This is a genomic window from candidate division WOR-3 bacterium (assembly GCA_013177935.1).
GTDB lineage: Bacteria > Hydrothermota > Tepidihabitantia > Tepidihabitantales > Tepidihabitantaceae > Tepidihabitans.
Genome location: JABLXZ010000002.1, coordinates 115,343 through 173,013, shown reverse-complemented (window position 1 = coordinate 173,013; position 57,671 = coordinate 115,343). Strand labels below are relative to the sequence as shown.

Genomic DNA, 57,671 nt, shown 5'->3' with positions numbered 1-57,671 from the left:
GTCATAAAAATCCATACCCAACCCCGGGGTTGTTAGGGGAATGGCATGGGAAATCCGGGCTCGGATGGTGTATGGTATTAATCCGGATCGAGGGTTAGAGTACAAATCAATGGTACAACTGTTTTGCGAACCCGGGTCCGGGTTTATCTCAATCTGACAATTTTCTTCAGGGTGGTGCCGGAGCGCTGGAAAAAGATGCCTTGCCGATTTGGAAAATGGGGCGACCTTACTTTTCTGCCGGTAACATCGAACAGGTCGGTACCGGGTTCAATTACCTGATGCAGCACTGCGGGAGCGGGCAGCGGGCCGGGTTCGTTTTTGCCAAGCACGGGTGAGAAGTAGAGCCCGCGCGCGCCCACGGAATCGTAAAGGCTGAAGAAAACACCAGGAAGGCACGGTTTATTCCAGGACAGGGGTATCAGGCGGGGTCGGGCGCCTTCGACCCGGCAATTTAGCCGGGGGGCATTAACCCGAACTGGTGCGGACCACAACTGCGGTGCATAAGAGCGGCTGGTTTGCCAGTACAGGACAGTGGCCGCATTTTCCGTTCGGGCACCGGCGTTGTAGCACAGTTCGGCGCTGCCCGTGGCGGTGGTGAGGTCGGGAAACCATTCGTCCACAAACATTGCACCGAGATTGCCCGTAGTTCCCCAGGAGCGGCCGCCATCGGTTGAGAGCGTGTATTCAATATCCAGCATCGCGGTGTCGCGGCGCGCCACAGTCCAGAAAGCCCAGACCGGTGCCCGCCAGTACGGTATGACCGGCGCCTGAGCGATAACCGGGTCAAAGCACCTTTCGCTGCCCGATTTCAGGGTGTACAGACCGGACCAGCGGCTTGCAGCGCCGTAGTAGCGGTTCGCGGCATAATGGATTTCCCGTCCGGTGATGGCATAGCGCCAGATGCAGTGGAGAAGTGAGCCGGTGCCAAATGAAAGCGCCGGGTCAAAACAGTTCCAGAAGGGCTGTCGCCCTTCCCAGTTTCTGCCACCATCAAGGGAACGGGTAAAGTAGCCGTTCAAGCCGGTCCGATGCTCGTTCACATAAAGGAGGTAGAGGTAGTAGTTAGAGTCCGGGTCCACGGTTACCGAAAAGTCGTCAACTGTGTCCGGACCAACGGCTAATGGAATCTTCTGGGTGTCGAGCGTCACCGGGTCAAAACGGAGAAGGTAAAGGTCGCCGTGGTTTTCTGCAGTCAGGTAAAATATGAACAGGGGTGCGGGTACGGCTGGTGCGATTAGTTCAATTAACCGGGCGGGCTGGCCGAGGTTGATGGTTAAAACATCTTCCCAGAGGTTTCCCGGGGTTTGGGAACGGTAAAGCGTCAGTTTGCCATCCGGGGTGCTGACCGCAGCCCAGAGCCGCTTGTGGGCGTCAAGCGCCGCACCAAACGCGGCCAAAACCGAACTGTCAATCAGGACGGGTGAAGACAGTTGAGCGCCGGTCCGGACAAGGGGTGATTCCACGAACAAAGGCACGGTTACTTGCCCGGAAACGGGCAGCAACCCGGGACCGGAGAAAGCGAAGAACAGGCAGACGGTGCTAAGTAAAATCAACATAAAAGTAAACAACGGGTTAACCCCACTGTCAATACCGGTGCCGGTGCATTGAACCATCTTGAAGACCGGCTGGACAAGGCGCCCGAGGCGTTGTTCAAGGCGATGGAGTTTGCCCACAATGCGGAACATTTTGCCGATGAGGCGGATGCGCTGGTCATGGCGGCGCTTATCCGAATGGGAAAAGGAAGTTATCGGCTTGCCCGGGCGCATTTGGAAAAGGTACGGGAGTTGTATCAGAAGATCGGCGATTATGACGGTTTTGCCCGATGCCGATTCTATCAGGAACTACTTGATGATATTGAGTATGAGCAACGCCGATTTCAGGTGCTTGACTCCTGCCTTCAAGAGTTGCGCCGAAGGACAGAAATAATGTAGCCGAAACCTACGCTTTCCCGTAATCGGCATTTAACAGTTGGTTGTTTTTCCAGCCCCTGACGGAAAAATCGGCGATAACGCACACCTTGCCATAAATTTGGTGGTGGGTATAATTAAAAATATATGAGTTCTGCCCGAAGAAAGCCGGTCATTTTAGTTTGTTATGACCAGGAGGAGAAGTATCAGGCGCTAATTACTGCGGCGCAAAGGTACGAAAACGGCAGGCTTTTGAGAGAGTTTGATTTTGGTTACTGTGACAGTTTTTCAGGGTTGAAATCCTGGTACAGCCGCAATCGGGGCGCGTATGTTGCTTTGATTGTTATTGGTGTCGACTTTTCCGGCATTAAACCAGAAAACAGCGAAAAACTGGTGTCATTTTCAATCAGCGCCCGTCCACCTGGTGTGCTGGCGGACATCCGGAAGATTCAGGGGCTGATAATCTTTCAACACATCCGGCAGGAACATATTGATGCGGTTGCACCGGTACTTTTTAACCTCGATGCTGAACAGTTCGAAACGGTGCGGGATTTTGCCGGATTTCTCTGCGCCACCCGGACCGCAACCTTTGCCTTTGCCACCGGTGACCCGCGCATTACAGGCCAGGCAGATGAGGTTCTTTACGGGATTAACACCTATGCGCTCCGGCCCCTGAATGAAAATGAGCGGCGGGTCTGGCGCGAAACGCACAAGATGGTTGTGGGCCAGTCCCGGCGGATGGCTTGGCTGGCACACGAGATTGAGCGTCTTGCTGCCACCGATGGCAATGTCTTGATTCTGGGTGAACCGGGAACAGGCAAGGAGCTGGTGGCGCGGGCATTGCATCGCAAGAGTTTTCGCTTTGCTGAAGATGTAGAAATTCGAAAGGAGCCGGTGGCGCTCAATATGACCGCCTTAGACCGCAATCTAGTTGTCAGCGAACTTTTCGGTCACGAGAAGGGCGCTTTTACCGATGCGAAAACAGCCCGAGCCGGGGTTTTTGAAACGGCACGCGGTTCCACCGTTTTCCTTGATGAAATTGGGGACATCGACCAGGAGTTGCAGTTAAAACTTTTGCGTGTTATTGAGTACCGGAAGATTAAGCGTGTCGGTAGTTCAGTTGAGCGAGCCGTTGATGTCCGGATTATTGCCGCAACCAACCGGCAACTTGAGGAGTTACAGGAACGGTTCCGGCCCGACTTCTATAGCCGTATGGTCCAGGAGTGTATCTGGATGCCTTCACTAAAAGAGCGGTGGGAGGCAGAGGCACCAGGAACGGTTGAAGATGATATTGCCGAGTTTTTTGAGTTCGTTGTTGAGGAGCGCAACCGTGACCCCTGGTATCGGCGAAAGTTAAGGGTCGAACCGATGGCAATAAGGTTTCTCAGCCGTTTAGTGATTCAGTATATTCACGGCGAAAACAATCTGTTTAACGGCAACATTCGAGCCTTACGCACCCTGATGGAACGGGCGTATGAGCGGGCACAGCACGAAAATGTGGATGCGGTGAGCATTGGACAGACCGCTGCTGCGGTGGCAACAGTTTCACCGCCAAAAATTAAAACCAGCGCCGAAGCCCATAGTGCCAGCGGGTCGATTGAAAAACTTGTCGGAAGTTTAAAACTTGCCGAGATTGAAAAGGCGGCGATAAAAGAGGCGCTCCAGACAACAAACGGCAACCAGACAAGGGCGGCAAGACTCCTGGGCATACACCGCGACACACTCCGCAAAAAGATGGCGCAGTACCACATAGATTAGCACCACAGACGATTTTAGCGACACAACAGCAGAAAAAAACGGCAGAAAAAATATAGGCAGGCTGGTATTAAATTTGTAAGTTATTGTTTTTCATACTGTTAACAGCGATAAAAGTTGAGGTTTGCTGGCACAAGTTTTGCTTATATAATGTGATAGAAGAGGGGGTGGGTAGATTGGACCGAGCCAGAGGAGGCATGGTAGAGGGTGTCGCGCTCAAGGTCCTCGCCTCACCAGTCCAGCACTCTCAATGGGGACCGAATTCTACGGCGTGCCAGTGCCCACGGCGCGCCGTAGTGTTTTTAGGGTTGATGTGATGCGGTAGTTTTTTGGTTGACAACCCGTTTTATCTGTTTATGCTAAGAGGTAGCGGGTTGATGTATGAAACAGTTTCTTAATGATATACTGTTTGGTTTGACCGTTGACTACGCTGACATTCGGATTGAAGAAAGCGAGTCAACACAGGTGGTCTATCTGGGCAAGGAGCTGGACCGGATTGGAACCAGTTTTGAGCGGGGTGGCTGCCTCCGGGTTTTTCATCAGGGAAACTGGGTTACCGCCACATTTAACACCGTTGATGAAAGTTTAAAAGAGCTGGCAGACGAACTGGCGTTGCAGGCGCTGGCGTTGCCCCGGCGCGAAGGTGGTCTGGTACTGCTGCCCGCGCTGGAACAGCGCATCCGCCTGCCCAAGCAGTACGACCCGCGCAAGGTATCGCTTGCCGAAAAGCACGACCTGATAAAAAATTACAATGCGATTCTTTTGCAAACACCCGGGATTGTAACCACCGTCTCAGCCTATCATGACCTGCATCGGGTGACTTACTTCTACTCAACTGAGGACCGTTATATTGAGCAGGAGCAGGTCTACACCGGAGTTTCCTGTCGCGCGGTTGCCCGGGACGGTGCTAATATTCAGAGTTACGGTGAAAGTTTTGGTAAAAGTCAGGGTTTTGCCGCGCTGCGTAATCAGGAGGCGCGGCTGGAAAAGGTGGCAAAGATTGCGTTAGACCTGCTTCAAGCCGAGCCGGTCAAGGCGGGCAAATACACGGTGGTCATTGACCCGCTTTTGGGCGGCGTGTTTGTGCATGAGGCGTTTGGGCATATGAGTGAAGCCGATTTCATCGCGGAAAATGAGCGGTTGCGGGAAAAGATGAAAATTGGCGCCCGGTTCGGGGTCGAGCAGTTGACGATTGTGGATGATGCCACGCTGCCCGAGGAAAGGGGAAGTTACCATTTTGATGAAGAGGGAACCCCGGCGCAGCGCACCGAACTGGTCCGGCACGGCATTCTGGTCGGTCATCTGCATAGCCGGCAGACCGCACACCAGATGGGTGAAGAGCCGACCGGCAACTGTCGGGCGGTTTCTTACCGATTTGCGCCCATCGTGCGGATGAGTAACACTTATATTGAGCCCCGGGACAAAAGGCTGGATGAGATGCTGGGCGAAATCGATTCGGGACTTTATGTTGTTGGCAGCCGGGGCGGGATGACCGAACTTGAGGCGTTTACCTTTTCATCCCAGTACGCCTATTTAATCGAGAAAGGCAAATTGACAAAGATGGTGCGCGATGTCACCCTTTCGGGCAATGTGTTCGAAACGATGAAGAACATCGATGCGATTGGCAACGACCTGGTGATTCACGGCGGGCTGGGCGGGTGTGGAAAATCAGGGCAATCACCTTTGCCCGTGGGTACGGGCGCGCCCCACATTCGAATCAAAAATGTCGTTGTCGGTGGCAGGTAATTTTGGCCGGAGGTAAAATGAGAGAAAAGTTGCTGGAACTGGCAGACCGCCAGGCAGAACAGGCCGAGGTTTTCTCAGTTGAGACCGACCGTAGCGAAGTTGAGTTCCGGCAGGGGAAACTGTACGCACAGGGAACCAAACTGACCAAAGGCTGGGGATTGCGGGTGATAAAAGAGGGCAGGCTCGGTTTTGCCTCCAGTTCCCACCCGCAGAAGTTACAGGAGGTGGTTCAAGCCGCGTGTGCGGCTGCCGCTTATGGCAAGGAGGCACGGTTTGATTTCCCGAAACCGATTGAGCCACCCGCGGTGACCACATTTGAGAACAAGGTGATGCTGGTATCGGCGGCACGGATGATAGAGTGGGGACGGGACCTGATTGATGCGCTGGCTTCAAGGGTACCGGAGTTGAAGGTTGATGTAAGTTTCAGCCGCGTTTACCAGGAGATTGGATTGAGCAACAGTGCCGGGCTGGATGCGAGTTTTGAGCGTGCCGAGTTGCAGGTTTCGGTTTCCGGGCTTTTAGTGGACGAGGGGATTTACTGGTTTTATGACTATGTCAACCTTTCGGATGCCAAGCCGTTTCCGCTTGATGCGGTGGTGACGCGGATGGAAAAATTTGTCCGGCTTGCCAAGCGCCGGGCACGCCTGAAAACCGGTGATTATCCGGTGGTGGTGACACCGCTGGCGCTGGGTGAACTGCTCTTACCATTGCAGGTTGCGGTTGATGGCAAACAACGGGAGAAGGGAACATCACCTTTGATTGGCAAGGAGGGGAAAAGGGTTTTAAGCGAGAAAATCACCCTGATTGACAACCGGCTGAGACCCTTCGGACTCAAATCTTCGCCTTTTGACGATGAGGGTATCCCGGCAAGAGAAAATGTGCTTTTTGAACGGGGCGTTTTCAAGGGATTTCTCTTTGATATCGCCACCGCCGCAGCTTGCGGGAGCATATCCACCGGTTCAGCAATGCGGGGCTATACGGCACCGCCCAACCCCGGGACGAGCAATCTGGAATTGGCACCGGGCGGAGCCGAACTGGACGATGTTTTAAGCGGGATTAAGGAAGGGTTGCTCGTTTATGGGTTTATCGGCGGCGGGATGTCAAACATCCTTGCCGGCGAGGTGACACTCAATGTATCCTGCGGGTTCAAGATTGAAAATGGTGCGGTGGCGGGCAGGGTAAAAGATGTCAATATTGCCGGCAATGTGTACGAGATGTTTCAAAGGGTTGAGGCGGTGGGCAGGACTCAGCGTGACCTGGGTGACGCCTTTTTGCCTTTTATCAGTTTTTCGTCGCTGAAAGTGGCGACAAAGGATTAGGAATTTATGTACAGGGAAGGAAAATGCCGGAACGCCAGGATGCGGTGCCCTACTTTATCAACACTCGGCGATTAATAAAAAGGGGGATATCGTGAAAAAAGAGCGGCGAAAGAGTACAGGGGCAAACAAAAGGAAAAGTTCTGACGAAAGGTTCCGGGTGCCGATTGACAAACTGCGCTGGACTTGTGACCCGGAAGGGCTGGGGTTTAAAACAACCGACGACATTAAAATTACCCGGGAGATTGTGGGTCAGGAGCGGGCGGTCAACGCCCTGCAACTGGGACTGGAGATTGAAGCGGCTGGTTACAACATATTTGTTACCGGTCCACCAGGAACCGGTCGGGCGACCACAGTCCAGAAACTGCTGGAGAAAAGCCGACCGATAAAAAACCTTACCGACAAGTGTTTGGTAAACAACTTTCAGGACCCGGACCAACCACGCTTGCTTGTTTTACCGGCGGGTGAGGGACGCCTGTTGCAGTCCGAGATGGACGAACTGGTTTCCTATCTGGTAAAAAATGTGCCCCGTTTGTTTGAGGGCGAAGGGTATCAGAATGCCCGTCAGGAGATTGTCGACCGGTTCAAAGAACAGGGTGCGGCCCGGGTGCGCGACTTTGAGAAAAGAGTTGCGGCTGAGGGTTTTGCACTGGTTCAGACCGCGCCGGTTTCCCGGCCCGAACTAGCACCGATTGTTGACAAACAACCGGTGAGCGTTGATGTCCTGGACCGGTTGGTGGAAGAGGGTAAATTGACCGAGGAAAGGGCAAAGGAGATAAAGACCCGCTACCGGGAGTTGAGCAGTGAACTGCTGGCAATCTTTAAGGAGATTCGGGAGTTTGAACGGCAGGCACGGGAGGCGCTGGCAAATCTGGACCGGGACATCGTGACGCCGGTACTTGAGGAGCGGATTAACGAAATTCGGGAGCGGCACAAGGACCATCGGGTTGATGAGTATCTAAACGAAGTCAAGACCGCAATTATTGAGCGGCTTGACTTGTTCCGACAGCGCCCATCCGAAGAGGCAAGGAGCGGCGCAGGAGTTGACCCTTACCTTGAGTTCCGGGTTAATGTAATGGTTGACAACTCGGGTGCCAAGACCGCGCCGGTTGTGTTTGAGACCAATCCTACTTATCGCAACCTGTTTGGTTCAATTGAACGGGTCTGGGACCGCTCTGGTCAATGGCGTACCGATTTTACGCACATCAAAGCCGGCTCGCTTTTACGAGCGGACGGCGGGTTTCTGGTGGTCAATGCCCTTGACCTTCTGGTTGAGCCTGGCGTCTGGCCCAATCTCAAGCGCACCCTGCGCAATCGGAAACTGGAAATCGCCGCCTATGACCCGTTTGTTTCGCTGTTCGGGACAACGGCGCTAAAGCCCGAGCCGATACCCCTGGACCTGAAGGTGATTATGATTGGGGATGCGCTGGTCTATGGGATTCTTGCCGCCTACGATGAGGAGTTTAAAAAGGTGTTCAAGGTGCGAGCCGACTTTGACTGGGTGATGGATTTGAACCGGGGTGCGGTGCAGGAGTATGCCCAGGTGATTAAAACGCTTTGTGAGAAGGAGAACCTGAAGCCGTTTGATAAAACCGGAGTCGCCAAGGTTATTGAGTACGGGGTCCGGCTTGCCGGGCGGCAGAGTAAACTGTCCACGCGGTTCAATGTGATTGGTGATGTTTTGAAGGAGGCAAACTACTGGGCGGGTAAAGCCCGGGCAAAGGTTGTGACCGCGGAGTTTGTGCAACAGGCGATCGAGGCGCGGCGGCAGCGGGCAAAGATGATTGAAGATAAGTTGCAGGAGAGTATCCGGGAACGGGTTTTATTTATCGATGTTAAAGGCGCGGTACCGGGGCAGGTGAACGGTTTAGCGGTTTACGAGATGGTAGAACATGCCTTTGCGATACCGGTGCGCATCACCGCCAAAGTTGGGGTGGGAAGCGCCGGGGTCATCAGCGTTGAGCGTGAAGCCGAGCTCTCCGGACCAATCCATGACAAGGGGCTTTACATTATTGTGGGTTATTTGCGTAACCGATATGCGTCGGATATGCCGCTGGTGTTTTCCGCCTCGATAACATTTGAGCAGTCCTACGGCGGGATTGATGGCGACAGCGCATCGTCCACCGAACTTTACGCCCTGCTTTCTGAGCTTGCCGGACTGCCTTTGCGTCAGGATTTGGCGGTGACCGGTTCGGTTAATCAGAAAGGCGAGGTTCAACCAATCGGTGGGGTAAACGAGAAGATTGAAGGGTTTTTTGATGTGTGTCGAATCAAGGGCTTTACCGGCACCCAGGGGGTTTTAATTCCCAAGGCAAATCTCGGGGATTTGATGCTACGCGAGGATGTGGTTGAGGCGGTTAAGAAGGGTTTGTTTCACATCTATGCGGTTGAGACGATTGACGAAGGGATTGAACTGCTAACCGGGGTTCAAGCCGGGAAGATGGACCAGAAAGGTGAATATCCACCGGATTCGGTCAATGGCCGGGTGAAAAAGCGGTTGCGGGAGTTAGCCGAGATGTTCCGGCGGTTTCGCTCGGAAGAAGGTGGCGCCGGCAGCGCGCGCTAAGCCGCCCGAGACAATAAATTTTAAACCTTCCTCAATGCTGAGATTGGTTTCAGTAATGTCCGCTTCCGGTACAAGGGCAAGCCAGCCGCTGGTTGGGTTTGGTGTTGTCGGGAAAAAGACAAGGTAAACACGACCGGCGTCGGCAAGTGTCAACGGCTCTTCGCTGGTAAGAAAACCGAGTGCGAACATACCGCGGCGGGGGTATTCAACAAGGACAGTTTTCCGCAAAGAGCTGCGCTGGATGAACACCGCATCGGTGAGCTGGCGGGCTGAAGTGTAAACCGAGCGGGCAAAGGGGAGGCGCTGAAAAAAACGGTCAACGAGCAGGACGACCTGCCGGCCAACAATACCAGAAGTCAGGGCACCAATCAGGGTGATGCCGGAGAGAAGCAAAATAAAGCTGATGATGGTAATAACGCTGGCCGGGAGTTTCTCAAACCAGTGGGGGTAGAGCAGGAGCGGACGCAGTATTTTTCCCAGGCTGGAGATGATGAACCAGAGAACAAAGACGGTTAGTCCGATTGGAAGGACGGTAACCAGACCGGTGAGAAAGTAGCGACGCAACCGGGAGAACACAACTTACCTCCGATACCCGGCTCAGGTTTGTGCCGGTGAAGAACGGAGGATTTCGAGGACCTCTTTCAGGGCTTTAATAAACCGCTTGTTTTCCGGTTCCCGACCGATTGAAACCCGCAGGGCGTTGGGGAAGTTGTACTCTTTCAAGGTGCGGGTAATGACGCCCCGGCGCTGGAGCGCTTCGAACACAAGCTGGGAGTCAACCGCAAAGTTGATAAACACAAAGTTGCCATAACTTTCCAGATAGAACAGTTTCAGCTGTTTGAGTTCTTTGTAGAAGAGATTTTTTCCAGTTTCGTTGATGCGCCGGCTGCGCTGGATGTGTCGGGTGTCGTTCAAGGCGGCGAGCGCCGCTGCCTGGGCAGCGCGGCTGACATTGAAGGGTAAACGTACCTTCATCAGGCTCTGAATGATGTCCGGTTTGGCAAACCCGTAGCCAATCCGCAAGCCGGCAAGGCCGTGGATTTTAGAAAAGGTGCGGAGGATGAGGATATTTTTGTTTTTGTTGTAGTAGTCGATACCTTTTGGATAGTCCCGGGAGGTGATGTATTCAGCATAGGCTTCGTCGAGGATGACAAGGACCCGTTCCGGCACCTGGTCCATAAAGGCGTCCAGTTCCTTCTTGGTGACGATTGTGCCCAGCGGGTTTATCGGGTTGTCAAGGTAGATGATTTTTGTGCGCGGGGAGATAGAGGAGAGCATTCGGTTCAGGTCGTGACGATAGTCGCTGGTTGGTACTTCAATCAGCTGGGCGTTCATCACCCGGGTGGCAACACGCGGGGCAATGAAGCCACCGGCGCTCATAATCAGTTCGTCACCGGGGTCAAGGTAGGCGAGGCACGCCATATAGATTAAGTCAACCGAGCCGTTACCAACAATTGTTGAGTCGTAGTCAACCTTAAAACGCTCGGCAAGCTCTTTGCGCAGGTAAAAACAGGTGTCTTCGGGGTAGAAGTGCAGTTGGTTGAGGTGTTTGCGCAGTGCGGCGAGCGCTTTGGGTGAAGGTCCCAGCGGGTTTTCATTTGATGCCAGTTTTATCACCGGTCCTTTTAAGCCCAGTTCCCGGACAACCTGTTCGACCGGTTTGCCCGGTTTATAAGGTGTAACCTTTTCGATGTTCGGTCTTGGTTGGGGCAAAAACATCACTCCTCCTTTTGGGGGTTATTTTCTATCGTCGGACGGCGGGTAAAGGCAAACAACAGCCCGCCCAAGAGGGCAAATATCAAATCCAGCCCCAGGAAAATCAAGGCGGTAGCCAGCGCCTGCTCAGCGCTCATTTTGCCCGGGAGCCAGTCGGGGGTAAAGAAGGCGAGAAATGCGGCTTCCCGGACACCAAGTCCGCCAATGGTTGGGATGTTGACGACAATGTTCAAAAGCGGAATAAAGACAAAGTAATAACCGATTGGTACCACTGCCCGCACCGCAGCGGCGCAAAAGAACCAGGCAAGCGATAGCGTTGCCTGAACACCTATCCCAAGGATAAAACTCAATGCCAGCGCCCTGGGTAGATGGCGGTAGCGCTTTACCGCTTCGTAAGCCCGGTCCAGGGTTTGGGTGAGGCGCTGCAGTTGAAACGGAAGACGGGCGAACAACCGGCGGGCAATTGTGTGGCAGCGGTCGTTAAACAGGACCGCGGTGACAAGGATAAGCACCAGAAGGATTAAAAGTAGTATCAGGATGACACCGGGACCGGTTAAACCCGCCTTTCCCAAACTCAGTGCGTTGCTGCGGCGCAGGGCGATGAAAAGCGCCATCAGGACGGCAAGAAATGTAAGACTTTCAAACCCGATGAGGCGGTCAAGAAATGTTGCGGAAAACGCCTCAGGTCCTTTGCCCGGTTTCACCGTGTAGGCAATACGCATGACATCACCGCCAATTGAAGTGGGGAGGAGTTTGCAGAAGAAGAGGCCGAGGGTAAAAACCCGGGCAAGGAACCAGGCGGAGAAGCGTAGCCCCTGAGCGTTGAGGAGAATCTGCCAGCGCCACGCTGACACCCAGATGAAAAGGATGTAGGTGAGAAAGGCAAGAAGGAGAAATTTCAGGTTGGCAGAGCGAATAGTGAGCAGACAGTTGCCCAGTTGATTCCGAAAGAGAAATGCGAGCAGGGCGAGTAAACCAAACGAGATGACAATTCGGAGCGCAGTTGATACCGCTCGTTTCACTTTTCATGCCTTTTCTCTCGGTCCGGGTTGGGGCGCAGCACCTGCTCCAGATGCTCAATCCGTTCGTTGATATAGGCGAGCGCCTCACCGAGGAAGCCGGCGGCAAAGAGTAATAGACCGGCAAGAACCGAGAGGATGACAAGGTAAAGTAGCGGCCGAAAACCGTGACCGAGGATGCGAAGGATGATGGCGATTAAACCGACAAGAAAACCGATAAGGAGGCTGACCAGCCCGAGCGTACCGAAGTAAAGCAACGGTTTGCGCATAAATGAAACCTGAAACCCAACCGCAAGCAGGTCAAGAAAGCCGATGACAATTCGGCCGGGATTTGAGTATTTGGGTTTTCCTGCATAACGGGGCCGGAGTTCAACCGGGATTTCGATAATGGAAAAACCTTTTTGTGCGGCAAGGGGAACGATATAGCGGTGCCAGTCTTTGCGCAGCGAGAGCGATTCCAGAACCTCACGCCGGAATGTTTTGAGGGCGTTGATGTCGTGGACCTTCAAGCCGAACAGTTTCCGGGCAAGCCAGTTGTAGATTGAAGAGACGGTGCGCTTTTCATAATGGCCAATCTTTCGGCCCGTAACCAGGTCATAACCCTTTTTTAAAATTTCAACCTGATTTTTGATGTCTTCTGGCGTAAACTGCAGGTCGGCATCAAAGATTGAAACATAATCACCCTGGGCAAGTTCAAAGCCGGCAAGAACCGCCGCGGTCTTACCCTGATTTTTACTCAGGCGCCGGATTTTGAGAAATGGGTACTTATCCCGAAGTGAATCTGCTTTGTTGTATGTACCATCGGTTGAGCCGTCATCAACCAAGATTACCTCATAAGAGTCGTCCAGTTTTTCAGCCAGTTCGGCAAGGAGGGGCTCAATGTTCTCAACCTCGTTGTAAGCCGGTACAATTACCGAGACCAGCGGTTTTTGACGACTCGCTACATCGGCTTCCGGGCGGCTTGTAAACCCCATTACAGGTGAAAATATACCAGATTTTGGAGTGTTGTCAAGAGGTGCGGCAAGTATCCGGGCATTATGCCAGCCCGGCTTCTTTATTATAACTATATGAAAAACAATGGGTTATAACAAAACGTCTTTTTGGAAAGTTGTTTGAGTGCGGGACTTGTCTTTTGTTGGTCTGGCGGTAAAATTAATTGGAATATAAGAAAGGAGTAAAAGTGAAGAGGATGGTCTTGATTTTAAGTGTAATATTGTGTGCGCTTTTTGCAGAAGAGTTTCTGGCGATTATCCCGGGATTTCCGCCCGAGCAACTGGCAGAGAGGTTTCGTGTTGTGGGCCAGACTAATAATGGGGTTCTGGTTGTGGGTAAAGAGGAGGAGATTGCAGTGTATCGGGGCAGAGTGCTGGATTTTCGACCTGATGAGAAGATTTACTACCGGGTTCGGCTTGTTAACTGGGCGGAACAGGAAGAGCTGGCGAAAATGGCACGCATTCTTGACTTTGACGGCACAGAGTTCCTGGTTGCGGTTGAGCCTGATAGGGTTGAACAGTTGATGACCCTGCCCGCGTTTTTGGGCCGGGTGAGCCTTCAGGGCTGGGCCTTTCACCGTTCGGAGTGGAAGGCGCCCCAGGTTTTGTCCAATCCTTTAGTGGGGCAGATGGTCTCCCGGGTGTCAGCCGATTCGGTTCTTTCTTATGTCCGGCGGTTGCAGCGCTACCGTACCCGCTATTCGACATCAGACTCCTGCCGGGCAGCGGCAGAGTGGATAAGACAGAAGTTTATCGCGTACGGCTGTGACACGGTGCTGATGCAAAACCACACCTCGGGTCATGCACCGAATGTGATTGGGATTAAGTTTGGGGTGCGGGGCCAGCGCAACCCTTATGCGATAATCTGTGGCCATTTTGACTCTTATGCTCCGAGCAATGCACCGGGTGCGGACGACAATGCATCGGGTACCGCGGCGGTGATTGAGGCGGCACGGGTCACTCAGGGGTACCGGTTTCAAAACGATTTGCGGTTTATCGCCTTTTCCGGTGAGGAGTTTGGGCTTTACGGCAGTGAGTACTATGCGAATCAGGCACGGGTTCAGGGTGACTCAATCCTCGGGGTTTTGAACTTTGATATGATTGGCTATGTGGATGCGGCGCCCGAGAACCTTGATGTGATGGGGAAGATTGCCAATCCAGCGTGTGAGCCTTTTGTTGACTGGTTCACCGCAGTGGCGGACACCTATACCGGACTGCCGATTTACAAGCGGATGGTGAACGACAACCAGAACTCAGACCACGGGCCCTTCTGGAACAACGGTTATCTGGCGTTTTGCGGCATTGAGGACTTCTGGCCCGTAAATCCATATTATCACACACCGGGCGACTCAATCGGTGCCGGCTACAACAGCAATGAGTTCTGCACCCAGGTGACAAAAACCGGTGTTGCGGGGCTGGCGCTCCTGGGCGAACCTGTACCCTCAAACCGGCCACTGCTGGGCTTTCTGCGCTACCGGGTTGATGACGCCGCGGGTAACAACAACGGGTTCTGGGACCCAGGAGAGAGTGTTGGTGTGTATGTGACCCTGAAAAACTTTGGGGTGGTTGATGCCCATACGGTTAGTGCCCAGCTCAGCACCGCAGACAGTTTTGTTACACTGTTTTCAGACAGCAGTTTCTTCAGTGACATTCCAGCCGGAGAGTCGGCGGTGGGCGGTCAACCTTATACGATGCGGGCGCGCGTCAATACCCCACGCGAGCATCCGGTTGAGTTCGACCTGGTCATCACCGCACAGGAGAGTACCTATCAGAGCCACTTTACCATACCGGTCGGTCGGTATCTCATCACCGACCCGATTCCGGACAATAGCCAGCCACCAATCTACTGGGCTTATGACGACATCGATACCGCCTGGGTAGAGCATCCGGTTTACGAATGGGTGGAGATCAACACCATCGGGACGCGGTTGAATTTTCCCCACAACGACAGCGTAAAGGTGATAAAACTGCCTGATGGTTTTGGTCCTTTCCGTTTTTATGGCCGGGATTACGATTCGCTTTCCATTTCGGCGGATGGCTGGCTCTGCCCGGGATTTTACCGGCAACCGAACTACAACAATCAACCCTTACCCAGTTCCCAGACGCCGCCCGGTGTACTTGGCGTCAACTGGGACGACCTATACCCCGGCTACAACAACACCGGGTTTGTTTATTACCACTACGACTCTCTGAACCACCGGCTGGTGATTGAGTACGACAGCGTCTGTTACTACAACCCCCGCACTGTGCGCGACAAATTCCAGGTGTTAATCTACGACTCTACGGTACAGACACCAACCGGCGACAATGTAATTGTTTTTCAGTACCAAACCGCAAACAATCTTACCAGTTCAACAGTCGGGATTCAGGACCCGACCAGAACAATTGCGATTCAGGTGCTTTACAACGGTAACTACCATCACGGCGCGGCGCCCATTGTGCCGGGCAGGGCAATAAAGTTTACAACGGTCGAGGCGACCGGATTAGAGGAAAGGGCGATGGTAATTCCGGGTAACGGGCTTTCCGGGCAGAAGGTTGTTATGCCCAATCCAGCGCGGGGTGTGGTACAAATCCGGTTGAGTCCGGCTGGTAGTCAAGATGCGGAGATTCTAATTTATGACCGTTCCGGTCGAGAGGTTTCCCGGCTGAAAATTAACCAGGGGCAAGGTGTCTGGAACACGCGGACCGTGCCTAACGGGATATACTTCCTCCGGGTACCGGGTGTAAAGGAAGTCAAGAAGGCGGTTTTGATTAACTGAGAAGAGGCGAGTATAACCTGATGTTCAGCGGGCAACAGTAAACCGGCTAAACCATCTTTCCTGAGCGGTCCGGGCTTCAAGATGGTACACACCGCTGGGCAGGCGGCTGACATCAACCGTCACGGTTCGGGCGCCTGAACCGTGCCAGACCTTTCTTCCTTGCGCATCGTAAACAGCAAGACGCACCTCCGGATGGTTGGTTTGCACGAAGATGCGGCGGCTTGCGGGATTGGGTGAGATGTGCCAGTGCGATGTCTTAGAATGGGAAAGTTCATTGACGCCGGTAGAAAAAGTCCAGCGGTATCCAGCACCGCCATTGGTTCCGGCAACGAGGCTGAGTTCCGGGGCGTGGACAAACTCAAGGCTCGTTATCCGTAAACATTCCAGCCCGTCGTTCATCTCCTGCCAGTGAGCGCCGGCATCGGTTGAGAACATTACCCCGTAGTCGCCGGCGGCAACGATGGTGTCGGGTGCGCACGGGAAAATTTTTATCGTCCGCATGCCGCGCTGGGAAAGGAGGTTGGTCCAGTTTGTTCCGGCGTCGGTTGATTGGTACACACCGCCCGGAGTGGCAGCATAGACGGTATTGGGATTTCCGGGATGGACAACGAGGCTAAAAACGGTTTCAATTGGTGCCTGCGTTGTCCGGGTCCAGGTGATGCCGTTATTTGTCGAGCGGTAAACAGCACCGTAGCCCGAAACCTCGCCCCCGGCATAGACAATTTCGGTTTGCGAAGGGGCGACCGCAAGCGTATAACAGAAACCGGTACTGGAACCGGACAGGTTGCAGCGGGTCCAGTTGCTACCACCGTTGGTAGAGTAGGAGACAACAAAAGACCAGTTGGTCTGGCTCACCGGACCTCTGCCACCGGTGAGGATTAACTCGGGGTTGGCAGGATGGGCAAGGCAGCAGCCCCCGTCGTCGTAGTAGGAGTCAATCTGTTCCCAGACGGTCCCGCCGTCGGTGCTCTTAAAGAGCTCAGAAGAGCCTCAACCCTTGCCTTCCAGGGCGTAAAGGATGTCGGTATTGGTGCTGGTAGCGATGCCGATTCCGCAGATGTTACCACAGGCAAGAAAGTCGGAACAGCGGCGCCAGGTGTTGCCTCCGTCCAGGGACTTAAAAATCCCGTTCTCGTAAAACTCCAGATACAACCGGCTGGAGTCAGAAGGGCTGACACTGATGGTTGAAATGCGGGCAAAGCGCATCCCGGAATGGCGCTCAGACCAGTTGTTGCCACCATCATTGGTCCAGAACACACCCTTCGGTGAGTAGATATAGGCACGGTTCGGCACCAGCGGGTCAGCAATCAAGCCGCCGCCTTTGTCAAGGGTAATTCCGGGCTGCGCCCCACGCCAGGTGGCGCCGCTATCGTGGGAGACAAACAGCCGGTAGGATTGGGTTAAAGAGTCGTAACCGAGCGCATAACCGATTGCGCCATCGGTTAAGGGAAATTGAACAACAGTAGCACGGGTAACACCCGCACTTTGCCAGGTCATTCCCGCATTGGTCGTGCGGTAAAGTCCGAACGCAGTTGCGGCAAGGACGAGGTCGCTGTTATCCGGGTTAACGGATAACGCCTGGATTGAGGCGTTTGCCGGCAGACCAGAACAGCGCCGCTCCCAGGTGACTCCGCCATCGGTTGAACGATAAATCAGCGAGTTGGAGCAGCCGACCCAGACGACATCCCTAACCGCCGGGTCAAATTCAATGCAAAGGGCTTGCTGGTTGAAGGCGGTTGAGTCGGGAATCACCCTTAACCAGTGCGCGCCAAAATCGGTTGATATGTGGATTGCCGGTAGGTAGTTGCCATTGACAACATCATAGCCACCGACCAGGAGCCGGCCGGCGCGGTGCGGGTCTGGTTTTAAGGTGAGATTGAGCCCGGGCAAAGAGCCGAGATACCAGGATACACCGCTGTCGGTGGAAAGTAATAGGTTGCCGCCCCCGTTCAGGGCATAAACCCGATTGGATTGATAGGGGTCAATCGCCAGCGCCAGCGGATAGATGTCACCGAACCGGCTGAGTGTCTGCCAGTGGGCGCCAGAATCAACCGTAACAAACACGCGCGGTGTGTCCCGACCTTCGTAAGGTATTGCCAAAAGCCGGTTCGGGCTCTGGGGGTCAATTGTTAGAATTTGAATATAGCCGCCGTCCGGTCCAATTGAAACCCATTCTGCCTGGGACGCGACGAGGAGCAGGGCGAGGAAAAACAGCGGTCTTTTCATCAACATCCTATTATAAACGGTACAAAAATGGGGTCAATAGCAATACCTTAAAGTTTCAAAGGTAGGTTCCGTGCCGTTTTTGATTGTTACACTAATACCAACCTGCTATTGAACGGTTAAGGAGATGGTGGTTTCGTTGTTGTCAGGGAGTGGTTGGAAGGTATAATCAAACCGATGAGATTTGCGATGACAGTTCAACGGCTGGTAAAGAGCGGACTCGGGATACTCTTTTTTACCGGGGTGGTGGGTGCCCAGAGGCTTGAGAAGACAGTTTTTCTCCCGGATTCTCTGGGCGGAATGGTCAATCCGCGGTGCGCGGTCTGCAGTCCGTTAAACAACCGGATTTTTGTTGCCGGTCAAGATGGAGAATGTACTGTTGCTATCGACGGAGAAACCAATCGTCGGTGCGGCCGAATCCCGACCGGTTACTTTTCCGTAGCGATGGCATACAGCCCGCTGACGAACAAGGTTTATGTCGCCAACTACTACAGCAACTGGTTGACAATCATTGATGCAGCAGGCGGCCAGGGTGTCCGGCAACTTGATGTTGGTTGGGGCGGCTATGCTTTAGCAGTGAATCCGGTGGTCAACCGCGTGTATCTGGCGAACTACATTACTAATCAGGTGATAGTGATTGACGGTGCAGGCGATTCGGTTCTCGCCCGGGTAGATGTAGGCACAAGGCCCGCTTGTTTGTGTGTCAATACGGTGAACAACCTGATTTATGTGGGCAACGAGATCTCGGGGAGTGTTTCGGTAATTGAAGGTATGAATAATCAGGTGCGCACCACTATTCCGGTCGGAACAAACCCTAGGGCGCTGGCGTACAATCCAGTCGCCAACAAGGTTTATTGTGCGAATACGACCAGTGATAATGTCACAGTCATTGATGGAGCAACGCAGGAGGTACGGGCCACGCTCCCGGTTGGCAGTACGCCCCAAACGCTAGCCTGCAACCTGCGCGAAAATCGGGTTTACTGCGGTCATAATCAAGGTGTCACCGTGCTCTGTGGTGCCGGTGATACGGTGCGACGCATACTGACAGGATTCGAGACCAAGGAACTAATCTGGGATTCGGTGAACAATCTGGTATTTGGTGTAATTCCGAGTGCCGATCAGGTTGTGGTTATTGACGGCCAAGCAGATACGGTAATTGGTTTTGTGCCGTGCGGACGTTATCCCTGGACTTTATGCGCAAACCCGACAACGAGCCGGGTTTACACAGTAAACTGGCGGAGTAATGATATTACGGTAATTGATTGCGCCCGGCAGGAGGTGCTGGGCACGGTGCGGCTGGGTGCCTGGCCCATCGCACTGACGCCTGCGGAAAACAAGGTGTATGTCGCAAATCAGTGGAGCGATTATGTCACGGCGATTGACCGACAGACCTTGATGCCGGTGGCGGAAATTTATGTTCCCGGTTGTCCGTGGCGACTCTGTGTTGACGGGACAGGAGAAAGGGTTTTTGTTGCCTGTCGGGACAGTGGCAAAATCGCGGTATTGGATGTTGCCCGGGACAGCGTAATCAAATGGGTAAGGGTTGGGACCAGGCCTGAGGCGATTTTGTTTCTGCCCACCCGGGGATTGGTTTATGTTGCCAATTACGGTAGTGGGACGGTTACCGTATATTCACCGGAAGCGGAGAGCGTGCAGGCAACGATTCCAGTTGGTGCCGAACCCAAGGCGCTCACCGTCAATGCGACAGGAGATAAGGTGTACTGTGCCTTAGCCGGGTCAGGAACGGTGGCGGTGATTGATGTTGATGAGAATAGGGTGAGCCGGTTTTTACCGGTGGGCGGTTTTCCTGTGGCGGTGTTGTACAATTCGGCAAACAATCGGGTATACTGCGCCAACAATCGGACGAACAGCATTACGATTATCGATGCGGCGGCGGACAGTGTGCTGAAGACCGTGGCGGTGGGCAGGGCACCAACCGGTTTTGTCGCCAATGGAGCCCAAGACCGCATCTATTGTGTCAATACCGGGAGTGGTACGGTTAGCGTGCTTGACGCCGCACCGGATACGGTGGTTGCGACGGTGGCGGTGGGAACAAATCCGATGGGGTTGATTTTTAATCCCGGGGACAACTGTATCTACTGCCCGAACTCTTACGATAACACTGTTTCGGTCATTGATGGGGCAACCAATCAGGTGTTAGAAACAATTGAGGTCGGTATCGCCCCAGAAGCGGGATTAAGTTGGGCGGAAGACAATCGGGTGTTTATCGCCAACAGCGAAGGCGCCAGTATCTCGGTTATTGCTGGCCGGGTTGGGTTTGCCGAAAAGTCCGGGTTGTTAAGTCCGGTCCAGGGCGTGCTGGTTGCACCCAATCCGTTCCAGAGGAAAACAACGATCAGGAGGTTTGTGCCGGCAGAGGAAAGGTTAAAGCCTTTGCGTATCTATGACCGATCAGGGAGGTTGGTGCGGGTATTGCAGCCCGGTGCCGCGGGTGAGTTTGTCTGGGACGGCAGGGATGAGTTTAATCAGGATGCAGCACCAGGAGTCTATTTTGCGGTGTTAAATGGCCAAGCGGTGCGACTGGTACGAATACAATAATTCCGAAAGAAAGGTTGAAATAAAACGGGGCATCAGGTTCGTCCTGACGCCCCGCGCATAAGGTACTTCCTTTATCGGGTTTTAACCAGTTTGCGGGTGAGCACGGTATTGCCTGCGCTGAGCCGGCAGTAGAACACGCCGTAGTAAGCACTTTTGCCGTTTTCGAGGGTTCCGTTCCAGATGACGGTGTGGGTACCAGCCGGTTTTTCGGTGTTGACGAGGCTGGCGACAAGTTCGCCGGTCACCGAGAAAATCTGGAGTTTCACCGAACTGGATATAGGCAGGTTGAAGCGGAGAGAGACACTGTTGCGGAAGGGGTTGGGTTCGGCTGGAGCAAGGAATACCCGATTGAGCGATGCGCTGCCTTCTTCAACGCCGGTTCCGGGCAGCACTTCAAACTCAAACCGGGCGGTGTCGTTTGCCGGATTTTCATCGCCGGACAGGATGGTGAACGATGTTGCGGTCTGGGTGCCGATTACTTCTGCGGTCCAGGGGTCGAAGTCAAGGGTTTCGGCGGCACCGGCGGCGAGCGTAACGGTCTGGGAGTCGGAGTAGAGTGACGAGATGTTGAACACCACCGTAATCTCTTCTTCGGTCGTGCCGTAGTTTTTAACCAGTGCCTGGGGTGTGATGACCGTGCCCGAGTCGATGTCACCGCTCGGGGTGATGATTGCCATTACGCCGGCATCGTGGGTTGTTGTGGGCAGGGCGAGCGCGCCGGTGATTGTCCAGGCAAAAGGCTGACGGCTACCGGTTGCCACATTGCGGCCATAAACCCGAATTGTCCAGAGTCCGGTGTCCGGTGCGTTGATGCGACAGCACTCTTCGGTGTTGATTGAGTCCCAGCCGGTAGGGTTGGCGATGGATTGACCCGCGCTGTACTTGTTGCCGCGGTAGTAGGTGCCGGTGGGCGAAATCAGTTCTAAGTCAAGGTTGTTGACAAGGGTGGGGTTGGCACTGGGCGCAGCAGCGGTGTCAGACCAGGCAAGGGCGACCCTTAACGGGATTTGGGATTCAACCCGGAACTGCTCTTCGGCATATTCGCCGGTGGCGATGCCAATCGTGTCGTCTTTTAACAGAAGTTTCCGGGTGTCGCCCGCAAAGTAGAGCACCGAATCGACATCAATTCTGCCCCAGCCGATGTTGTTGTCCGGTGGTGTGTAGGAACCGATGTTCGGGTCGGCAGAGGCGATTGCCATTGAGCGGAGCAGTGCTGCCGAGATGTAGGAGATGCGGTTTTCCGGTGTTGGCGTGCCGGTCGGGTAAAAGCCTTCCTGGAGGTAACAGCGGATGAGTCCAATGGCGCCACTGGTCATCGGCGTTGCCATTGAGGTGCCGTCCATTGACTGATAGGTGTTGGTGCCGGTGCGGGTTGCGGAGTAGATACCTTCGCCCGGTGCCATAATGCTCGGTTTGAGCCTGCCGTCCTGGGTCGGACCCCGGCTGGAAAATGAGGCGATGGTGTTAGATGCGGTGCCGTTCTGGAGCGCGCCCACGGTCAAAACATTCTTCGCAATACCCGGATTGCGAATTCTCCGGCTTGAGTACTCATTGCCCGCTGCCATAATGTTCAAGAAGTCTTTGTGCGCCCAGATGAAGGCGTCGGTTGATGCGTCCTGGAGAAGATAGGTACCTGAGGAGTTGGACCAGCCCCAGGAGCCAGAGTGCTGTTTGATGGGCCGGAGCGAATCGGGCAAACCCCGTCCAAAATAGACCGTATCCCAGAGGGCCCAGAGGTCGGTGCCAAGAACAAAACTGGTGCCGTTGGTCAGGTCAACAAAGTAGAGGCGACCCTTGATTGACATCCCATCGTAGTAACTGGTGCCACCGGTAATTGAGTCGTCACCGGCAACAGTGCCGTTGACATGGGAGCCGTGGTACTGTCCTTCACTCGCATCGGCGGTGCCGTACTTTTTGTAGGCGACCACCTTGCGATGTTCGGGCCAGATTCCAGGCGGGGTTACCGATAGCGTTGGGTCCCGGAACATATCGTGACCGAGGTTCAAGCCGGTGTCGGTGGTTGAAAGAATGACCCCTTGACCGCGCACGCCATTGCGCCACACAGGCCGCGCTTCGGTTGAGGTGTCGGGCGGTGCGGTAGCACGCCAGCCCGATTGGGTGACCCATTGGCCATTGCTGTTGGCGGTTGTTGGTTCGGTCCACTCCTGAATCCAGAACGCCTCGGGTGCGCGGGCAATTACCGGAATTGCCCAGCCCGGAAGCCGCGCCTGAATCACGGTGCCAAACGGACTTTCGGTTTTCTGGACAACAATGCCACCCTGCAGCGTGATGAGATTTTCAAGGGGCTGGGAAGGTTCGCCAGGTGTTACGAGAACGGCAATGTCTTCGGGTTCGGTGCTGTTCAAGAGTTCCGCCTGAATTTTGTAGGCGGGCTGAAAGATGCCGGTCCAGCGGACAAAGGGCAGTTGCGCGACCTGTTCCAGTTGCGCGGGTGTCAAACGGGCGATGGTGGCGTAATAGGGTAGATAACCGATTGTCTGGATGCCCAGGGTGTTTAATCGGGAAAACCAGGACCGTTGAATCGGTCCGGTAAATTGAACGATGTAGTAGCGGGCTTCAGCCGGCTCAAGCCGCAAATCGACCGGCAGGCTGGGTTCACCATAGCGGGTGTCAATGGTATAGCCGTTGCTAAAAGAGATGAAGTTGATTTCCGCACCGGGTTCGGATGCAAAGCGGTGAATTTGCCCACTACGAAAATGGTCTGCGGGCAAGGCAGAGATTGGGACGATGCTCAGCATTAAAAAAATGCTGGCGACGATTGTTTTACTCACCAGTCCTCCTTTAAGGTTTATATCTATAAATTATAATAAACATTATTGTGCGGTCAAAGAGATGCGGGGTGTAATACCTGCCCGAAAGAGATGGTTCGGTGTTAAAGGGGTTGCTTTAACCTTATTTGCCGAAGGTGTGAATCAGGATTGATGAGTGGGATAAGTATACTTTAAAGTATACTTAAAGTAAGAGTGGGTTTTTACATAACACTTTGATGTTTTGTAAGTTAATCTTTTTGCAGCCGATTTTCCATACCCAACCCCGGGACGGTTTCGGGGATGGTGTGGGAAATTGATGTCTTTTGGGTTTTGTGCTGGTATCCTTAAAAACTTTTGTTGTGCCCGGGTCCTGGGGTTGCTATGGCGTTTTTCTCAGGTAGTAACGGGCGCCTCTGCCCTTGCCCTTTAGGGTCAGTTTGCCCTGTTTTACCAGCCGGTTAAGGATATAGGTTGCCTGGTCCGGTGAGACGCGCAAAAGGGTGCGGACAATCTCGTTGGTGATGAAGCGGGACTCCTCAGGTCCAGAAAGGTCTTCAAGGTAGTGAAGAATTGTGGTCTCGGCATAGGTGGATTCGGCGCGGCGGAACGGGTAGTAGTTTACCGATTTGCGCAGCCGGGCATAAGCCATTTTTGACAGCCGGTAAACCCTGCCCTTTTTTTCACCAAACGGTTCAAGGAGTCCACGGTTGACCATTGCGGTGAGCGCTTCGTACGCCTCCCGTTCGGACCGGCCCAGGATGGTGCGGGCTTCGGTAAGGTCCAGTTCGCGGTTGCGTTTGAGCCAGTTGAGGAGCAAGAGGTCGGCAAGGGAAAGTTCTTTGCCCTCCTGCTGGCAGCGGACAACAAAGCGGGCAAAGTTTTCGTCAATTTTGTTTTCGGCCCGGCCCGAACGGAGCGTAACCCGCACATAGTCGGCGCCCGATTCGTACGCGGGCGGCTCTTTGCCATAGGAGAGGAGAATCTGGAACATCCGTTTCACACCCATACCAGCGCGCTCGACCAGGCGGATGCGCTCAAGGATTTCGGCAAGAAGCGGGTTGCGGCTGATTGGCTCATGGCCAATGATGTTTTCCGGGGTAACATCGCTTAAAAATCCGCCGGGTGAGGAGATTTCCAGCCGGTCCGGAAAGTGGCGAAGATAGACCGGTGCGGGTATTGAGTAGTCGCGGTGGGTGAAGGCGTTGAGCAGCGCTTCACGATAGACCTCAGGCGGAAAGTCGGGAATTTCAAAGTGGAAAAGACCGAATTTCAGGGTGAAGATACGGTTGTGGGGTTCAACCGAATTGGTGAACTCTTCAAGGAGGGCGAGGAGCGGTTTGGTGGAGTCGATGCGGCGGTCGTACTCAACATCGTTTTTCATATGGAGGTAGATGGCGCTGTGGCCCGGGATGGTCGTACGGAGGTATTCCTCTTTACCGACCAGCAGCATACCAGCGGTGGTCAATTTGCCCTGAGCGGTCAGGATACCAAGCCGGCTGAGCATCTCTTCGGCGGGAAGTCCGAGCAGATTTGAGCCCGGTTCCTGGGCGGCGATGACCCGACGCAGCCTTTCGGTTTCGAGCGGGTCAACCGCTTCCATGCCCAGTTCCAGGGGTCGGGCAGAAAGGTCAAGAGTGCGGTTTTCGCTCATCGGTGATAGATTAGCCGATTTACCAAGTTAGTCAACCGGTTAAGTCCAGAACCCCTGGACCCCGCGCTGCAGGCGCTGTTTCAGCGGTTGCCACCAATCGGGATTTTCCTGATACCAGCGGACGGTGCGTTCAATGCCGGTGGCGAAGTCAACAGTTGGGCGCCAGCCGAGTTGGTAGATTTTGCTGTTGTCAAGGGCGTAACGGTAGTCGTGACCCGGTCGGTCCGGCACAAACTCAATCCACTGGTCGTCTTTGCCCAGCATGTTCAAAATTGACTGGATTAGTTCAATGTTCCGTTTTTCGCAGGCACCGCCGGCGTTGTAAACCTCGCCCGGTGTGCCTTTGAGCAGGACCAGTTCGATTGCCCGACAGGTGTCTTCAACAAAAATCCAGTCGCGGATGTTTTTCCCGGTGCCGTAAACCGGGATTTTTTTGCCTTCAAGGATGTTGGTAATGGCGAGCGGAATAAACTTCTCCGGGAACTGGTATGGTCCGTAGTTGTTGGAGGGCCGGACAATAATCACCGGCATCCGGAAGGTTTCGTAAGCGGCAAGGACCAGAAGGTCGGCAGCGGCTTTGGAGGCGGCGTAAGGCGAACGGGGTGCGAGCGGTGACCTTTCGGTGAAGGGTGGGGCATGTTCGGACAGGGCACCGTAAACCTCATCGGTTGAGATGTGGACAAAACGGCTGATGCTTGCTTGCCGGGCAGCATCAAGCAGTACCTGGGTGCCGAGGACATTGGTGTGGACAAATGGTATCGGGTCAAGGATGGAGCGGTCAACATGGGTCTGGGCAGCAAGGTGGATTACCGCATCGCAGCCGCTTAATGCCGCGAGCACGGTCTTCTGGTCTTCAATTGCGCCGACAATCAGGCGATAACGGCGGTTTTTTTCCAGGGATGCGAGGTTTCTACCCTGGGCAGGATAGGAGAGGTTGTCGAGGTTGATGATTTCCCATTCCGGGTGTTGGTTCAACAGGTGGTAAATCAGGTTTGAGCCGATAAAACCGCAACCGCCGGTGATGAGGAGTTTCATATTATTCAATCTTAAACGGGCTGTCCGGGTCGTCTTCGTAGCGGATTTCGTCCACCGGTTCGCTCCGGTTCCAGCCGCGATAGAGCCGGTTCGGAGTGTTGATGACCAGACCGGGCACAGACCCGATGTTTTTGTACCCATGTACAACCCCGGGCGGTACGATTAAAAGCGCCGGTTTTGAAGCACCCAGGGTCAGTTGGAGCCGATTCTTGTAGGTGGCTGAGTTCTGCCGGTTGTCCCAGAGGACAACAAGAAAGTCGGATGGACCCGGGAAAACAAAGGTGTCGGTCTGGTGACGGTGTTCGTGCGGACCACGGATAGCGCCCGGATTGGTAAAAGAGATATAACCCATCGCTGGATTGAGTTCGGTTAAACCGGTAGTTTCAAACCAGTCTTTGCGAAAGATTTCACACAACCAGCCGCGCGGGTCAGAGTTGATAAGGGCAGGGGCAAGTAACACACCTTTGATGCTCAACTCCTGAAATGGGCTGTTCACAGTTCAACCTCGCTTGAGTCGGAGAGGAGCAGGCGCAGGTCGTGTTCCTTTTTTGGGTTTGCCTGGACTTTTACCTGCCGGCCAATGAGACTGCGGGTTATTCGATTGACACCGATGATGGTGCTCTTTTCAAGGACAACCGACCCTTCAATGCGGGAGTTGCGGATGGTACATTCAGCGCCGATTGAGGCGTAAGGTCCGACCGTTGAATTTTCGATAAGGGCGCCGGCGCCGATGACCGTTGGTCCCAGGATTTTTGAATTGACAATCCGGGCATCGGGTGCAACAGAAACATTATCAACAACTTCGGAATTGTCCACAACACCGGTGATATTGCGGGTGCAGTAGGTTTTGAGGACGATGTGATTGGCATCAAGGAGGTCGTCCTTTTTGCCGGTGTCGAGCCACCAGCCATCAACGATGACCGGTTTAACCCGCGCCCCTTTTTCAATTAAGGTTTGAATCGCATCGGTGATTTCCAGTTCATTGCGCCAGGAGGGGCGCAGGGTTTCAATCACCGGGTGGATTTTAGGTGAGAACAGGTACACGCCGACCAGGGCAAGGTTGGAGGGCGGAATTCTGGGTTTTTCCACAAGCCGAATCACCTCGCCCTGTTCCGAGAGGACCGCAACACCAAAGGCGGAAGGGTTCTGGACCGGTTTTAACATAATCAGGGCATCGACATTTTCCTCAGTGAATCTTTTCAGGGCTGAGACGATGCCATCCTGGAGCAGATTGTCGCCTAAATACATCACAAACGGCTCATCACCGAGAAAGTCGCGGGCGATTTTGACCGCATGGGCAAGGCCGAGCGGCTCCTTTTGCACGATATAACTGACCTTGGCGTTCCAGCGGGCGCCATCGCCTAAAAACTCCTGGACTGCAGGACCGGTTTCGGGTGAGATGATGACACCGACCTCCCTTATATTAGCCGCAGCAAGGTGGTCAAACACATAAGATAGAATGGGCCGGTTGGCAACCGGAATCAACTGTTTGGCGATTGTGTAGGTAAGGGGGCGCAAGCGCGTACCGCGACCGCCGCAAAGGACAAGGCCTTTCATAAAACAGAGTTATTATGAGGCTCAATCCGGTAATGTCAAGAAAAATTGACCCAAGGCACGCCAGAACGCCCTTTTCGGGTGCATGTTAAACAGTTTTTAATATATAAGACTCTATTTTTCAAATATTTATATTACAAACCAGCCGTGTTTTAGCGGTTTTGGGGTTAGATTTCGCCAAATAATAATTTTCCCTTGATATCAGGGGGTATATTTCGCTAACTTACTATAAATTCTACACCTAAAAAGGTAATGAAGAGTGCCGAAACAAATGCGAGCGGGGTTTCTCTGTGTAACTTATTGAATTTTAATAACTAAACAATTATTTAAAATATCCTTGACAGCCGGGGTTGGGGTGATAAAATTTTACCGGTTTCGGGTGAGGACAGTTTAGATTCATCTTTGACATTTGAGCGCTCGAGCCCGACAAAATTTAGCGGTTACGGGAACCATCGTACCTCCTGACGGCGCCGGTGCGGGCGCCGTCATCTTTTACTCCTGGACAATTTGATATGTGTAGTTGACCGGGCACGCGGGTCGGATTAGTGCCGATACCGAGCAGTACTTCTCCTGGGAAAGTTCAATCGCCCTTTTTACAGCATCTTCGTTCACATCTTTGCCGTAGATGGTGTAAAGTAAATCGATTCGGGTAAAAATCTTCGGGTGCTCCTCACGGCGCTCGCCTTTGACCTTCATTTCCAAACGGGTGAAGTTGACCCGCATCTTTTTCAACAGCGCAACCACATCCATTCCGGTACAGCCGGCTAATGCGATTAAGACCAGTTCCATCGGAGTGGGTGCGGTATTGGCACCGCCGTGGTCCGGTCCGGTGTCCATTGCCACGGTGTGGTTTGAGCCGCTGACCCCGAGAAATTGCATATCTGTTGTCCAGCGGACAGTTGCTTCAAGGTTCATTTTCTACTCCTCAGTTGTTTTTGGCGCCCTGGAGAATCCAGTCCCGGATGATGCGCAACTGGGCGCTGTCCGGTTTTTTGCCGAACGGATGTCCTTTTTGTAGATAGATGTAAAGCAAACTCTTTTCCGGATTGCCCGGAACCACATTGGGCACAGAATCGGTGCCGGGTGCCATTACCGCTTCATAGGAGTCGAGCGCATAGTTGCCCGCCATATCTTCGGCGGTGTGGCAGTCCGGGGCAAGTTTGCGTAAGATGGGTAAAACATCGCGGGCAAAGGACACCTCAGGAGCGGGGCGAACAGGTGGGGTTGACTTTTCTACAGTTGGGGTAGCAGCGGGTGCCGGGGTGCTCTCCTTTACCTGGGGCGGTAGTGGGGGCAGTGAAGTCTTCTGGGTGTTCGGGCTGGCACAGGTCCAAAAAATGAAAACCGGTAAAAAAGACAGATAAAGATGTGCTCTCATAACAGGAAATTTTGCCCTTTTCATCGGTAATGTCAAGGAGTGCGGCCGGCAAAACTTGCCTTAAACGAAATAATCGGTAAGATAGCGACAGGTGCAATATGCCGGTCAGAAAAAGAGTTAACATCTTAAAGCAACTGCTCGAGCCGGAAATCCGCGAGATGCTCGAGGAGAAAAACTGGCAGGGGATTAAGGATGCCCTGAATGAATGGCCTGCACCGGACATTGCGGACCTGATTGCCAGTTTGCCCGACCCGGACAAGGTGGTTATCTTCCGGCTTTTGCCCCAGAAGTTGCAGTCCGAGGTGTTTGCCGAGTTTGACCCGGACAAACAGTTGACCCTGATAAAAAACTTATCCGATGAGCAGGTCCGGAGCCTGATGGCGGAACTGGCGCCGGACGACCGCACCGAACTGTTTGAAGACCTGCCACCGGCGGTAATTCAGCGGGCACTGAACCTCCTTTCCCCTGAAGACCGGAAGGAGACGCTGTTAGCGCTGGGCTTTCCGGAAAACAGCGTGGGCCGGCTTTTGACCCCGGACTATGTTGCGGTGTTCTCGCACTGGACCGTGAAACAGGCGCTCGAACACATCCGGAAAAACGGGGTTGATGCCGAGACGATTAACACCGTTTATGTGGTGGACGAGCAGAACCGGCTCCTTGACGATATCCCGTTGCGCCGGCTCATCCTTGCTGCGCCCGAGGAGAAGATTGAGGCGATTATGGACCATCAGTTCATCTCAATTGAGGCGAGTGCGGACCAGGAGGAGGCGGCACGGGTTGCCGAGCGCTACGACCTGCTGGCGCTGCCGGTTGTGAACAGTGAAGGGGTTCTGCTCGGGATTGTGACGATTGACGACATCCTTGATGTTGTCCGGGAAGAGCAGACCGAAGACATCACCAAGATTTCCGGTATTCATCCGGGTAAGATTGACTTGACCTTCATCACCAAGCTGCGTGAGGTACCGCTGAAACTGCTCTATCGCAGCCGGGTGGTGTGGCTTCTGGCGCTTTTGATAATGGACTTAATCACCGGTGGTATCATTCAAGGGTTTTCCGAACTCCTTGCCCAGTATGTGGTCCTGGTTACATTTCTGCCGGTACTGGTGGACACCGCGGGCAACGCCGGTTCCCAGTCGGCAACGCTGGTCATTCGGGCGCTGGCGGTCGGTACAGTTCGAATGCGGGACTGGCTTTTCCTGCTGGGCAGGGAGATTTTGCTGGCACTGGGTCTGGGTTTGACAATGGGCTTGGGCATCTCAATTATGGGTTTTGTCCGGGGCGGGTTAAAGATTGCACCGGTGGTGGTGCTGGCGATGGTCGTAAATGTTATTGTCGGCTGTGCCATCGGCATCGTTCTGCCCTTTATCTTCACCAAGTTAAAGCGCGACCCGGCAACCGCCAGCACACCACTCATCACCACCCTCGCGGACATCTTTGGCACGGCGATTTATTTAGGCATCGCCTATCTATTTCTGGGCAAACCCGTATAACTTCAGTCGAGGTTAAACGAGACAAACCGGATTTCGGTCATCTCCTGGATTGCGAATTTAGGACCCTCTCTGCCCAAACCTGAATCCCGAACTCCACCATAAGGCTGATGGTCAACCCGAAAGGTGGCAGAGTCGTTGATGTAAACCGCGCCGACCTCAAGCTCCTCAGCCGCCTGAAACGCCCGGGTAAAGTCCGAGGTAAACACCCCGGCACAGAGCCCATAGGCGTATTTGCCGGCGGTTGAACCCCGGTTGTAGAGTTCAAGTAGCCGGGTAAAATCGGGTGCGGTTTCAATTGTGACAATCGGGGCAAAGGTCTCTTCATTCACCACCCTCATTTCCGGCGTGACATTGGTGAGGATGGTGGGCAGAAAGATTGTGCCTTCTGCCTTACCCCCGGTTAAGAGCCGGGCACCGGCAGAGAGCGCTTCAGCAATTAACGTTTCAGCACGCTCCAGTGCCACCTGGTCAATCAAGGGCCCGATATCGGTCTCCGGATTTTGGGGGTCACCGATAATCAGTTTTGAAGTGGCGGCAACAAACATTTCAATGAACTGCGGGGCAACCTTCTGGTGGACAATCAAGCGCTGGGTGTGGTTGCACACCTGTCCGGAATAGGCAAAGGCACCAAGGACACAGCGCGCCACTACCCGGTCAAGTTGCGCGGTCTCGTCAATAATCGCACCGGAGTTGGAACCCAGTTCCAGAGTTATCGGCTTTAAACCCGCGGTCTTTTTGATTTTTTCGCCCACCGCGGCGCTGCCGGTAAAGGTTATCATCCGGACCCGCGGGTCTGCCACAAGCATTTCGCCCACGCTGGTGCCCGGTCCAATCAGGACATTGAGCGCCTCAGGTGGCAGTCCGGCTTGAAGCAAAAGTTCCGCCAGTTTCAGGGCGCAAAATGGGGTCTTGGTTGCCGGTTTTAACACCACCGCGTTACCGGCGGCAAGCGCGGGTGCGACCTTATGGACCACGAGGTTTAAAGGGAAGTTGAACGGTGTGATTGCGGCGATAACACCGCGTGGCACCCGGATGTAAAACCCCCGGCGCCTTTCTGAACCGGGCAGAGCATCCATCGGAACGGTCTCACCACAAATCCGCTTTGCCTCCTCAGCGGAGAACCGTACCGTTTCAATTGCCCGGGACACCTCAATGCGGGCGAACTTAACCGGTTTGCCTGCCTCGGCAACAATCAGCCGGACAAACTCATCTCCATTTTCCGCAATCAACTCCGCAGTGCGGTGCAGAATTTGGGCACGGCGATGGGCGGGCAAAGAGCGCATCACCCCGGCGCCGGCTTCGGCAGCGTTTAAGGCATCAGTAACTTCAGCGGCGCGGGCGACCGGTACCTTGCCCAGAACCGAGCGGTCATAGGGGTTGACAACATCAGCAAAAGTGCCGGTTGCCACCCATTTACCGGCAATGAGCAACTTAGGTGCGGTGTTCACGGAATAAAGATAGTGCCCGAGAAGCGACCGGTCAAGACGAAAAAGGCGGGTGGCTCAAAAGAGCCACCCGCGGGTTGGTTACGGACCGAACGGTGCGATGTCAAACACCTGAGTCCGGATTTTCTCCAGCACCGACACCGCTAAGCCACGCGCCTCCCATTTGGCAATCAGCACCTGCGCCTCACGGGCAAGAGACGAACCGGAGATTGCCTGCCGGCGCTTGCGCCACAACTCGCGGGCGAATGCGAGATAGAACGGGTACTGGATTACCGAAACGCCTTCACCGTCCAGGACCTGTTTGGTCTCGGTTTCCATCTGCACCAGTTCCGGGAAAACCGCCTGGGTGTTGGCGAGCATTGAAGGACGCAACTCTTCAAGGTTTGCCTTCACCTTATCCGGACTGGTCTTTACCGTCCAGCGATTGATGCGCTTCATCAGGTCGCTCATTCTTTCACCTCCTTTCTGCGGCAGATTTTTCGGACGCCATCCCTGCCGCTGGAGATGGCGTGTTTCCATTACGACCATTAAGAGCCTTAAAACCCCAAAAATTCACGCAGTTTTTTCGGTTGAGGAAATGGCAATGGATGAAAATGCGTTACAGTGAGATATATTAAAATCATCCCGCTGTAAACGAGGTATTTTACTCCTTCCTATCGGTAATTAGGAAAGGAAAGAGAGCAAAATATATTTAGGCTTCGGAGCCCCAGCAGGGCATTGTTTTAATACATCCTTTCACCTTATTCATCCAGAAAGAGGCAGCGGGAATTAATTTTTTCTATACAGGAAGAGATAGACTTTGGTTTATGTTTTTATATATTTATTATGAGCATGTTAGAGAATGTATTTAAAGACTTTTCTTATTTCACAGACCTGCGACCCCGAAAAAACAATCAGATTAATTATGAATGTATTTCTAAAAAGACAATGGGTGCTTTGTATGTCAAGAATTATGCACATGTTAATTATTTAGGTAAGTTTATCGAGATATGTACAGCTAATTATTACCATAGGAAAGATGTCGCGAATTAAGGAGGAAAGGGTGCAATTAAGAAACGTGGTAAGGAGACTACAGGAAATAAGAGATAGAGGTTTTGTCGAATCTCTAAGAAAAGGACCGACCGGGATTGGTTATACATTTGAGACACTTTTTGGAGTAATTGAAAACAATATTCCGATTCCTGATATAGGTGGTAGAGTGGAGATAAAAACCGTTAGAAAAGACTCCCAGTCTTTAATTACGCTGTTTACTTTCAACAAAGGCGTTTGGCGCGTGAATCAAAGAGACCTTATTGAGCGATTCGGGTATGTTGATGAAAGAGGTAGATACGCCTTAAAAAATACTATATTTTTTAGGAGACCTATACCGCAGGGATTAAGTTTAAATATAAATGAAACTAAAAATACGGTAGACCTCATTGTTAGAGAGAGCGGGACAGTCATTGCGACTTGGGATGTATATGTTATAGTAGGGAAATTTATGGCAAAGATGAGTAGGTTATTGATTGTCATGGCGGACAGAAAAGTAGAACAAGGCAGGGAATATTTTCATTATAATGAAGCATATATTTTACAAAACCCGACTTCGCGGAGCATTATAAGCGCTTTTAAAAATTCGTTGATTGGCATTGACCTTAGGATGCATTTAAAAGAAAACGGCGCTGTAAGAAATAGAGGTACGGCATTCCGGATCAAAGAACAAGACTTGGTAAATCTTTATGAATCCCGCAACCAGCTTATCTAAAATAAGGCCCGCGGCAATTAAAAAATACCGTGACGGAACTTGGGATTTTTTAACCGCAAATACAAAGCAATATACCCATTGCTTTCATCCTTACCCGGCGATGATGATTCCTCAAGTTGCGGGGCGGATTTTAGACGAGTTTGGGAAAGGCGCCCGGCTTTTATTTGATCCATACTGTGGCACTGGGACATCATTGGTTGAGGCCAATTTGCGGGGTATAAACGCCATTGGAACGGACATCAATCCATTAGCCCGCTTAATAGCAAAGGTCAAGACGACAGTCATTCCTTTGGCAGTGCTGGATTGCCATCTTAATGATTTCTATAATTTTATGTTTGAAAACCGTTTAGGGAACCCCAATATCAACCCCGAAATTCCCCGCTTTAAAAATATCGATTATTGGTTTAAAAAAGAGACTCAACATTGGCTTGCTGTGATAAAAGAATACATCGAGGAAATGAACAACCGGGATGTACAAGACTTTTTCAAGGTGGCGTTTAGCGAAACGATAAGAGAAACATCCCTGACAAGAAATTGCGAGTTTAAACTATATCGGATGACGCAGGAACAAATAGAAAAATTCAATCCCGATGTTTTGGCTATAATGAGTCAGAAACTATTTCGAAATAGAAATGGGATGGCTGAATACATCTCTTTAAAAAAGTCTGGTGCAGATTCAGAAATCCATGACTTCAACACTGTTGAAGGAGTTCCTTATGATATCCTTAGAAAAGAGAGTGTGGACATAATTGTAACGTCACCACCTTATGGCGATTCTAAAACTACTGTGGCTTATGGGCAGTTTTCAAGGTTGAGCAATCAGTGGTTGGGGTTCGTGGAAGCGCAAGAAGTTGATAAACAGTCTATGGGAGGAGCAAGAAAGGCAGAATTCAGGTATTTTGATTTTGCACCACTTGACAATGTGTTATTTAAGATTGCTCAAATAGACGAAAAAAGGGTGAATGATGTGGTTTCTTTTTATATAGATTACGAGAAATCAATTAAAAATGTTTCTACGGTTGTAAAAAAGGGCGGGGTTGTAGGTTATGTCGTTGGGAATCGTAGGGTTAAGGGTGTAGAAATTCCTAATGATGAAATAACAAGAGAATTTTTTGAAAGGGCCGGTTTCAAACATATCAAAACGATAATAAGGGCTATTCCCAACAAAAGGATGCCGAAAAGGAACAGTCCCAGTAATATCGCTGGGCTTACAGATGCCACAATGAATTATGAGTATATTGTTATCCTCAGAAAGGTAAAGTAAAAAACATTTCACAAAGGCAAAGGACATTTCCGACAACCATTGCTGCGCACTTTCCTATTGCTTGACATTACTATGAAGAGGGTTATAAATATGGGATAAGGAGGCTATTGTGAGTTCACTGGTTCTGATGTTGGGCGCGGTTGTGGTTTTTGCTTTTGCCTACCGGTTTTACGGCGGGCTTTTGGCGCGACTGTTTGATATGAATCCGCAGAATAAGACGCCGGCGCACACCCATTACGACGGGGTTGACTATGTACCGGCAAGGAACTGGCTGGTGCTTTTTGGCCATCACTTTTCTTCAATCGCCGGTGCCGGACCGATTCTTGGTCCGGTGATTGCTGGTGCGGTGTGGGGCTGGGGCCCGGCAATGCTCTGGATTCTGATCGGCTCAATTTTTGTGGGTGGGGTGCACGACTTTGCCAGTTTGATGGTATCTTTGCGCAGCGATGGTAAGTCAATCGCCGATACGACGGAGAAGTTGCTGGGCACGCGGGTGCGATTGATTTTTTCCCTTTTTGTCTGGCTGTGTTTGATTCTGGTGATTGCGGTGTTTGCTGCTTCCGCGGCAAAGACGCTACAGACGACACCGGAGATTGTCCTGCCGACCTTTGGGATTATTGTTTTGGCGGTCTTTGTCGGGCTTTTGCTTTATCGCTGGCGGGTGAATTCAGTTGTGGCAACCGCGATCGGGATGGTGCTTTTTTTCCTGTTGATTGTTGCCGGTTTGCACTTTCCGATAAGGTGGAGTTATCACGGCTGGCTGCTCACGCTTTTGATTTTTTATGCCGGAACCGCATCGGTTCTGCCGGTGAATATCATTCTCCAGCCCCGGGACTATCTGTCGTTTTTTGTTCTGCTTTTTGGGATGGTGGTTGGGTTTCTGGGACTGCTCTTGACCCATCCGCCGATTCAGACCCCGGTGTATGTCGGGTTTTCCGGTAGTGAGGGGTATCTTTTGCCGATGCTCTGTGTGACGGTCGCCTGCGGCGCAATTTCCGGGTTCCATTCGCTTGTTGCCAGCGGCACGACATCCAAGCAGTTGAACCGGGAGGGGGATGCAAAGAAGATTGGTTACGGCGCAATGCTGACCGAAGGGGTGCTGGCGGTACTGGCGGTGGTTTGTGTGACCGCAGGTCTGCACTGGTTTGGTGGTCCTCAGGGTCTGGTTTATCCGGAACTGGTCCGGAGCGGGAACTGGATTGTGGCGTTTGGTAAGGGCTACGGGGTTATCGCCCAGCCGATTCTGCGCGGGCTCGGGATGTTCATCGGGATTACGATGCTCAAGACCTTTATTGTGACAACCCTTGACACCGCAACGAGAATCACCCGCTACATCGGCACCGAACTTTTTGGCGAACGGCTGGGGATAAAGCCGATGAAGAATATGTTCTTTAACACGCTGGTGGTGATTGGACTGGCAACCTATCTGGCGTTTGGTGCCTGGCAGTCAATCTGGCCGGTTTTTGGTGCGGCGAATCAACTGGTGGCGGCGCTGGCGCTGCTTGTGGTCACCGCCTGGCTTTTCAGCCGGGGCAAACCGAGCCTGTACACCTTAATCCCGGGGATTTTTATGCTCCTTGTGACGACCGGTGCGCTCGCGCTTCTGGCAATTAAGTTTTTCACCGGGCACAAGTTCACCCTCGGGGTGATTGCGGTTGCCCTTTTGCTCCTTGCCGGTTTTATGGTCGAGGAGACGGTGCGTAATTTGCACCGGTTGCGAGCGGGTTAGGTTTTATACCCGGATTTTGAGCACCGGGATTGAGAGGCGGTCCTGAGATGATGCGGTGGTGCCCGGGGCAAGGCCATCGGTGAGGACGGTAACACCTTCCCGGACCTTAAGCCGGTCAACCGCCTGATAAAGGCGGGCAATCTTTTCAAGCCGGATTGGGTCGTCAAACAGGCTGGGCTGGACCCGGTTAACCGGCACAAGATGGGTGAGAATCACACCGGTCTGGCGATACCAGACCCCATTCTGGAACAGCTGGTTGAACCCCTGCTCAAAGAAAGGGGTGAGGAGCGGTGGATAGGCGCTGGGTGTCGTCAACTTTAACTCCACCGCACACTCCTTGAACTCCTGGGTGCGGAGAAAAAGAATAAGTCGCTGGGGTGCCAGTTGATAGCGCCGGGCTTTGAAACAGGCGTCTTCAAGGTTGGTGCTGAGATGGGCAAGTACGGTCAGGCGGTCGCATGTTGCCGGAAAGGTGCGGGCTTTGCTGATGGAGAGGTAGGTGGTTTTGGGCTCGGGTTTCACCGGATATACGATGGTGCCGTTTAACTCCTGCCAGATTTCGTAAAACGGTTTGGAGAAGTAGCGCTGGATGAAATCGGCGGGTTTGCGGGCAAGGTCAAGCGCGGTGTAAATCCCTAATTTGGCACACCAGGCAGCGGTGTTCGGACCGATGCCCCACACTTCACCAACGGGCAGGCGGCTGAGGTAATGGTGAATCTCTCTGCCTGGTATTACGGTGAGACCATCCGGCTTCTGGTGCCGGGAGGCGACTTTGGCAAGGGTTTTGGTCAGGCTGATGCCCACCGATACCGAGATGCCCAGTTCATTGGTGATGGTGCTTTTTATCTTTAAGCCCAGTTCGTGATAGGAGGCATGAAAGGGCCGGCGTAAGCCGGTGAGGTCAACGAACGCTTCGTCAATGGAATAGGGCTCAACGAGCGGTGAGAAGCGGCGCAGGATTTCCATCAGGCGGAACGAGAACAGGCTGTACTTCTCGTAGTCCGAGGTGATGAGGACCGCATCCGGGCACAACTTTTTAACTTCACTGAGGCGCATACCGCGCCTGATGCCCCGGCTTTTTGCTTCATAACTTGCCGCGGTGACGATGCCCCGTTCCCTGCCGACCACAACCGGTTTGCCTTTAAGGCTCGGATTGGTCGCCTGTTCGCAGGTGGCAAAAAAGGCGTCGGCGTCAATATGGAGGATGGCGTTATCCCAGTCGTGGACGAGAAGGGGCAGATTTTTCATCGGTACTTCCTGATGACCGCGGTGACGACACCGCCGATTTTCAGTTCCCGGCGGGGTTTAATTGGTGGATATTTGGGGTTGGCGGCACGCAGGACGATTTTACCACCTTCTTTATAAAAGAACTTCATCGTCCAGGCGCCATCAACTTCGGCAATCACGATGTCGCCGTTTTTCGGGGCCGGGGCGCGGTCCACCAAAACCGTATCACCGGGCAGAATGCCGGCACCGGACATTGAGTCGCCGGTCACTTTAAGGAGAAAGGTGGCGGCGGAGTTGGTGACAAGCCAGCGGTCAAGCGACACCCGGTCGAGCAGTTCTTCTTCCGCGGGTGAAGGAAACCCGGCTTCAACCGTGCCGAGGAGTTTGATTGGGGCGGCAAGGTTTTTGGGGATAAGCCGGCCTGTGGCGTCTTTGTCGAGGATGTTCAGGCGGCGCAACTTCTCAACAAGCCGAAACACCGCATTTTTTGAGCGCAGGTTCAGGAGCCGGGCGATTTCCGCATAGGAGGGCATCCGCTGGTGCCTGAGATAAAACTCCTGAAGCCGGCGAACGCGTTCGGTTAAGTTCACCTTCTCTGCCATCACCCAATTATAGTGAACGATTGTTCACCTGTCAAGAAAAATCTTTAGATGGGTGTGGTTTGACATTTGGGGCTGATGGTAAGATAATCAGTTGTGGCGGTTTAGTGCAACCAAAAGGAGGTGTGGTGAGTTTCTTAAAGGAGTTTAAGGAGTTTGCCCTGCGGGGCAATGTGATTGATATGGCGGTTGGCATCATCGTCGGCGCGGCGTTTGGTAAGATTGTCTCTTCTTTGGTGAACGATGTTATTCTACCGCCCATCGGTTTGATTCTGGGTGGCGTGAACTTCTCCCATCTGGCGATTACCCTAAAGGCGGCGAGCGGGGACCAACCGGCGCTCGTGTTAAAATACGGCAGTTTTATCCAGACCATCATTGACTTTCTGCTCATCGCCCTGGCGATATTTTTCGCCATTGTTAAGCCAATCAACCTGCTTAAGCGGCGTCAGGAGGAGGCACCGGCACCGCCCGCGCCGTCAAACGAGGAGAAACTTTTAACCGAAATCCGGGACTTGCTTAAAGAGCGCCCGCGGTAATAAAAGGGAGGAAAAATGTTGCGATGGGTTAGGACAGGCACCGTTTTCGCGGGGCTGGTTTTAACCCTTCTTGCCTGTGGTGAGAAGGAGCCGGCGCCCAAGATAAAATGGCAGTTCACTGGTGCGGCATTTATGAACTCACCGGCAATTGGTAACGATGGCACCATCTACGCGTTCAGTGAAAAGGACACCCTTTACGCATTTAATCCGGATGGCACGGTCAAATGGCGGCTCGGTTTGCCCGATACTGTGTTCTATCATCCGTCCAACATCTTCATCTCGCCGGTCGTCGCCGCGAATGGCACAATCTACATTTTTGCCGCGGATGGCAATCTTTACGCTATCAACCCGAACGGCACGGTCAGCTGGCGGTTTCCGATTAAAACGGACTTCCCAACGATTTGCGGCACACCTGCGCTCGGTGCGGATGGCACAATTTATGTGTATGCGCCGGAATCGCTCTATGCTCTTTCGCCAGCCGGGAGTTTAAACTGGACGCGTTATGTTGGTGGCGGCTCCTGTATCACCTTTCCGGTGGTTGATGGAGACAGCACCATCTACATTGGTGCCGACCACGACCTGATTGCCCTGAAAACGGATGGCACCGTGAAATGGACGGCAGATATGGCACCCCTGATTCATACCGAAGACCGGATTGCGCTCGGTGGAGATGGTACGGTTTATGTCTTCGGCACCGGGTTGGACTTTCAGGGCAATCTTATGGCGTTTACTTCAGACGGCGCTTTACGCTGGGTCTGCACCGTGCTTGACAGCAACTGTATTAATGTCGGCACGCCGGTGATTGGGCTTGATGGCACAATCTATCTGGGCAGCGCCACCGACACAGAAAGGGGTGGGTTATATGCGGTTTCTCCAGCCGGACAGGTGCGCTGGACAAAACAGACCACCAATTATTTGCAGGAGGCTTATGACCTGACGATTGATTCTGAGGGCACAATTTACACCGTTGAAGGTGCGTTTGACAGTGAGGGCAATCTGAAATGGCGTTATCCATTAGGAAATGTCGTGGTGTTTGCGGTGGGGGCACCGGCAATCGGCGCGGACGGCACGGTTTATGTCGCGAGTGGTAGCGGTCTTTTTGCCTTTGAAGGCAACAGTTCTGGGCTGGCAAACTCATCCTGGCCCAGGTCCCGGCACGACAACCGTAATACCGGCAATGCGCTGAGCCCGTAAAGATAGGGAGCCCGAATTTTGAATACCGGTTGTACCGCAATCACAGACATCTTTGATAAGGTAATCTTTAAGGAGGTAAGATGAAAATGAAGGTCTGGTACGGTCTGGTTTTGCTCGTGGTAGCGGCTGTACTGCTGGTATGTCACAAAGGCGAGGTGGTAGTTACTCCCATTGACAACCCAACTTTACCAGCCCGGGGGTTCTTTATGGGTGTGTTGCCTTCACCGGCACAGGGTCAGGATTTCAGCGCGGCATATCAACAGGCGGCAGAATATGCGGAGTTTGCCCCGGTCTGGGGCAGACCAACACCCTTTTACAATTTGGCGGCGGATTTGCAGGGCGATTGGGGTAACACCTTTGTCAAGGGTTATATCCGCGGGAACGAGATGTTTCCGCTTGTCCATCTGTCTTTTATTGACGCCGGAGTGACGCTGGCGACACCGCCCGGAATGAGCGGTGCAACTTTAAGCGACTCTGCCTGGCGCGCGGCTTACAAAAAGGCGGTACTGGATGTGGTACGGGCGGTGAAGCCACGTTATCTGTCGCTCGGTAATGAGGTCAACCGCTGGTATGAAAAGTACGGGCTGGACGGTGTCAATGGATTCCGCCATTATGTCACGCTCTACAACGAGATTTACGATGCGGTGAAAACGCTTTCACCCGAGACTGAGGTGTTCTGCACCTTTGCCCGGGAGATGGTTGCCGAAAATCGGGAGGCGGACCTTGCTGTTCTTTCTCTGTTTGCCCCGGAGAAACTGGACCTGCTCATTTTCACCAGTTACCCCTATGCGTTAGGCTGGGTTAGTCCGGAAAGCGTTCCGGACGATTACTATGCACGTGCCGCAGGGTACTTCCCGGGTAAACCGTTTGGCTTTTCGGAAGTCGCCTGGTCGTCTTTGCCGGCACTGGGGGGTGAAGAGGCGCAGGCGACGTTTCTCAACCAACTGGTAACCCGTTTGACCCAAGACCAGGGGCTGGATTTAAAACTCCTGGGCTGGGCATGGCTCCACGACTTAAGCGACCAGGACGGGAATGGGTTAATCAAAATTGACGGTGCCGAAAAGCAGGCATATCAGGTGTGGAAACAACTCTCAGGCCGGTAGCGGCTAATCTTCGGGTACGGTGCGGAGCTGCTGGAGAAACCCGGCAAGAAGTTCGGAATAGTTTGCGGTCTTGACTGCGGTCCGGTGAAAATGGGCAGTTGCCACCGGTTTTTTGCCCGACCACTCCTCAAGGGTTGAGAGGACCTTCTGTTCCCGCGGGTCGGCGGAAGTGCTGAAAAATGCCGCTCTGGGCAACTGGTTCTGGTACCGGTCAAGATAAACCTTAACCGGCAGTGGTGGACGACCGGCCCAGGTTGGTGCACCGATGATTACAAGGTCGTAGTCGCCAGGGTTAAACTTTAGCGGCTTTAAGGTCAAAGGTCTTTTCCGCAGGAAAAGCCCATACCAGAAAACCGAAAACAGACTTTTGTATTCGTTACACTTTATCTCTTCAAGGTCACCCTTTAGCGCTTCGGCTAAATCCCGGGCAACCTTAGCGGTAATGCCGCTCCAGGAAAAATAGACAACAAGACATTTCATAGTTCATTTTAGCCAGCATAAAGAGAGAGTCAAAAATCGGGCGTGTTGTTTATTATAGGTTTATTGAGAAAACAGTTTTAGATAGGCGCCGTAGCCAAGGCGGGTAAGTTCGTTCTTGGGAATGAGGCGTAAGGCGGCGGAGTTGATGCAGTAGCGGAAGCCGGTTGGGGTGTTGTCCGGAAAGAGATGGCCGAGATGGGAGTCGGCGTGCCGACTGCGCACTTCGGTTCGGGTCATGCCGTGGGATGTGTCGGTTCGGGTAGCGATGTTCTGTGGTTCTAAGGGCTGGGTGAAACTGGGCCAGCCGGTGCCGGAGTCAAATTTGTCAAGGGAAGAGAAGAGCGGTTCGCCCGAGACGATGTCAACATAAATGCCCGCCTCGTGGTTGTTCCAGTATTCGTTGTTGAAGGCGGGTTCGGTGCCGTTATGCTGGGTTACCTGATATGATAACGGGGAAAGGGCTGTTTTCAGACTCTCGGGCGCGGGTTTTTTGTAGCCGAGCCAGTACTGCTGCCGTTCCGGAAACAGGCGGAACTTTTCATAGCCCTGCCAGAATTTTTTGACCCCTTGTTCCCGACCCGATGCTTTGTGATAAGATTGAAACTGTGCCGGGCACTTTTTGTAGTACTTCTGGTGGTAATCTTCCGCAGGCCAGAACCTCTTTGCGGGCAGGATTTTTGTCTCGATGCGCGGGAAGATGCCGGCGTTAAGGAGCCGTGCCTTTGCCTCAAGGGCGAGTTGTTTCTGGGTTTCGTCGGTGTAGAAGATGGCGGTCTGGTACTGTTCGCCCCGGTCGTAGAACTGGCCACCGTCATCGGTCGGGTCGATGTTCTGGAAAAACACCTCAAGGAGCCTTTCGTAAGATAGGCTTGCCGGGTGATAGGTGATCTCAATCGCTTCGAAGTGGCCCGTGGTACCGCTGCACACCTCCTGATAGGTGGGGTTCTCTTTTGTGCCGCCGGTGTAGCCAACCCTGGTGCGCACCCCTAAAAAGGAGAAGGCGAACTCCATACACCAGAAGCAGCCACCGGCAAAGATTGCGGTCGCCATCCTTTTCCTCCCTTTTTATCGCTGCCCGTCGCTCAGCGGGATGTCCAGCAATTCAATCGGTATATGTTAAACCTTTTTGCCGAACCGGTCAAGATGTGCTAAACCGGTTCAACCTTCACTTTACCTTCTTCTCCAGCCGGAATGGCGATGAGAAAGCCCTTTTTCAGGTTGAACTGTTTGACATAGAAGCCGAACTCTTCTTTTTCTTCTTCAATATCCTCATCCTTTTTGTAAGTTGTCACTGTTGCCACTTCACCATCGGGAAAGGCGAATTCAAATTTATATTCGTCGACCTTGTGGCACTTGTAGAGGATGTCGTGACCTGTTCGGGTGAACTCAACGCCCCGGAGCCGAAGTTCAACCCCGATTGCGGCAGGAAACAGTTTTTCGGTATCTTCCCGGTAGACAAATTCTTTGCCGAAGTATTCAAACACCTCTTTCGCGGCAGATTCGAGGGTGGTTTGCAAAGATGTTGTTGACGGTTTTTGGGGTTTTACCACTTTGATGTTCAGACTCCGGTCCGGTTTGGGAACCGGCTCGAAAAGGACCTCATCATCGCCAAAACTCAAAACCGCACCCTGGTCAATGTTGAGTGAGACCATATAAACCTGTGCCTGGCGCCGATGCGATTCGGCGATTTTCTTAACCGCCTTCAGTTCCATTACGGTCTCTTTCTCGCCGGTTTTCGCCCAGAGCGGGTTGATGATTAAGTCGGCACGGCCCAAGCCCACGCTGTAGCCCTTGTAGAGGATTTCAAAGTTGCGCTGTCTTTCATAAGGAATCTGCCGGAGGCGCAACTCATGGGCAAGCGCCTCTTCGTAAACAGTTTCCTTGTAGCCCGACCCAAGGACTTTCAGAACCTCTTCGGCTGCCTGCTTGATGGTTTCATTTATATCATTCTTGCCTGCCATCTTTTAACCTCCGAAACCAATTAACTCCCGGGCCTTTTTCCCGGGAAGAAGTACTCAGCCCTATGTTAAACGCGGTTAACGCTACTTCCGCACCAGCGGATTGCCACGGGCATCTTTTAACTGGCCCGTGGCGATGAGAATCACATCAATCAGCCACCAGATTCCCAATCCACCGAGGGTGAGAAGTTTTAACACACCCAGGCCGATATAGCCAAGGAAGAACCGGTCCACGCCCAGTTGACCAAGAAAGATGGACAACAAAAGGGCGGTGAGCCAGTCTTTGCCTTCTGCCGGTTTAGTTTCAGCTGACACAATGCCTCCTTATTTTTGCGATAAGGATATAGAATCCGGCGTTGATGTCAAAATTGACCTTTATCGCCTCCGGTCGCTATTTCACAAACACCAGGCGCTCAGAATTAACCTCATCCCCGGTTTTTAACCGGACGATGTAAACCGCGGGCGTTAGGTCGGTATTATCAATGGTCAGTGTGTAATTTCCCGGGGTCTGATAGGTGTTAAGGAGCGAACGGCAAAGTCGGCCCGTTGCATCGTAGAGTGAGATTCCCACCGGTCCGGGCTGGTTAACCACATAGCAAATTTTTACCTGCTGCCGTGCTGGATTGGTTTCCAGTCGCAAGCCGTGGTCGATTAACTCCGGATTCTGGTTTTCCGCGACTCCGGTCCAGTCGCTGCGGTCAAAGTAGGCTATGCCGTAATCGGGCGAATAACTGGAATAGATGGCACCATAGGCGCCGTTGCCCAGGTATTCAACCGCCATCCGGACATCGCTGCGGGGCCGATATTCACCCCAGGTGACCGGTGTTGTCCATGAGCCGTGATAGTTGCGCCAGGTGAACTGCGGTCGCCGGGCAGACCCATCACCCCAGGCAAAAACAACCCCCTGGCCACCATCAGCACGGCTGGCGACATCCGGAATACAGGAGACCACGGTGGTGTCAATAGGGAAGCACCCTTCCGTCCATGTTTGCCCACCGTTATAAGAGGCGCGATACCGGCAGTAGTAGGAAGCCGCGGCACCGCTGAACTCATAAACCGCGAGCAGGGTGTCGTGGTAGGCGCCAATTGAGGTGAAGCGGGCGTTTGGTCCAACCCAATAAGTGCGCAATGGGTAGCGAGTTCCATTGTAGTCAATGCCATCAATCTGAAGACTATCACGGTTGGTGATATAACTTACCAGAGCATAATAATCGGAAAAGCCTTCGTTGGTGCAGGCATCAAGTCCGCGTTTGGCGTTGGTGACACCGGTGGTAATTTCGTGCCAGTTGACACCAGCGGTATCGCTGTAAAAGTAGCGGAGTTGACCGGAACTGGTAATTACCAGCAGGTTTAGCCAGTAGTTCTCAAAATCCTGGTCGCTTATCAGGGCAAGCTCTTTAATCGTATCGCCGGCAGGGAGGGTAAAAATAACAATCCAGCTATCCCCATTGTTGAATCCTATCTGCGCGCCGTCTGAGGTGCGGAATCTGCATAACCATACCTGACGGCTACTGTTAATGGTAAGACAAAAATAATATTTATCATCCAGAACTGTACCACCCACCGAGTTTATTTTTTGTGTATTCCCAAACCCAAGTTTGTAACTCCAGTTGCTGCCGTTATCGCTTGAGAAGTAAACCCCACCAAAATATGAGTTGTTAGCGAAATGAGCAGTCCCGGCGAAGAGATGTCCGCTCTGCCTGTGGATGTCAAGTTTAACATCATAAACCGAGTCGTGTTGACCGATGGGTACATCAACACCCCATCCGGATACGAGGTTAAAACCGCCGGTAACAAAAAGGGCTGATATGAGGACTAAAAAGGTGTTTTTCATACCTCCTCCTTTCTTGTTTTATTTCCTCCGGACCATTATCAGCCTTTACCTTTCATAACAGCCGATGTCAACCCCGTTGCCCTGAGGCCGGGGTTGGTTTTCAAGGTCAATAGCCGGTGCGCCTGAAGCGTCACCAGCATCGACCGCCGGGCTGTTACTGTTTAAATGATAGTCTCCTGCTTCACCCCAGGCGGTGTGGACAAAGAGCGGACTGCCGTAGATGTTGCCGGTTCCAATCTGGCTGACTTCAGCCGAAGTGTAAGTGGTGTCGCCCTTAATTAACAGCCGGTCATCTTGCGGCGCATAGAACAGGTTGTGGTGAATGTCGTAATTGACCGAATTAGCAAGCCAGAGCGCGGGCGCATTAGCGCCCCGGCTGACAAAGATGGTGTTGATAATGCGTAAAAATACCGGCACGGTGGGGTTGTCGTACTGGATATGCATCAGGTAGTTTTCGCCCAGAGAGTCGTCAACCGTGCAGTTGACGATTTCAAACCGGGCATTCTGGTTCTCGGTATGGATGACAAGCGGTGACCAGGGTGTGACAGTGTTGTTGCCATCGCCCCGGCCGTAAATCAAGGTGTTTACTACCCGGGAAGAGTCGCCCCACAGTTTCACCCCGTCGCAGGAGTTGTTGGCAACGAGGCACTCGTGGATGTAAGTGCGCTTTGCCTTAGAGTCCAGACCATCGCTGTAGTTATGGGTGGCGGTGGTATTGACAATCTCAATGGGACCCTCGGATGCCTCAATACCGAACCCATCGGGTCGGTCATAAGGACGGTTAGAGCCGTCGCCGCCCTGATAGTAATGACCGCTGTAGGACAGGTCGCAGTCTTTAATCAGGACATTGCGCCAGCCGCCCTGTGCGCCCGCCGGTCCGCCAAGGCAGCCAAAACCGCAGTAGGTAAACTGGCAGTTGATGATTTGTAAATCGTCGGCATCGCCGATGTCAATGCCAAACTCGTCAATATGGTGGACCTTGATGTCCTTAAGGACGATGTGGGCGACCGGACCATTGGTGCCGGTAAAAGCCTCGCGGAAATGCCGGCCATTGTTACTCGTGATTTCAAGGTTTTCAATCCGGAGGTACTGGCAGTTGGCGATGTCAAAGGCGGCGATGAGGTTATTTTCACCGGCGATTACCGGGGTGCGGCTGCGTTCCCGGGCAAACACCACTAAGGTGTCACCGGGCTGGAGTCGCGTCACCGCATAACTGAGCGTTTTAAAGGGCGCTTCAGCAGTGCCGGGGTTTGAATCGCTGCCGTCCGGCGCCACATAGTATTTACCGGTATGATTGCCGCCGATGATGGTTATCCATTCCTGAGCGGTACCTGAGGGTGGGGAAATGATGTCGGTATCCCGGCTTAATATGTAGTCGTAATCAGCCAGGGGTTCTGGTTCTTTACAACTAAAAATGGCAAGTATAACAAATAGGAACGCATTAGCTTTTTTCATTTAACCTCCTTAAATAAATTAAGCCAGCATCAAAACACCCCGGCGCCAGGAGATGTTTTTTTCCAAGGATTAGCGCATCCCGCAGGCAGAATGCCCAATGAGGAAATTGATGCCCCTGATTGTAAAAAACGCCCTATTCGTCAATAAAATTTTATGCCCGGCAGATGTGCTGTCAAGTTTTTAAATCAATGGCGCAGTAGCAAGACTTTACCGGTTGAATTGGCTGTGCCCGCCTTCAGCTGGATAAAGTAGATACCCGGGTCAAGCGGTTTGCCGGAATTGTCTCGGCCGTTCCAGATAACCGGTCTGGTTCCAGACCGGGCAGGGATAAAAATGTCTCTAACTACCTGCCCGACAGGGTCATAAATAGTTAACCAAACCGGCTCATTTCTGGTGCTGAAGTTAATTGCCGTCTGGTTAATAAACGGGTTGGGAGTTACGGTTAATCGCACCGGCTGATTGCCGCTGCGGTCTTCGATACCAATTAATGTATCCGGTAATTCCATAGTCCGGGCATTGGCCTTGATGAGGAGCGCATCCTCTTGTTCGGCACCAAAGTTTTGGGTCCTTCCCGTGATGTATAAATGGTCACCGAATTTAACGATATCGTGAACAATGTCATCCTGACGCCCACCCCAGGTCCTGCAACCAAGTAATTCGCCGCTTGAGTTATATTTCACCAATACTATGTCTGTAGCACCGCCACCATAACTGGCAGTATTGCCACAGATATAAACGACACTATCGCCATCAGCCAGAATTGCCCGTCCCCACTCACTATTTGGACCACCCCAGCGCCTTTCCCAGAGCTTCTGACCGGTGCGGGTGTACTTCACCAGAATCAGGTCCAGTTGACCGAAAATAGATGGTTCGGTGTCGGTATAACCAAAGCAATACAGAAAAGAGTCGCTGCTCATCTCCAGTCCGAAGAAGTTGTCGTCGAGATGATACCCATCCCAGATTGAATCCCAGAGATAGGTGCCACTATCTTTGGAAAAGGCAATTAAGATGGCGTTGCCACTCGAGTCAAGCGTGCCGAGATGTGAGGCGAGGTAGATGTTGTTAGCGTCCAGTGCCAGATGACCATTGGCACCTTCCAGACCAGGTCCGCCCCAGGTGCTACTCCACAGGAGAGTGCCGCTGCGGTTGAGTTTCTGGACAACGATGTCATTGTTCCACAGGGACGGTGTGGTCCAGCCCGAGAGATAAATCACATCCCCTTCCACGCCGATGCCATCAACCTCCTCATATCCTCGTGCCTGGTCCCAGATATACTGCCATTCCGGGACAAAGGTATCCTGGTCGCGGCGCAGTGATAAAAGCAGCAAATCGGTACTAATCTTTTCAATTCTGCCCCCGATATAAAGATTGGGCTCTTCAAGCACGGCAATGAATGCAACCCGATTTCTTGATGTATCGCTCAGCGGTTGACTGCGCCACAGTTGCCTGCCGGTAGAGTCAACGATGTAAAGAAAGATGTCATTATGGGTGGCGCGGGGTTGCCATTCGGTTGTTGCCCAGTAAACCCTGCCGCTACTATCAACGGTAACCGCCCAGGCATCATCAAGACTATCAGCACCCCGGCGAAGATACCACAAATTGGCAAAAACCGGTGCCACCATTAGCACCAGACCGAGCAAAACCGCTCCGCAACTTATTTTCACATTTCCTCCTTACTTAACCGCCCACCTTTTTCAGCCGCTCCTGCACGGCATTGCTTGTTAGCTCCTTGATTGCATCCCGGGCAATCCATCTGGCACTCTTAGATTCAATCTTTTCAACCTCCCTTGCCGTTTTTAGTGCCTTCTCATTCAGGTAAATACTTCTTTTACCAATCTGCCTTAACGCCCAGTTCACCGCCTTCTTCACAAAATTTCTATTATCCGTTGCCTCCCTTTTGATAGCGGGCAGAAACCGCTCAAACGCCTCATCCTTTGCCGTCTTATCCTTGAACGCCAGCCACGCCATCAAGGCAAAACCTGCCCGCTTAACAAACTCCTCATCACGCCGGCTCCACTCCTGCGCCTTCTGATAGGCAAACTTGGTATAAATAAAAAGGTTCTGGCAGACCTGGTCACAGACCTCCCAGTCCGCAAAATCCTTAACCCGCTTCTCCATCTGGTCTTCAGTCACAAGTTCCGGCTCATCAACCATACCGGCAAGGATGCGCGTTTCCCGGTTATCTATTTTCCACAGTTCCTGCGCCAGTTTATGGTTCTTACCAATTTCCTTTGCCAGTCTTCTCAAATCGGGAATTGACACTCCGTAAGCCCGCTTCGTATTAATCCCGAATCGTGCCATTCCGGCAACCGCTTTCGGTTTGCCAAGCGCCCGCAACCGCTTTATGATTTCATTGCATTGCACTATTGCAGGATACCTGTCAATGGGTTAATGTCAAGTAGAGGTGGGTGCCATAAAGGCGCCATTCATTTTGGAATGGCTTTCTTGCCACAGCATGATTATTGACCTTCAAAGTATTCAAATGCATCGACAATATCGAGATACACGCCGTCAAATCCTGCATCAAGAATCTTTTTTAGATAGGAATTATCGTTTCCATAGATGATGCTCTGCCAATTCTTATCCCAGTACCGGACTTTATAGTTGCCAGGCCAATCCGGATTTTCCTCTACCAACCAGGCAGGTTGGTGTGTTTCCCATTCTGCCTCCCAATAATATCTGTAATCTTCTGCTTCGCCAATACTCATATAAGCAATTACCAGACGAACACCGCCATTAACCTTAACCTTCAATGATGCGATGTCGCCAGGATTTAGTTGCTCGGTGCCGTAGAAGAGGTCGATAATGACAACATCATAATCTGTGTTCTGGATTGCACTTAGAAATGCTGCCTTTGTAGGATAAGAGCCGGGGTTAATCAAATACAAAAAGTTCTTCGCTTCGGCTAGCGAAGTAATATTGTCAAGATTGGCATTGTAGGGAGTCGTCGGGTACGACGGAATGTTATCCAGTTCCCTATGTTCTGCCGCGAATGATATGTAGCCTCTAACTGCGTTCTGATTATAGGAGTCGTCCACAAACGATTGAGTCCAACAATAGTCAACGACTAAAACCCTTTTACCGTTATTCTTGGCAATATCAATAAAGGGTATCATATAGTTTCGTTCCGGCTGGGGTGTTGCCACATTATCTTCATCGTATCCGTAGAACAAATCCTCCCGCGCCAAACCATCAATAGCATTAAGATAATTCGTTGCTGGCGGTCCGGTTGGTTCTCCGTTTTCAGTTATCAGTTCTTGCCCATTCTGGGGAATGACAATGAAGTTAGGTTTTATTCCCTTTGCATAGGTACTAATATTCTGGATAAAATCGCGCATATCCTGCGTGTAGTTTCGGTTAGTGGAAGGTAGATTTATACATCCTGACATCAGGACTGTTGAAACAACCAAAATAGTGACCATTAATTTCTTCATAATATTGTTCTGCGCCAGTTTATGGTCCCTGCCGATTTCCTTCGCGAGTCTTCTTAAATCGGGGATTGACACCCCGTAAGCCCGCTTCGTATTAATCCCGAATCGTGCCATTCCGGCAACCGCTCGAGGATTGGCAAGCGACCGCAACCGCTTTACGATTTCATCACACCGCACTATTCCAGGATGCCTGTCAATGGGTTAATGTCAAGTGCAGGCAGGGGCTATTTAGGCGAATTTTTTGTAAAATCAATGTTATGCGAAGCAAATATTTGGGAATGTGCCGTAAGCACAACCTTTTTATGCTGTTTTATACGCCGTTAGGCATTCAAACGATACAATGAGTTTTTCATTCTTATGTAAATTCTAACTTTAGCTTTTCCCTAAGAAATGTCTCTAAAACGATAATTTCAATATTATCTTGGTCGGGAGAAGGTGATTCTGGCGTTAAATAGAACTTTGTTTCACCTCTATCTGTAGATGAGGTTATGATGCGAATGCCATCAATCCCCTTAACTCGGTTAAGCCCATCTTCAATCTTAAAACATATTACTTTATGAAGGTACATAAAGCAGTGATTGAAAGACCCCCTTAAAATATGTTTCAATTCTACATATTTATAACTTGGAAGTTCTGGAGGGTCGCTCTTCTTCCTTACTAAAAAATCAATTCCCTTATCGGTCCGATAATCTAATATTTCAAAGTCAAATAAGTCAGGGTTCACTGCCATTAACCTCATAATAAGTCCATATACCTCTGCTTCTGTCTTTGGTTCAAATAACGTTATATTTTTATAGACGCATTTCTTAAGTTTACTTAAATTTTTAATCCTTTTTGCAAATTCTTTCTTATCTTCCTCTAATTGCCGTTGTTTCTCTTCTTCCTCTATCAACCTTTCAATTTCTTTATATTCATCTGATTTTTGGATAATTTCTCTGTATATCTCTTTTGTGCGTTCTTTTACACTGGAAATAATGTCAGAAGGGGTATTATCAATAGTGCTTCTATTGGCTGTAAGTTCAAATTTATCACAATTTATAAATGCATGAAATCGGGACTTAATCCCGCGTGTTTCAATCCAACTTGTTATGTTTACAACAGGAATAAAATCCTTACATGCCCATAGACCATATCTGCTTTCTACTGTGTATTGGTCATAATGTAGTTTTGCCACCCTTCCTTTTGGAATGAGCATTTTGTTATAAGATCTTTTTGCCTCGTCTCCTTCAATATAAAATACTATTTGAAATGGAACATCAGGTTTTTGCTTGCCGGTTTCGTTTGATAGATATACCCTTTTGCAGATTAAGTCTATTTTGTCAACATCTTTTCCTTGATCTTGCAGGTCTGCTTGTTTTCCTGTCAAGTCATGTTGCTTATAACACTCTGGGGGAAAGACGTGCCCAAAAGGAATTTTTTCATAATAATCATTAGTATATACTTCATTCCCAATTTTCAGTTCTGGTTTAATTCGTTCGGTGTCAAACGATTTGAGATACACAATCTTATTGCTATAATTTTCTCTACCATAAAATTCAGACTCGATAGAACCATGTTTTGTAAACCAGAGTATATAATCCTTAATAGTGAGATGAGAAAGGTGAGCAGTAGGATTGGTTACATTTTTTATTATATCTAACATTTTAAAAAGTCAAGCAAGAGTATTAAGGACACAATACAGCCGTAAATGCGCTTAACGGAACAATTCCTTTTGACCCGTTGAGCCACATTTTAAGCACTTCCCCGAGCTAAAACCCTGGTTTGTGCACTTGCCCGGTTTACCCTGGTCACATCCAATATTCCCGCATTTCTTGCACCTGTAGAGCGTACTAGAACAGGTATGATTATCCCTTTTCCCCGGACAACTTGCCATGTTTATCACCTCCTTTCATGCATTTTGAAAATTTTTTATCCGCTGTTAGGCAGCGACTCATTATAGAATTTCTCCATAATCTACCTCAATCCCATCATCAATCTTAAGGAATTTTTGTTCTTTTACTGATGATGCTGATATCATTCCACTGTTCTTAGTATACCTCACATTTTAAAAAGTCAAGCAAGAGTATTGGGGGAACAAAGCCATCCTTAAATGCGCTTAACGGAACAATTCCTTTTGACCCGTTGAGCCACATTTTAAGCACTTCCCCGAGCTAAAACCCTGGTTTGTGCACTTGCCCGGTTTACCCTGGTCACATCCAATATTCCCGCATTTCTTGCACCTGTAGAGCGTACTAGAACAGGTATGATTATCCCTTTTCCCCGGACAACTTGCCATGTTTATCACCTCCTTTCATGCATTTTGAAAATTTTTTATCCGCTGTTAGGCAGCGACTCATTATAGAATTTCTCCATAATCTACCTCAATCCCATCATCAATCTTTTTGTAATAGATGATTTTGATGCCAATGTGTTCGGGTAATGATGCTTTAACATCATAGGTGTCGGGTTTTATTGATACAGGCACATCGCCAATGTAACCATCAATCCCTTTTGATTCCTCTTCCGGCTCTGCCAACCGGTAATCTGTTCCTTTTAACTCCGCGCCCTTTTTTAGTATCGCCTCCTGAAACCTTAATCCGGCAAAAGTTTTAACAATTACCAAATCGCGGACCCAGCGTTCAACCATTGTTCGGTCAATCCGGTCAAGTGAGTTTTTGATTTCCCTCAATTTCTGTAATATCTTTTCTGTAGCATTTCTGATTGCATCGGGTTTTTTCTCTAAATACCACTGTTCCCACTCGGAAAGTGTCTTCCCTTCAAACTCCTGGATAAGTTCACTCATCTGCCCGACAACTTTCGGCCGCGTTCCCTGGGCATACTGATTGGCTAAATTGATAAGTGGTGCGACATACTTAGGGAATTCGGGCGTTTCTATATCAAGATATTTTCTTATCTCTTCAACCGTGATTCTGACCTTCATATTGTGTTCTTTAACCCTTTCTGAAGAGTTAAGAATTTTGTCCGGTATTTATAATTAATTGTCGTATCCACATCAACCAGACCCTTTTTAATCAAATGGGCATTTAAGAAGGTCTTATTCTGCAAATAGAGATAACAAAGTAAGTTATTATTCTGGTCGTGCTTTACTTCGTCAAATTTCATAAAAACCTTTTGCCCTTTTGTCTTTTCTCTTATATATTGAATCGCCGCACCATTTTTACCCGGTTTCTCCTTCACACCAAGGAGTTGGATTTTTAATCCGTTGTTTAAAACCAATATCTCGGGCGAAACTATTTCTTTTACCGTATAATAGGTTTCGCGCTCAGGAGTGGTGTTATCAATCCTTGAACCGAACCTTAATTTTTTCGGGTCAATCTTCTTATCAAATCTTATAGGGTCCTTGAAGATGTAAGGCAACTTTTTAATCTCCTCTTTGAAATCTATATTTGGTTCATCCTGTTTGATAATTTCAAAGGTTGCATCCGGAAACATTGCCCTCTGCGTTATGCCCAGTTTTTCTTTTATTATCGGCAGGAACTCCTCATTTATCTCGTAGCCGATGGAATTTCTGTTGAGATTTTTGGCGGCTAAAGATGTCGTCCCGCTGCCAAGAAAAGGGTCAAGAACCGTATCGCCAACAAAACTGAACATCTTAATGAGCCGCTTGGGCAACTCTTCGGGGAACATCGCGAGGTGTTTGTCCTGCCTTTCGCCGGAAAATTTCCAGTGCCCGGTAAAATAGCGGCTCCATTCCTCTTCAGTCAACTTTGACATTTCCTTTATCTCCTTGCTGACTCTGGGCGGATTGCCGTATTTTTTAAAAATCAGGATGAACTCATAATCCAGTTTAATGATGCCATTTCTGGGATACGGATAAGAGCCCATCACCGTTGCGCCGCCGGTTGTGTGGCAGGTGGTCACCTTCTGCCAGATGATTGCTCCCATATAATCAAACCCGGCGCTCTCGCAGAACTTGATGATTTCGGTTCTTATGGGAATGACTTTGTATCTGCCGTAATAGACCGAACGGGCGAACTGGTCGCCAATGTTAATACACAATCGGCAGCCTTTGTGTAATACCCGATGGCACTCATTCCAGACCAGATTGAGGTTATTGATATAATCCTCATAACTGTCATTGAACCCTATCTGCTTGCCATTGCCATAATCCTTTAATTGCCAGTATGGGGGCGAGGTAACGATAAGATGAATTGATTCATCTTCAACCTCCTTCATCCATCGCGCATCACCGATGATTATCCGGTGCCAGGTCTTCATACATCACCTTAAGAGTTTGGCATACTCAAAGCCGCCGGTTTGCCAATTCAATCAACTTAATTTAACCCGGGTTATTTTTCTGTCAAGTTTATGCCGGGAGCACTAATTTTACTCAGCAATGTTGCAAGCGCTGGTCTTCAGCCGATAAGTTTTAATATCAAATCCTTGTTAAGAAGTTTGAGTTCATTCTTATCCTCAATAAATCTTTCGACATCTTTTTTGACCCTGGCAAAATCAACCCGTGCCAGCCTTGCCCTTAAAAAGTCATTGAAGTCTTCTTTATTTAAATTTATCCTTTTGTGTTCGGTCTGCTCAATCGCATTGTTGAGGAGTTCAAAATTGGGTAACACCTTTTTGCCCAGATACCAGATTAGGTCATAAAAGTCCCTGCCCTTGATATATTTTCTAAAAAAGCAGGCATGGAGTTTGGTGGCATAAAGCGAAGGGATGTCAAAATGGTTAACGGTGAAAACAAAATGTTTGTTCACCAGGGACAGTTCTGTTTGCCAGCCGCGGGGCGGGTTGGAATCGATTTCCAGTTTAATAGAAAGTTTTTGTCCCTTCTGGTGGGCTAACCCCAAAAGAAAGAGAATGTCTTTAAATTTTAACAGCGCCGAATGCACCGCGCCTTCGGTACTACTCTTAATATCTAAGGAAAATCCCGCCTTCGTCAATTCGTAAGCAACCTTTTCTAACAGGTTATCAAAATCATAGTCCTTTTTAGCGATGAGGGAGAAGTCAAGGTCTTCGGAAAACCGGCGCAAACCATATAACACTCGGAGCGCGGTCCCGCCGACAAAGGCGAGGTTTTTAAAATACCCTTTGTCATCAAGAATCTTTAACACAAGCAACTGTAAAAACTCCCTGGTGATATGAACCTTTTCCTCCCGGCGGGCAATACCGGCAATGCTTTTCTCAATTACCTCCAGCATCGGGCTAACCCCCTTTCTTCAGAAAAATTAAAAAATTTTTTAATACATCCATAACCGATTGATTTTCAAACCGTCGGGCATAAGCGACGAGTTTGCTCTTTTTCAGGATGCTCAGGTTTTGCAACCGATAGGACAGACTAAAAAAGTCCGGTTCTTTGCCCTTGAAATCCTCAAGGTTCAGGTAGATAAGGTCAAGCAGCGCCTTCTCGGGCTCGGCAATAAAAACCGGGAAGCGGTTTTCATCCTTTACTTCGGTAAAGCCAAAGAAAAGTTCGGGCTTCAGATGCTGATAGACAAAGGTGCCAAGGGGGTTAATAAATTTCGCGGTCTTTTTGGTCGTAACCGAAGTTACATCCGCGACCTTTTCCGGAATTAAGTCGTAAAAGCCCAAAGCGTAGGTTGTGCTCACATAAGAAGGTGAATACAGGGCATTAGCGAGAAATACTCTTGAGGGCTCAATCTTTCTATCGCCGGCATTCAGGATGTAAATTCCCCGCTTTAGCCTGATGATTAACCCCTTTTCCCGCCAGCCACTTAACTGGACCCGTAAAATTGGGGCTTTGCGGCTGAGGTTATCGATAATGGTTGAAGTGATGAGCGGAAAACCTCTTACCGCATCCTTAAACTCTGAATACTTCATTTCCGTAATTTATAAAAAATTATTACTTACAGAAATAACTATAATCCTAAAACCCGCCTTTGTAAAGTCAAAACAAAACGGGAAAATTCCAACCCGAATTGGATAACCTGGTGTATTCGGGAATGGGTTAAATAGCGGTTAGATTATTGCCAGGCGTTAAAATGCCGGCGGTGAGTTTTTGGGCCTTTCGAATTGGCAAGCGCCCGCAACCGCTTTACGATTTCATTACATCGCACAATTGTATTCTATGCGGAAATGGGTTAATGGCAAGTACAGGCTTTATTTTAAAATCATCATACGATGGAAGGAATTTAGCCCCGTGGCGAATTTAATATAACTCGGATAAATTTTGTTGTAAGGTTTTGTCCCCAATTATTTTAACCACAAACAACAATTTTTATTTACCCCCCGAAAGTCTTCCCATGTTAACCAACCTAATTTCTTGGATATATTTTGCCAATCAAAATTCTCTCTATGAGGTAAATCGTCTGCTAAAGAAGCGGGGTTGGTTTTATATTCATTGAATTTATATCCATACAAACGGCTTGAGGGATTTTCCTTGAAAAGTTTGGGCGTAATAAGGAGAAACAATGATTTCGAGGGATCTCTTTTATTCAAGGGGAATTTTTTGTTTCTATTCTTTTCTAACATGTCATCAATATTTCTTACAATTTGGTTGCGCATAGTGTCATAGGTAACATCGATGGAGATGTCTGACAATACTTTTGCTTCAATTATAACAGCAAATCCATTTTCTGAATTCAAAAGGATTGCATCAACATTTGTACGACCTTCAAGCTCTTTATCGTCATTAGCACATTCCAAAACGTAGGGAATAAAATGTCTTTTTTCGAGGTTCTTTCGCAACCATTCTTTATATGAACTCGGGGAGGGGAGCCCCGGTTCAAAAAATAAATGCAATTCTCCTTCAAAGCATTCATTCCATGAGTTTAATCCTTCAATTGGGGGTGTCTCACCATAACCTTTGCTAAAGATTTTGGTAAGTTCTTGGCTTCTGCTCTTACTATAAAAAACTGTCATCAGACATGCGGCGGTCCATAACCTTTCATTTTTTTCTATTTGGCGTGGCCCCCTCACCTGTCTCAAGTTCAATTTTTCTTCTGTGCACAATTAGCGGTGCACCATATCTTGTAATCTTCAATGCTCTTTTTATAATATTTTCTGAGAACGTTTTTGCTCGCAAGATGACATAACAAGTCTTCTTCTGTAAAGGGCATATATATTTCATGCAACTTATCCAAATAATCATACTTTTTTAATTCTTCTGGAATCATTTATTGCTCCTTTCATTTGTCTACCGCTTTTGACCTAACAGCTTTTTGCCTTTCTCCGCCCTGTCGCTGGCGGTACAATAAAGTTTTATGGCGTTACCAGTTCCTTATTCATATCGCCTTACTTTATTACATTATATTTTATCAAGAAAA

At 51.0% G+C, this 57,671-nt stretch carries 48 protein-coding genes; 14 read left to right on the top strand and 34 right to left on the bottom strand.

Annotated features, from left to right (window positions below):
* Positions 1–143: 143 nt before the first annotated feature.
* Complete coding sequence (locus HPY86_04000) at positions 144–1,556, bottom strand: hypothetical protein (protein NPV14079.1); 1,413 nt, start codon at positions 1,554–1,556, stop codon at positions 144–146.
* 48 nt (positions 1,557–1,604) lie between these two features.
* Here HPY86_04000 and HPY86_03995 point away from each other — a divergent pair, with 48 nt between their 5' ends.
* From HPY86_03995 to HPY86_03975, 5 genes are all read left to right on the top strand, one after another.
* The gene (locus tag HPY86_03995) at positions 1,605–1,931 is read left to right on the top strand and encodes a hypothetical protein (protein ID NPV14078.1); all 327 of its coding nucleotides are present in this window, start codon (positions 1,605–1,607) and stop codon (positions 1,929–1,931) included.
* A gap of 123 nt (positions 1,932–2,054) precedes the next feature.
* Entirely contained in the window at positions 2,055–3,665 is a 1,611-nt protein-coding gene (locus HPY86_03990; GenBank protein NPV14077.1) for a sigma-54-dependent Fis family transcriptional regulator, read from the top strand.
* Between the two features lie 378 nt (positions 3,666–4,043).
* Positions 4,044–5,408 (top strand): TldD/PmbA family protein, encoded by a 1,365-nt coding sequence (locus tag HPY86_03985; protein ID NPV14076.1) that lies wholly within the window; start codon positions 4,044–4,046, stop codon positions 5,406–5,408.
* 17 nt (positions 5,409–5,425) lie between these two features.
* Positions 5,426–6,727 carry a TldD/PmbA family protein gene (locus HPY86_03980; GenBank protein ID NPV14075.1) on the top strand — a complete coding sequence of 434 codons (1,302 nt, stop codon included), beginning with the start codon at positions 5,426–5,428 and terminating at the stop codon, positions 6,725–6,727.
* A 157-nt stretch (positions 6,728–6,884) separates the two neighbouring features.
* On the top strand, positions 6,885–9,290 hold the full coding sequence (locus tag HPY86_03975) for an AAA family ATPase (protein ID NPV14074.1): 2,406 nt from the start codon (positions 6,885–6,887) through the stop codon (positions 9,288–9,290).
* Here the strand turns inward: HPY86_03975 and HPY86_03970 are convergent.
* The 4 genes from HPY86_03970 to HPY86_03955 are packed head-to-tail and all read right to left on the bottom strand — an operon-like array spanning position 9,231 to position 12,999.
* Complete coding sequence (locus HPY86_03970) at positions 9,231–9,866, bottom strand: DUF502 domain-containing protein (protein ID NPV14073.1); 636 nt, start codon at positions 9,864–9,866, stop codon at positions 9,231–9,233. The genes HPY86_03975 and HPY86_03970 overlap by 60 nt on opposite strands.
* A gap of 21 nt (positions 9,867–9,887) precedes the next feature.
* Positions 9,888–11,009 (bottom strand): histidinol-phosphate transaminase, encoded by a 1,122-nt coding sequence (locus HPY86_03965; GenBank protein NPV14072.1) that lies wholly within the window; start codon positions 11,007–11,009, stop codon positions 9,888–9,890.
* Complete coding sequence (locus HPY86_03960) at positions 11,009–12,028, bottom strand: flippase-like domain-containing protein (protein NPV14071.1); 1,020 nt, start codon at positions 12,026–12,028, stop codon at positions 11,009–11,011. Before HPY86_03960 ends, HPY86_03965 begins: the two co-directional genes overlap by 1 nt.
* Positions 12,025–12,999 carry a glycosyltransferase family 2 protein gene (locus HPY86_03955; protein ID NPV14070.1) on the bottom strand — a complete coding sequence of 325 codons (975 nt, stop codon included), beginning with the start codon at positions 12,997–12,999 and terminating at the stop codon, positions 12,025–12,027. The genes HPY86_03960 and HPY86_03955 overlap by 4 nt, the downstream gene beginning before the upstream one ends.
* Before the next feature lie 206 nt (positions 13,000–13,205).
* Between HPY86_03955 and HPY86_03950 the strand changes: the two genes are divergently transcribed.
* Entirely contained in the window at positions 13,206–15,776 is a 2,571-nt protein-coding gene (locus HPY86_03950) for a M28 family peptidase (protein NPV14069.1), read from the top strand.
* Positions 15,777–15,800: 24 nt separating this feature from the next.
* Here the strand turns inward: HPY86_03950 and HPY86_03945 are convergent, their stop codons facing one another.
* Positions 15,801–16,631, bottom strand: coding sequence for a T9SS type A sorting domain-containing protein (locus HPY86_03945; GenBank protein ID NPV14068.1), 831 nt, complete (start codon positions 16,629–16,631; stop codon positions 15,801–15,803).
* Positions 16,632–16,766: 135 nt separating this feature from the next.
* Positions 16,767–18,002, bottom strand: a complete 1,236-nt coding sequence (locus HPY86_03940; protein NPV14067.1) for a hypothetical protein — start codon at positions 18,000–18,002, stop codon at positions 16,767–16,769.
* 174 nt (positions 18,003–18,176) lie between these two features.
* Between HPY86_03940 and HPY86_03935 the strand changes: the two genes are divergently transcribed.
* Positions 18,177–20,558, top strand: coding sequence for a hypothetical protein (locus HPY86_03935; GenBank protein ID NPV14066.1), 2,382 nt, complete (start codon positions 18,177–18,179; stop codon positions 20,556–20,558).
* Between the two features lie 71 nt (positions 20,559–20,629).
* Here the strand turns inward: HPY86_03935 and HPY86_03930 are convergent, their stop codons facing one another.
* From HPY86_03930 to HPY86_03900, 7 genes are all read right to left on the bottom strand, one after another.
* Positions 20,630–23,350 (bottom strand): S8 family serine peptidase, encoded by a 2,721-nt coding sequence (locus tag HPY86_03930; GenBank protein ID NPV14065.1) that lies wholly within the window; start codon positions 23,348–23,350, stop codon positions 20,630–20,632.
* A 358-nt stretch (positions 23,351–23,708) separates the two neighbouring features.
* The gene (locus tag HPY86_03925) at positions 23,709–24,980 is read right to left on the bottom strand and encodes a hypothetical protein (protein ID NPV14064.1); all 1,272 of its coding nucleotides are present in this window, start codon (positions 24,978–24,980) and stop codon (positions 23,709–23,711) included.
* 39 nt (positions 24,981–25,019) lie between these two features.
* The gene (gene rfbB, locus HPY86_03920; GenBank protein NPV14063.1) at positions 25,020–26,015 is read right to left on the bottom strand and encodes a dTDP-glucose 4,6-dehydratase; all 996 of its coding nucleotides are present in this window, start codon (positions 26,013–26,015) and stop codon (positions 25,020–25,022) included.
* Position 26,016: 1 nt separating this feature from the next.
* Positions 26,017–26,511, bottom strand: coding sequence for a dTDP-4-dehydrorhamnose 3,5-epimerase family protein (locus HPY86_03915; protein ID NPV14062.1), 495 nt, complete (start codon positions 26,509–26,511; stop codon positions 26,017–26,019).
* Positions 26,508–27,572 carry a glucose-1-phosphate thymidylyltransferase gene (locus HPY86_03910; protein NPV14061.1) on the bottom strand — a complete coding sequence of 355 codons (1,065 nt, stop codon included), beginning with the start codon at positions 27,570–27,572 and terminating at the stop codon, positions 26,508–26,510. The genes HPY86_03915 and HPY86_03910 overlap by 4 nt, the downstream gene beginning before the upstream one ends.
* A 489-nt stretch (positions 27,573–28,061) precedes the next feature.
* Complete coding sequence (locus HPY86_03905) at positions 28,062–28,448, bottom strand: OsmC family protein (GenBank protein NPV14060.1); 387 nt, start codon at positions 28,446–28,448, stop codon at positions 28,062–28,064.
* Positions 28,449–28,494: 46 nt separating this feature from the next.
* Complete coding sequence (locus HPY86_03900; GenBank protein NPV14059.1) at positions 28,495–28,947, bottom strand: hypothetical protein; 453 nt, start codon at positions 28,945–28,947, stop codon at positions 28,495–28,497.
* 98 nt (positions 28,948–29,045) lie between these two features.
* Between HPY86_03900 and mgtE the strand changes: the two genes are divergently transcribed.
* Positions 29,046–30,437, top strand: coding sequence for a magnesium transporter (gene mgtE / locus HPY86_03895; GenBank protein NPV14058.1), 1,392 nt, complete (start codon positions 29,046–29,048; stop codon positions 30,435–30,437).
* A 2-nt stretch (positions 30,438–30,439) separates the two neighbouring features.
* On the opposite strand, the gene HPY86_03890 is transcribed toward mgtE, so the two are convergent.
* Together HPY86_03890 and HPY86_03885 are read right to left on the bottom strand one after the other, a co-directional pair.
* Positions 30,440–31,885 carry an aldehyde dehydrogenase family protein gene (locus HPY86_03890; protein ID NPV14057.1) on the bottom strand — a complete coding sequence of 482 codons (1,446 nt, stop codon included), beginning with the start codon at positions 31,883–31,885 and terminating at the stop codon, positions 30,440–30,442.
* Between the two features lie 78 nt (positions 31,886–31,963).
* Positions 31,964–32,410 (bottom strand): hypothetical protein, encoded by a 447-nt coding sequence (locus HPY86_03885; protein ID NPV14056.1) that lies wholly within the window; start codon positions 32,408–32,410, stop codon positions 31,964–31,966.
* A 514-nt stretch (positions 32,411–32,924) separates the two neighbouring features.
* Between HPY86_03885 and HPY86_03880 the strand changes: the two genes are divergently transcribed.
* The 3 genes from HPY86_03880 (at position 32,925) to HPY86_03870 (ending at position 36,619) form a co-directional block, all read left to right on the top strand.
* Positions 32,925–33,626 (top strand): hypothetical protein, encoded by a 702-nt coding sequence (locus HPY86_03880; GenBank protein NPV14055.1) that lies wholly within the window; start codon positions 32,925–32,927, stop codon positions 33,624–33,626.
* 16 nt (positions 33,627–33,642) lie between these two features.
* Positions 33,643–34,890 carry a DNA methyltransferase gene (locus HPY86_03875; protein ID NPV14054.1) on the top strand — a complete coding sequence of 416 codons (1,248 nt, stop codon included), beginning with the start codon at positions 33,643–33,645 and terminating at the stop codon, positions 34,888–34,890.
* A gap of 127 nt (positions 34,891–35,017) precedes the next feature.
* Positions 35,018–36,619: a carbon starvation protein A gene (locus tag HPY86_03870; protein ID NPV14053.1), complete on the top strand. Its 1,602-nt coding sequence runs from the start codon at positions 35,018–35,020 to the stop codon at positions 36,617–36,619.
* A 3-nt stretch (positions 36,620–36,622) separates the two neighbouring features.
* On the opposite strand, the gene HPY86_03865 is transcribed toward HPY86_03870, so the two are convergent.
* Positions 36,623–37,867 (bottom strand): DNA polymerase IV, encoded by a 1,245-nt coding sequence (locus tag HPY86_03865; GenBank protein ID NPV14052.1) that lies wholly within the window; start codon positions 37,865–37,867, stop codon positions 36,623–36,625.
* Positions 37,864–38,448 carry a repressor LexA gene (gene lexA, locus HPY86_03860; GenBank protein ID NPV14051.1) on the bottom strand — a complete coding sequence of 195 codons (585 nt, stop codon included), beginning with the start codon at positions 38,446–38,448 and terminating at the stop codon, positions 37,864–37,866. Before lexA ends, HPY86_03865 begins: the two co-directional genes overlap by 4 nt.
* Before the next feature lie 125 nt (positions 38,449–38,573).
* On the opposite strand from lexA, the gene mscL reads away from it, so the two are divergent.
* The 3 genes from mscL (at position 38,574) to HPY86_03845 (ending at position 41,278) form a co-directional block, all read left to right on the top strand.
* The gene (gene mscL, locus HPY86_03855; protein NPV14050.1) at positions 38,574–38,981 is read left to right on the top strand and encodes a large-conductance mechanosensitive channel protein MscL; all 408 of its coding nucleotides are present in this window, start codon (positions 38,574–38,576) and stop codon (positions 38,979–38,981) included.
* A gap of 15 nt (positions 38,982–38,996) precedes the next feature.
* Complete coding sequence (locus HPY86_03850) at positions 38,997–40,175, top strand: PQQ-like beta-propeller repeat protein (protein ID NPV14049.1); 1,179 nt, start codon at positions 38,997–38,999, stop codon at positions 40,173–40,175.
* 80 nt (positions 40,176–40,255) lie between these two features.
* On the top strand, positions 40,256–41,278 hold the full coding sequence (locus HPY86_03845; protein ID NPV14048.1) for a hypothetical protein: 1,023 nt from the start codon (positions 40,256–40,258) through the stop codon (positions 41,276–41,278).
* Between the two features lie 3 nt (positions 41,279–41,281).
* Here HPY86_03845 and HPY86_03840 read toward each other — a convergent pair whose 3' ends face one another.
* From HPY86_03840 to HPY86_03765, 16 genes are all read right to left on the bottom strand, one after another.
* Complete coding sequence (locus HPY86_03840; GenBank protein NPV14047.1) at positions 41,282–41,758, bottom strand: hypothetical protein; 477 nt, start codon at positions 41,756–41,758, stop codon at positions 41,282–41,284.
* Positions 41,759–41,818: 60 nt separating this feature from the next.
* The gene (gene msrB / locus HPY86_03835) at positions 41,819–42,808 is read right to left on the bottom strand and encodes a peptide-methionine (R)-S-oxide reductase MsrB (GenBank protein ID NPV14046.1); all 990 of its coding nucleotides are present in this window, start codon (positions 42,806–42,808) and stop codon (positions 41,819–41,821) included.
* Between the two features lie 98 nt (positions 42,809–42,906).
* Positions 42,907–43,719, bottom strand: a complete 813-nt coding sequence (locus HPY86_03830) for a GxxExxY protein (GenBank protein NPV14045.1) — start codon at positions 43,717–43,719, stop codon at positions 42,907–42,909.
* 81 nt (positions 43,720–43,800) lie between these two features.
* Positions 43,801–44,034 (bottom strand): TM2 domain-containing protein, encoded by a 234-nt coding sequence (locus HPY86_03825; protein ID NPV14044.1) that lies wholly within the window; start codon positions 44,032–44,034, stop codon positions 43,801–43,803.
* A 73-nt stretch (positions 44,035–44,107) separates the two neighbouring features.
* The gene (locus tag HPY86_03820) at positions 44,108–45,550 is read right to left on the bottom strand and encodes a T9SS type A sorting domain-containing protein (GenBank protein NPV14043.1); all 1,443 of its coding nucleotides are present in this window, start codon (positions 45,548–45,550) and stop codon (positions 44,108–44,110) included.
* Between the two features lie 45 nt (positions 45,551–45,595).
* Positions 45,596–47,005, bottom strand: a complete 1,410-nt coding sequence (locus HPY86_03815; GenBank protein ID NPV14042.1) for a right-handed parallel beta-helix repeat-containing protein — start codon at positions 47,003–47,005, stop codon at positions 45,596–45,598.
* Positions 47,006–47,190: 185 nt separating this feature from the next.
* A complete protein-coding gene (locus HPY86_03810) occupies positions 47,191–48,669 on the bottom strand; it encodes a T9SS type A sorting domain-containing protein (GenBank protein ID NPV14041.1) in 1,479 nt (492 codons plus the stop codon).
* 13 nt (positions 48,670–48,682) lie between these two features.
* Positions 48,683–49,369 (bottom strand): DNA alkylation repair protein, encoded by a 687-nt coding sequence (locus tag HPY86_03805; GenBank protein NPV14040.1) that lies wholly within the window; start codon positions 49,367–49,369, stop codon positions 48,683–48,685.
* Positions 49,370–49,464: 95 nt separating this feature from the next.
* Positions 49,465–50,613: a hypothetical protein gene (locus tag HPY86_03800; GenBank protein NPV14039.1), complete on the bottom strand. Its 1,149-nt coding sequence runs from the start codon at positions 50,611–50,613 to the stop codon at positions 49,465–49,467.
* Between the two features lie 178 nt (positions 50,614–50,791).
* On the bottom strand, positions 50,792–52,078 hold the full coding sequence (locus tag HPY86_03795) for a hypothetical protein (protein NPV14038.1): 1,287 nt from the start codon (positions 52,076–52,078) through the stop codon (positions 50,792–50,794).
* 693 nt (positions 52,079–52,771) lie between these two features.
* Positions 52,772–53,356 carry an MjaI family restriction endonuclease gene (locus HPY86_03790; GenBank protein ID NPV14037.1) on the bottom strand — a complete coding sequence of 195 codons (585 nt, stop codon included), beginning with the start codon at positions 53,354–53,356 and terminating at the stop codon, positions 52,772–52,774.
* Positions 53,353–54,654 (bottom strand): site-specific DNA-methyltransferase, encoded by a 1,302-nt coding sequence (locus HPY86_03785; protein NPV14036.1) that lies wholly within the window; start codon positions 54,652–54,654, stop codon positions 53,353–53,355. Before HPY86_03785 ends, HPY86_03790 begins: the two co-directional genes overlap by 4 nt.
* A gap of 137 nt (positions 54,655–54,791) precedes the next feature.
* A complete protein-coding gene (locus tag HPY86_03780) occupies positions 54,792–55,586 on the bottom strand; it encodes a nucleotidyl transferase AbiEii/AbiGii toxin family protein (GenBank protein NPV14035.1) in 795 nt (264 codons plus the stop codon).
* A 4-nt stretch (positions 55,587–55,590) separates the two neighbouring features.
* The gene (locus HPY86_03775) at positions 55,591–56,226 is read right to left on the bottom strand and encodes a hypothetical protein (protein NPV14034.1); all 636 of its coding nucleotides are present in this window, start codon (positions 56,224–56,226) and stop codon (positions 55,591–55,593) included.
* Positions 56,227–56,598: 372 nt separating this feature from the next.
* Positions 56,599–57,339, bottom strand: coding sequence for a hypothetical protein (locus HPY86_03770; protein NPV14033.1), 741 nt, complete (start codon positions 57,337–57,339; stop codon positions 56,599–56,601).
* Positions 57,336–57,521, bottom strand: coding sequence for a hypothetical protein (locus HPY86_03765; protein ID NPV14032.1), 186 nt, complete (start codon positions 57,519–57,521; stop codon positions 57,336–57,338). The genes HPY86_03770 and HPY86_03765 overlap by 4 nt, the downstream gene beginning before the upstream one ends.
* Positions 57,522–57,671: the final 150 nt, after the last annotated feature.

Bases quoted from the DNA above. Each gene is read 5' to 3' on its own strand.
- HPY86_04000 (NPV14079.1), bottom strand. From the start codon at position 1,556: ATGTTGATTTTACTTAGCACCGTCTGCCTGTTCTTCGCTTTCTCCGGT.
- HPY86_03990 (NPV14077.1), top strand. From the start codon at position 2,055: ATGAGTTCTGCCCGAAGAAAGCCGGTCATTTTAGTTTGTTATGACCAG.
- HPY86_03985 (NPV14076.1), top strand. From the start codon at position 4,044: ATGAAACAGTTTCTTAATGATATACTGTTTGGTTTGACCGTTGACTAC.
- HPY86_03980 (NPV14075.1), top strand. From the start codon at position 5,426: ATGAGAGAAAAGTTGCTGGAACTGGCAGACCGCCAGGCAGAACAGGCC.
- HPY86_03965 (NPV14072.1), bottom strand. From the start codon at position 11,009: ATGTTTTTGCCCCAACCAAGACCGAACATCGAAAAGGTTACACCTTAT.
- HPY86_03955 (NPV14070.1), bottom strand. From the start codon at position 12,999: ATGGGGTTTACAAGCCGCCCGGAAGCCGATGTAGCGAGTCGTCAAAAA.
- HPY86_03940 (NPV14067.1), bottom strand. From the start codon at position 18,002: ATGAAAAGACCGCTGTTTTTCCTCGCCCTGCTCCTCGTCGCGTCCCAG.
- HPY86_03935 (NPV14066.1), top strand. From the start codon at position 18,177: ATGAGATTTGCGATGACAGTTCAACGGCTGGTAAAGAGCGGACTCGGG.
- HPY86_03925 (NPV14064.1), bottom strand. From the start codon at position 24,980: ATGAGCGAAAACCGCACTCTTGACCTTTCTGCCCGACCCCTGGAACTG.
- rfbB (NPV14063.1), bottom strand. From the start codon at position 26,015: ATGAAACTCCTCATCACCGGCGGTTGCGGTTTTATCGGCTCAAACCTG.
- HPY86_03910 (NPV14061.1), bottom strand. From the start codon at position 27,572: ATGAAAGGCCTTGTCCTTTGCGGCGGTCGCGGTACGCGCTTGCGCCCC.
- HPY86_03905 (NPV14060.1), bottom strand. From the start codon at position 28,448: ATGCAATTTCTCGGGGTCAGCGGCTCAAACCACACCGTGGCAATGGAC.
- HPY86_03900 (NPV14059.1), bottom strand. From the start codon at position 28,947: ATGAGAGCACATCTTTATCTGTCTTTTTTACCGGTTTTCATTTTTTGG.
- mgtE (NPV14058.1), top strand. From the start codon at position 29,046: ATGCCGGTCAGAAAAAGAGTTAACATCTTAAAGCAACTGCTCGAGCCG.
- HPY86_03885 (NPV14056.1), bottom strand. From the start codon at position 32,410: ATGGTCGTAATGGAAACACGCCATCTCCAGCGGCAGGGATGGCGTCCG.
- HPY86_03870 (NPV14053.1), top strand. From the start codon at position 35,018: ATGTTGGGCGCGGTTGTGGTTTTTGCTTTTGCCTACCGGTTTTACGGC.
- HPY86_03865 (NPV14052.1), bottom strand. From the start codon at position 37,867: ATGAAAAATCTGCCCCTTCTCGTCCACGACTGGGATAACGCCATCCTC.
- lexA (NPV14051.1), bottom strand. From the start codon at position 38,448: ATGGCAGAGAAGGTGAACTTAACCGAACGCGTTCGCCGGCTTCAGGAG.
- HPY86_03850 (NPV14049.1), top strand. From the start codon at position 38,997: ATGTTGCGATGGGTTAGGACAGGCACCGTTTTCGCGGGGCTGGTTTTA.
- HPY86_03845 (NPV14048.1), top strand. From the start codon at position 40,256: ATGAAAATGAAGGTCTGGTACGGTCTGGTTTTGCTCGTGGTAGCGGCT.
- HPY86_03840 (NPV14047.1), bottom strand. From the start codon at position 41,758: ATGAAATGTCTTGTTGTCTATTTTTCCTGGAGCGGCATTACCGCTAAG.
- msrB (NPV14046.1), bottom strand. From the start codon at position 42,808: ATGGCGACCGCAATCTTTGCCGGTGGCTGCTTCTGGTGTATGGAGTTC.
- HPY86_03830 (NPV14045.1), bottom strand. From the start codon at position 43,719: ATGGCAGGCAAGAATGATATAAATGAAACCATCAAGCAGGCAGCCGAA.
- HPY86_03820 (NPV14043.1), bottom strand. From the start codon at position 45,550: ATGAAAAACACCTTTTTAGTCCTCATATCAGCCCTTTTTGTTACCGGC.
- HPY86_03815 (NPV14042.1), bottom strand. From the start codon at position 47,005: ATGAAAAAAGCTAATGCGTTCCTATTTGTTATACTTGCCATTTTTAGT.
- HPY86_03795 (NPV14038.1), bottom strand. From the start codon at position 52,078: ATGTTAGATATAATAAAAAATGTAACCAATCCTACTGCTCACCTTTCT.
- HPY86_03790 (NPV14037.1), bottom strand. From the start codon at position 53,356: ATGAAGGTCAGAATCACGGTTGAAGAGATAAGAAAATATCTTGATATA.
- HPY86_03785 (NPV14036.1), bottom strand. From the start codon at position 54,654: ATGAAGACCTGGCACCGGATAATCATCGGTGATGCGCGATGGATGAAG.
- HPY86_03780 (NPV14035.1), bottom strand. From the start codon at position 55,586: ATGCTGGAGGTAATTGAGAAAAGCATTGCCGGTATTGCCCGCCGGGAG.
- HPY86_03775 (NPV14034.1), bottom strand. From the start codon at position 56,226: ATGAAGTATTCAGAGTTTAAGGATGCGGTAAGAGGTTTTCCGCTCATC.
- HPY86_03765 (NPV14032.1), bottom strand. From the start codon at position 57,521: ATGATTCCAGAAGAATTAAAAAAGTATGATTATTTGGATAAGTTGCAT.